The following is a 57671-nucleotide window of genomic DNA, read 5'->3' as shown; positions in this document are numbered from 1 at the left end:
TAGGGCGTTACACTTAAACAAGCAGCTATATCGCTATTATTAAATTTACTAGTTAATGAAATAGCCTCTGCTGTCGAATTTGCACCAGTACCTGCTATAACAGGTAATCTACCATCACTAAACTCTAAAGTTTTCATAACCACATCAACATGTTCTTCCTGTGTAAGTCCAGACATTTCCCCAGTCGTTCCGACAGAAACAATAGCTGTTGTACCACTAGTTACATGATAATCAACAAGTTTTTTTAAACTTATCCAATCTACAGAACCTTGTAAATCCATTGGGGTGATTAAAGCGACGATACTTCCGGTAAACATGAACTATTATCTCCAATAAACTTAATATATAAGATTTTTTATATTTAATAAAGCCCAACTAAACAAGAGACAGACATAAAATATTTATTAACTTCATTTTAATATAACAAATAATATTATAATTCTTATAGTATACTTATGTATGAATACACATATCATTTACCATCGTTTAATATTTTAAATGAATTAAAAATTATTTTCATTATATTTTTGATTATTAAGTAAATTATTATTCGTTAAGGATATATTCAATACTAAATGATTATTTAAAAATAGTTCTCTGTCATTCTTATAACAAATAATTTTTAAATGATCGTCATATACAGATATAAACTTTTTTTAAATAATTTAATTATATTCTATACAAGAGTTAAAAGTAGTATTAAAGTGTAATTAATGTATATTAATTTATTAATTATTCAATGGAATATTACTATGGCATTATTACAACCTGGAGATCAAGCTCCCCACTTTATTTTACCTGATCAAGATGGTATTTCAGTTGATCTTTATTCCTTCATAGGGAAAAAAGTACTTATTTATTTTTATCCTAAAGCTATGACACCAGGATGCACCATACAAGCATGTAAATTAAGAGATAATATAGATATATTTAAAAAATTAAACGTAGAAATAATTGGAATTAGTAACGATAAACCAGAGAAACTTTTAAAATTTCATGAAAAAGAAATGTTACGTTTTACTTTACTCTCTGACGAACACTATAAAGTCACTAAAAAATTTGGAGCATGGGGAGAAAAAAAATTCATGGGAAAAATATACAACGGAATACATCGTGTTAGTTTTATAATAGATTCTACCGGTATCATAGAACAAGTATTTACACATTTTAAACCTGTTGATCACGATCAAATCGTATTACATTATCTTAAATTATAAAATAATAATGATATAAATAATTTTTATATAATCTATTGGCTGAGCTATATAAAATAGCATTGCTCAATACAAAAAATTAATACCATCAATATTTTATAATTATTAATTATAAAAATCAATTATTAATTATTAACGGCATACTGATCTGTATTTATTAACAAATAAGTTTATATATATTTATATATATATAAATTTTAACTATATAAAAATTATATATTATTTAGTTCCAAATGTTTTATCACCAGCATCCCCAAAACCTGGAATAATATAACCATGTTTATTAATTTTTTGATCTATAGAGGCCAAATACAATTCAATATCTGGATGTTTTTTTTCTAAGGCTTCAATTCCCTCTGGCGCTGCTACTATCGATAAAACTTTTATGTTACTGCATCCAAACCTTTTTAATAAATCAATAGTAGCAATTATTGATCCACCAGTAGCTAACATAGGATCTAACACCATAGCCATACGTTCATTTATATTATAAACTAATTTATGAAAATATGGAATCGGCTCAAGAGTAATTTCATTACGATAAATTCCTATTATACTGATACGTGCACTTGGAAGGTGCTCCAATACACCATTCATCATACCCAAGCCAGCCCTTAATATTGGCACTACTGTTATTTTTTTTCCTTTAATACGCGCAATTTTAACTAGTCCACACCATCCCTTGATAGTTACTATTTCTACTTCTAAATCATCAGTAGCTACATAAGTTAATAAACTTCCTAATTCTGCAGATAACTCTCTAAAACGTTTAGTACTAATATCACAAATACGCATCAATCCTAATTTATGTTGAACTAATGGATGCCTAACTTCAACTATTTTCATATCAATTTTGTTCTCCATGAAAGTAAACTTTCAAATCCTAAAAATTATACTTTCTAACGACCATGTATAATAATATTCATAAATCTATTAAAATAAATATAAGATATTATTTAATTGATATTTGTAGAATACATTGATAAAGTAAGAGCTTACCCAAAATTGATTACATCATTTATTTTCCATGTATAACATAAATCAAATTTTAATATTTAAATAACATAATATAATCTATTTATATTATCGATTATCTGAGTAAATAATCGTTTTATAAATATAAAACATCATATATTGTCAACAAATATTTTATATTGTTGACAATATAGAAATAAATTCATAACTCTAGTATAGTCGTAATAGTGAATTTTATATTTAATTTATTAAATATAAAATTCAATTAAACATATTATAAAATATCTAATATTAGCATTAAATACAACTTCAGTAATAATTACTGATTTATATAATTCATAAACATAATATTATTTGAAAAAATAAAACAAAATAAACACTAAATAAAAATTTGTATAATACATTAATTTTAACTTATATAAATTGATAAAAAATTATTTTTTTAATTTTTTATCAATTTTCAACTTAATATTTAAGTATTAAAACAATACAGCTTATAACAAAGAAATTTTATTGAACAAAACATATATACAAATTATGGCAATCATATTTGATTATATTATTTTTCGACTCTTTAAATAAAGTTACTAGTTGTTTGTATGAAAAAAAAGAAAACAAAAGTACGTATCACTAAGTGGGTATTATTCATCAGTTTTATGATATTATTTGTCAGACTAATATACGCTTCTATAAACGCATGGAATTATCATAAACACAACGACAAGAATAACCCCATCATATCAAATAATAAAATATAATTATTTATATCAAAAACACAATACTTGTAATTAATCCCTATTAAAAATAAAAACTAACAAATTTTACATTTTCTACTACCTATAAAAATTATAAATAATGAAAAATTTCTGTAATGCCTTTACCTTAAAACAAAATAGACGCATAAAACACACATTTACATATCAAAATCTTGAAACTTTTGCATTTATTGTCTATTGATAATAAATGCAAGCATATAAATTACCATTATATAAATAACATCCCTATATTTTTAAGCTAATAAAGATAACCGTTTCTCCAAAATGAAATCAAGAACACATTGTACACCATGACCTATTTTCAAATTAGTAAAAGACCATGGTAAACCCTTTCTCATACAATTCGTATCTCTAGTCATAATTTCTAAAGATGCTCCTACGTACGCAGCTAAATCAATTTTATTAATTATTAAAAAATCAGAACGTGTAATACCCGGTCCTCCTTTTCGAGGTATTTTATCACCTGCAGCTACATCAATAACATATAAATTTAAATCTGATAATTCCGGACTAAACGTAGCGCTTAAATTATCTCCACCACTTTCAATAAAAATAATGTCTAAATTCTTAAATTTATAGGTTAATTCTTCTATAGCTAACAAATTCATAGAAGCGTCTTCACGAATAGCAGCATGAGGACATCCCCCGGTTTCCACACCAATAATACGATCAGCCGATAAAGCATTTGCATCTATCAAAATACGTTGATCTTCTTTAGTATAAATATCATTGGTTACTACCGCTAATTGATAATTATTTTTCATTTTTTTACATAATACTTCAAGTAATGCAGTTTTACCTGATCCTACTGGACCACCTACACCTATTCGAAATGGAGGAGTATATTTTTTACACAACAAAATATATATATCCCTTTAATTAAAATTAATCATCATATAGTACTTAATACTATATAGGTATCATAGTAAAATCAAATACTTTTAAGACCGAAATAATCGTGAGTACTGTGTTTCATGACAAGAAGATGCTATAGATTGCAATAAAAAACTACTGCCTAACTCATGATCCATTATCATATCCGCCTTATTCCAAGCATTTGGAAAAAATCCCATCAAATATCTTAACAACTTTTGAGCAGCTCTTTGCCCAAAAGGTATCAATTTTAATCCTGCCATAATAGACGATTCTAACATATTGTAAGCATATCCTAACGCTAAATCTTTTAAGGGAATGCCCCACATGCACCCTAACCATGCTATAGACGCTAAACCACTACGCTCTAAAGCTGATAACCAAATATCATCATGAGTCAACGGATACCACTGCAATATTAACTTCATCATTGCTTGTCCACGTTGGTTTTCTTCTAATCTAAACTCACGAGTATCACGACATGATAAAATTTTTAATACACATTGAAAAAATTTAATTTCATCTCTAATTTGAGTATAATAATAACAACGCTTAAGCATAGGCCACTCTAAATGAATTAATGGCCCATCAATCCATTGTTGTTGCCACGCAGAAAAAGTTTCTACAGAATTTACCCAACCATACTCTACAGCCCACTCTAAACCTCGTGAATATGCAAATCCTCCCAAAGGAAAATTAGAACTGATCAACTGCATTAAAGATAACAATGAATTTTCACTCTGAGTAACACACATAATATAATTGAAATAACGTATTCATAAATTATTTATATAGATACCGTCGTTTAAACTTTAATCTATTATAAACACACAATAACAAACATACATACAATTCATTATTATAAGATTCTGAAGAACCTACTTATCCAATCCAAGCATAAAGATAAAAATAAAAAATATAATAATTAATGCTCATTTTGCCACAATAACAATTCTTTGAACAAACTTTAAAAATATATTTATCATGTCTTGAATCTATAAATTTAATCATACAAAATAACCATAACAATAAAAATAAATAGTACAAACCACATATATAACTTTATTTCCATAAAACTACAACAGAACCTATAGTAATTACTGATATCATAACAATTAAAAATAAAATTTTTAAAAACAATTCATAACAAAACAATGTTCACTATTATAAATACGCATATATACGTTTTCGTATATAATTTCATTTATACTAAAATAAAAAATAACGTTGTGACATAGGCAGTGAAGATGAAGGCTCACACGTTAATAACTCTCCATTTGCACGTACTTGATAAGTCTGAGGATCTACCTCAATCATTGGCTGCCAAGAATTATTAATCATATGCTTTTTTTGAATATCTCTACACTTATAAGCTTTACCAATCAAACTAACTAACTTTAAACTATTTATTAATTCTGAATGATAAGCAACTTTAGATAAAAATGTCATACGTGTCGCATGTCTTGCATTACCATGTGCTCCAAACATTAATCGATAATGTATGGGTTGTGGAGTGGGTATAGAAGCATTAGGATCTCCCATAATAGCAGAGTTAATCATACCACCTTTAATTATTAATTCTGGTTTGACCCCAAAAAAAGCAGGAGACCATAATACTAAATCCGCTAACTTTCCTATTTCAATAGAACCAACCTCATGAGAAATACCATGTGTTATTGCGGGATTAATTGTATATTTAGCGATGTACCGTTTTATACGAATATTATCATTATATTTATCATCACCTGATAATGAACCCCTTTGTGACTTCATCTTATGAGCTGTTTGCCAAGTACGTAAAATAACTTCCCCAACTCGCCCCATAGCTTGAGAATCAGAAGAAATCATAGATAAAGCTCCAAGATCATGTAAAATATCTTCAGCAGCAATAGTCTCTTTACGAATCCTAGATTCTGAAAAGGCCATATCTTCAGGCAGATTAGGATTAAGATTATGACAAACCATCATCATATCTAAGTGCTCATCTATTGTATTAATAGTATAAGGCATAGTAGGATTAGTAGATGATGGTAATATATTATTAAATCCGCACATACGTATGATATCTGGAGAATGCCCACCGCCTGCACCCTCAGTATGATAAGCATGTATCGTCCTCCCTTTAATCGCAGATAAAGTATCTTCAACGAATCCCGATTCATTTAAACTATCAGTATGAATAGAAACTTGAACGTCAAAATGATCGGCCACATTTAAACAACAATCAATAGCTGCAGGTGTTGCTCCCCAATCTTCATGAATCTTCAAACCAATAGCCCCAGCAATTATTTGCTCTTCTAAAGCCTTAGGTAAAGAGGCACTACCTTTACCAGTAAACCCAATATTAATAGGCAAAACATCTGCTACTTGTAGCATGCGAGATAAAAACCAAGGACCTGGAGTACAGGTTGTTGCATTACTTCCCGTTGTTGGCCCAGTACCTCCTCCAATAAATGTAGTAATCCCAGAACATAACCCTTCTTCTACCTGTTGAGGGCAAATAAAATGAACATGAGAATCAATTCCTCCGGCAGTAACGATTTTACCCTCCGCTGCTATTACGTCTGTGCTAGGTCCAATAAATATCGTTACATTTGGTTGAACATCTGGATTTCCTGATTTCCCAATACCCGTAATACGGCCATTACTTATACCAATATCTGCTTTTACTATCCCCCAATAATCAACAATTATTACATTAGTCAATACTAAATCAACACAATCCTTACTACTCATTTGTCCTTGACCCATACCATCTCGTATAACTTTACCTCCTCCAAATTTTACTTCTTCTCCATACACAGTAAAATCCTTTTCTACTTTTATCCACAATTCAGTATCAGCTAATCGAACAGAATCGCCTATAGTTGGTCCGAATAAAGAAGCATACTCATGCCTAGACAATACATTACTCATAATTAATTCAACTTACCCATAATAGCTTTACAAAAACCATAAATTTTACATGCTCCTGTATATTTTACAAGCTCCACAGTTCTAGACTGCCCTGGCTCAAAACGTATTGCTGTTCCTGACGGAATATTCAAACGAAAACCACGAACAAGAACTCGATTAAATTTTAAAGCAGTATTAACTTCATAAAAATGAAAATGGGAGCCAATTTGAACAGGTCTATCTCCATAATTAATAACAGTTACTAAAACTTGCTGTCTTCCAACATTTAATTCTATATTTCCATTGGAAATATAGAATTCACCTGGGATCATATAATAAACATACTCATTTAATTACTATCAAATTATCGGATCATGTACCGTTACTAATTTAGTTCCATCAGTAAAAGTAGCCTCTACTTGTACATCAGTAATCATTTCAGGTACTCCCACCATAACATCATCTCTAGTTAATATATTCTTTCCTATGTCCATTAGCTCAGCCACATTTTTTCCTTCACGTGCTCCCTCTAAAATTACAGAACTAATCAATGCTATTGCTTCTGGATAATTTAGTTTCAAACCTCTATTACGGCGCCTTTCTGCCAATAATGCTGCCGTAAACAATAATAATTTATCTTTTTCACGGGGTAATAGTTTCATATATAAATTCTCTACTCATGTCGACCAAATACGAGGTATTGTAACTTCTCTCCCAATTACAAACGGACGTATAACATACCAAATATGACAAAGCAATTTTTTTAAATATTGATTATCATTGCCCAATAGTCGCACTACAAGAATATTATCTAATAATGTAGCACCTCCGACTTGAAAATATTTAACTGATGTAATAAGTTTGCGTACCATATCCAATATTTTTTCATCTGATGGAATAGCAAAAAGTAAAGCGCTTATTTTAAATCCTCCTAATTTCATAATACAATTAGACTCATTAATCTGAAGTCTCTCCTGTAAACCAACAGAATTAGATAAACAAATATTTAAAAAAATCTCTACTTCTTCTGGATAAACATAAATACCTAATGATGAATTTACAAAACATAACATTTCAAATGATATAATTTTAGATCCCTGTTCTATAATAAAGGTAGTATCTATTTTTGCTTTTGTTTTAGGAAAAAAAATACTGCTTTGAGGGACCCATTCCAAAGCAGTATTACGCTCTAATGTAAATGTATGCTTCTGTACTGCGCAAATGCCATTACTACGATAAAATTTAGAAGAACCAGGTGTCGTCAATAATGCTCTGCTACCTGATTCCAATTTAACATCTAATGTCAACTTATCTCCTCCAACTAATCCACCAGGAGGATGCAACAAATATACATGTGGAGTATTATCACCTTTTGAATAAAAACTCTTTTTCACATAAAATGGACCAATATGCTTACATTTTGTAAGCACGCTACGCCCCTTGCGTAAAGCAAAATTTAACTCCAAAGCACCTAACCAACCATCAATCAAATTCTGAGATAATTTATTATTATTATTATTATTATTCATTAAAAATTCAAAACAAAATACTTTTAAAAATTAAAACAAAACCCGTACGTAAAATTACTCTCTTATAATAAAGCCATATCCATTTTAACATATAGAACAATATCTACTTTCCTATTTGGATATACATATTTTTATTTCTAAAATAGAAACTTTATCAAATAATACTAATATACTATAAATTTATATAAATAAACAATCTTTAGACATACACATTACACACATTTTATAAAAATAAACTATAAAAACTTGTACTTATACCAATATTTGTATAAATACAACAATAAACAGACATAAACTATACAATACTTTCAATCATTATAAAACATGCGTACTTCAAACTATCAAATCAACAATAACACAACCGAATAAAATTATTAAAAAGTTTCAACTTATACAAAAATATACACACTTACTCCCATTCAATAGTAGCCGGAGGTTTAGAAGAAATATCGTACACTACACGAGATATTCCCTCAACCTCATTAACAATACGATTAGATACTTTATTTAAAAAATCATAAGATAAATAAGCCCATCGTGCTGTCATAAAGTCAATGGTCTCTACTGCACGCAAAGAAACCACCCATTCATACTTCCGCTGATCTCCTTGTATACCCACTGAATGTATCGGTAAAAACACTGCAAAAGCCTGACTAATCTTATAATACAAATTATCACGCTTAAGTTCCTCAATGAAAATACAATCTACCTTACGCAAAATATCACAATATTCCCTTTTTACTTCACCTAAAATTCTAATAGCTAAACCAGGCCCTGGAAACGGATAACGATATACTATACTATAAGGCAATCCTAATTCTAATCCAATACTACGAACTTCATCTTTAAATAAATTTCTTATAGGCTCTAATAACTGAACATTCATAATACCTGAAAAACAACTTACATTATGATGCGATTTAATTACATTTTTAGAAGAAAATAAAGATACACCAGATTCAATAATATCTGAGTATATAGTACCCTGAACCAACCACTTTATAGGTACTAGATTACTAATTTGCTCTTCAAAAACTTCTGTAAAAATCCTACCAATTACTTTTCTTTTTTCTTCTGGATCAATAACTCCAATTAAAGCATCTAAAAATAGCTGTTCTTTTGGCACATAAATAATATCCAAATCATAATTTTTATCACAAAAATTCTTAATTCGATCAAATTCACGATGTAATAATAACCCATTATCAATAAACACACAAATAAATCGACAACCAATAGCACGTCTCAATAATAAAGCTGTGACAAGAGAATCAATTCCACCTGAAAATCCAAGCACTACTTTATCATTACCCACTTTCACACGAATATCCATAACAATATTATCAATAATATTAGCTACCTTCCATGAAGATTTACAAGAGCAAATACACATAATAAAACGTTCTAAAATATTTTTTCCTTGTTTAGTATGAGTAACTTCCGGATGAAATTGCACACCATACAAGCGCCGATCCTCATTAGCCATAATCGCAACTTGACGATATTTATTAATACCAATAACAGTAAAATCTTGAGGAACAGTAGTAACTACATCTCCATGACTCATCCATACATCTAATACCGAATAACCTGTAATATTATCAACATAATCACACATATCATTTGTAAGAATACTTTCAGTAACGAGTGTTATTCGAGTACAACCAAACTCACGCTGAGTAGTTAAATGCTGTACCTCTCCACCCAGCTGCTGTGACATAATCTGCATACCATAACAAATTCCAAATATAGGTATGCCCAATTGAAATACAAACTCAGGAACACATGGAAAATGAAGATCAACAGCACTATGAGGACCTCCCGAAAGAATAATTCCATTAGGATTAAACGCACTTACTTGAGACTCACTAACGTTCCAAGAAAAAAGTTCAGAATACACGCCCAACTCACGGATTCTTCTTAATAATAACTGAGTATATTGAGATCCAAAATCTATTACCAAAATACGATAATCACTACATTTTGTATCACAATCCATTCTATTATCTAAAGTAACCATTTATTATCTAACCAAAATATTTAATGATCAATAATACACTCTGAACTAAATAAATATCGTAACTATTATCTATCATATGCTTTAATACATAAATAAATAATCATCTTAAACGATAGTTAGGGGATTCTTTTGTTATCATCACATCATGAACATGACTTTCCTTCATACCAGAAGGACTCACACGAATAAACTTAGTCTGTGTTCTTAAATCACGAATAGTCATACAACCCGTTAAACCCATACAAGAACGTAAGCCTCCCATTAATTGATGCACAATAGTTTCCAGTTTCCCTTTATAAGGAACACGTCCCTCTATACCTTCTGGAACTAATTTACAAGCAGCAATAGCATCGTCCTCCTGTTGCTGAAAATAACGATCAGCAGAGCCCTGATTCATAGCTCCTAAAGAACCCATCCCACGATAAGTTTTAAAAGACCTACCCTGATAAAATTCTATATCTCCTGGCGATTCTTCTGTTCCCGCTAGCAACGAACCAACCATTACACAGTGCGCACCAGCGACTATTGCTTTAGCAATATCTCCAGAAAATCTAATACCCCCGTCTGCAATAATCGGAATGTCTGTATTTTTTAATGCTTCTGCTACATTAGAAATAGCTGTAATTTGAGGAATTCCCACACCAGTAACAATACGAGTTGTACAAATAGAACCAGGTCCAATACCAACTTTCACAGCACTAACACCAGACCTTACTAATGCTAAAGCACCGTCTTTTGTAACAACATTACCTCCCACAACAGGCAAATCAGGAAATATTTTTCGAATAGCTACAATACACTTTAAAACTCTATCTGAATGCCCATGTGAAGAATCAACTAACAATACATCTAAACCAGCATCAACTAACCCTACAACACGTGCTATACAATCATCCCCTACTCCAACAGCAGCACCAACTCGCAGTCGTCCATAATCATCTTTACATGCATGCGGCTTACGTTCTGCTTTTTCGAAATCTTTTGCAGTGATCATACCTTTAAGATGAAACAGAGAATCAATTAACAAAACTTTTTCTACTCTTTTATCATGCATTTTTCTTAATACTATCTTTCGATTTTCTTTTTCTAATACTGTAACCAAACGCTCCTTAGGAGTCATAACAGAAGAAACACAATTTGATAAATCACTTACAAATCTAACATCACGACTTGTAACTATTCCTACTAATTCATTTGTACCACCCATCACAACGGGATAACCAGCAAACCCATTACGAAAAGTTAATTCTTTCACTCGTAATAAAGTTGTATCAGGAGCAACACACTGTGGATTTGCTACTATTCCACTTTCATAACGTTTAACACGACGTACCTCATTGATTTGCTGCTCCAAAGACATATTTTTATGAATAAAACCTACACCACCTTCCTGTGCCAAAGCAATAGCCAAATCTGATTCTGTTACTGTATCCATAGCCGAAGACACAATAGGAATATTCAAAGAAACTGAATTAGTTATCAAACTATCTAAAGTCGTCTCTGCAGGAAGTACTTTTGAATAAGATGGTACAATTAACACATCATCAAAAGTCAAAGCTTCTTTATCAAAAAATAACATCACATCACACTATACAACTTTCAAATGGAACACCGCATAAAACCCAATTATTTTACTAACCTAAAACTAATCCAACTCACACCACAATAACAACATAGAAATTACTCAACATCACAATTTTAAAAATCAACAATAAATAACCTATTCGTATGACGAGGTCATACGAATAGGTTATTTATTGTTGATTAAGTATAGGGATTAACCATCGCACCCTAACGGGTTAGTTCTATCATGAATTGTGTAATTAATCAAGTTTTAGTGTGTAAGTTGTTTAAAAATTAATAACTATAAATTTTGTTAAAATTGTATATATGTTGTTATGTAGGTATTGTTGTAATGAATACTTTTGTATAAAATATCCACGTATATGGATATTTTAGCTGGTAGTAAAAATTTTAACTTAATAGTTTATGTATGTTTTATTTAGTAGTTTTAATTTTGATTGGATGTTGATTTGTGTTGTATTTGAAGTTTTCATATATAATTGAATATTGGGATATGATATATTTAAAGAGTATTATTTTTAAGTGTGTATGTTGTTATTAGTTTTTAGTTGTTTGTATTACAAATATGTAGATGACTATATTGATTATGGTGTTGTTAAGGTGAAATAGTATTATTGAGTGATACAAAATGAGTAATATTATAGTTGTGGATAATAAACAACATCACTTGGTTAAAATTGAATCTTCTGTAGATGTAGTGTTGGTTGGTGCTGGCATCATGAGTGTTACTTTTGCTATGTTTTTAACAATTCTTGAGCCAACTTGGAAAATTCACATATATGAACGTCTTGACGAACCGGCACGAGAAAGTTCTAATGTATGGAATAATGCTGGAACTGGACATGCAGCATTTTGTGAACTTAATTATACTCAATATAATTCTAAAGACTGTTCTGTCGACATTTCAAAAGCTATTGCTGTTAATGAAGCTTTTGAAATGTCACGTCAGTTTTGGGCATATTTAGTACAAACAGAGGTTCTTAATAAACCAAGTTCTTTTATTAATAATGTGCCACATATGAGTTTTGTTTGGGGAGAGGAGAATGTTTCTTTTTTAAAAAAACGTTTTCAAGCATTGCAAAATAGTATTTTGTTTAGTGGTATGATGTATTCTGAAGATTCGCAGCAAATTCATAAGTGGATTCCTCTTGTTATTAATGGGCGTAATATATCTCAAAAAATAGCGGCTACTCGTATGGAGATAGGTACGGATATTAATTTTGGGGCACTTACTCAGCAGTTATTGAGTGAGTTGAAGAAAAGTTTGAATTTTAAATTATATTTACAGCACGATGTTGACCGTATAAGACATAATTTTGATACAACTTGGGATGTGCATATAATTGATCGACGATCTAATCAAAAAAAGTGTGTTCGTGCAAGTTATGTGTTTATAGGAGCTGGAGGAAAATCAATTAGTCTTTTGCAGAATTCTGGTGTGCCAGAAGTTAGGGGGTATGCTGGATTTCCGGTGGGTGGTCAGTTTTTGGTTACAAAAAATAAGGAAGTAGTTTCACAACATTTAGCGAAAGTATATGGAAGAGCCCCTGTTAATACTCCTCCAATGTCGGTTCCTCATATAGATACTAGAATATTAGATGGTAATAAGGTTTTATTATTTGGTCCGTTTGCTACTTTTAGCAGTAAATTTTTAAAATATGGATCATGGTTGGATTTGTTTCATTCTTTAAATAAACATAATTTAATTCCAATATTTCAGGCTGGGATAGATAATTTTGATTTATTGAAATATTTAATTGGTCAATTAATTATGTCGGATATGCAACGTATTGATGCGCTTAAAGAATATTATCCGACAGTTAATCCATCAGATTGGACTTTAGTTAAAGCAGGACAGCGCGTTCAAATTATTAAAAGGAATAATGAAAAAAGAGGTGTATTACAATTTGGAACAGAGGTGGTGAGTTCTAATGATGGAACTTTATCAGCACTTCTTGGTGCATCTCCGGGAGCGTCTACTGTAGTTTCGATAGTATTAGAACTTTTAAGTACTATGTTTAATAGTAAAATTAATAGTGATTCTTGGAAAAATAAAATTATAGATATAATACCATCATATACTAATAAATTAGATGGTAATATTATTTTGTTAAATAAAATTAGACGGTATACTTGTAACGTTTTGGAATTGAATTATATGGAAGCTACAAATCATAAAAATATGGGGTGTTAATAGTTAGAGTGTTTTTAGTAGAAGATTAGCAGGAATTTTTGATTATTTGTATTTTATATATTTAAAAAATATTGTTTTTATTTATTAATAAATGGATTAATGGTGTCTTTAAATTGTATGGTTAATAAAACACCTGTAATATTTAATATACGATAGAAATATTTTTTTAAATACTGTTTATAACTGTTAGGTAATTTACTAACATGATTTCCATGAATTATTAAAGTTAATGGATTATGTTTGCCAACGTGAACATATTTAGGTTTGATTCTTCTACCGTGTAGAAGTGGAGGAGGAGATTTAGAGATAGCTTCATGTAGAATGTTGATTAAACGCATTGTACTAATAGTTTTTGTAGACTGTGAATGTAAATGTGTTTCTTTGATTGATTGAAATAATGTTTTAATACCGTCACCGTACAATGCTGAAATGAAGTGTATTTTGGTAAAATTAACAAAATTTATTTTTTCGTATAGGTTTTTTTTGGTTTTTTGATGTAGATCTGGAGATATTTTATCCCATTTATTAAAAATAATTATTAATGCTTTTCCATTATTTACAATAAATCGTAATAAGTATAAATCTTGATCAGATATTCCTAAATCTACATCGCCCATAAATAACAGGATGTGTGCAGTCTTGATGATTTGAAGTGTTTTAGAAATAGAAATTTTTTCTGCTATGTCGTTTATTTTTTTTCTTTTTCGTACCCCTGCTGTATCAATTAGTGTGTATTTTTGTTTATTGTATATAATGGGTATGTGAATAGAATTTCGAGTAGTGCCTGGTATATTACAGGTGATCATACGGTCCTTTCCTAAAATATAATTAATAAAAGTAGATTTTCCAGAATTAGGTCTTCCTACGACAGCTAATGTAATAGTATCAGGGTTATTTTTTTTATTGTATGATAGTGAATTTATGTAGTTTTTATGAATAGTTGTATTTAAATTAGTTTTAGGTATATTATTTTTGTGATTTAATATATTTTTTGAAATTAGTAGAGATATATTTTTTAATAAATTATTAATTCCGTTTCCATGAATTGCAGAAATAAAGATAGTATTTTTTGTACTAAAAGAATAACAATCCCATCTAATATTATGGATATGATATGGAATATCATCAATTTTATTAATAACAATAAATATAGGTTTTTTTAATTTTTTTAAGAAATTAAAAATGTCATAATTTATAGATGTTCCTATAGATTGTTTATCCATAAGGAATAGTATAATATCAGCTTCTTGTATTGATAAAATTGTTTGGTGAGTTATATAATTTTGAATATTTTCTTTTTTTATATTATAATGTAGCCTATCAATACCTCCAGTGTCTATTAGAATAGATTTGAATTGTTTGCATTGAAAGTAACCATATTGTCGGTCTCGAGTTAATCCTGGATCATTAGAAATTAAAGCATCATGTGTATGTGTTAATTTATTAAATAAGGTAGATTTTCCTACATTTTTTTGTCCAATTAATGTGATAATAGGGAACATTTTTTTAATCCATAAAAAGAATATATGTATCTATGAGTAATAATATCAGTATTAGGAAATATAATGAAATTATCTTTTTTTTGAGTAATTATACACATAATATTACAGTAGAATTAGTAGAGTGATTTACAATAGCTTAATTCATGATTATGATGTGGCTTAATATATTAAGTTTGGTATTTTTAAAAGGATTATTTATGTATAACATAGAATAATAATAATTTAATATTTTGTGTTCTATCGTGGGCTGTGAGATTTAATTTTGTATTGAAATATATTCATATTTTAAATAGATTTAATAAATTAAATAAATAATACAGAAAGAAGACATGTTAAAGATCAATAGGGGTATTATTTATTTTTGATAAGTCTAATTTATATATAATATATGTCTTAATCTTTCAGTAATTTCATCGTGCTGTAATGTTTCTTGGGTGCCCAATTGTAAGTTTTTTAATATAACCGTTTTTGTAAGATAATTTTTTTCATTTATGATTAATATAGTGCGTGTCTTATGTTTATTAGCGGAATGAAGTTGTTTTTTTATATTATTTTTCCCATGGTGTACCATTAATCGTATAGATGGTAATATTGAATGAATATGTTCAGATAGTAGTATTGAATATTTTTTAGCATTATCTCCTAAGCTAATTAAATATACATCAATGTCAATGCGTGTATTTTTTTTATCTAAAAAAGCCTTATTGTCGATTTCTTGCATTAACAAAATTACACGTTCTAACCCTATAGAAAATCCTACAGCAGGGACTGCATCTCCTCCTAATTCTTGTACTAACTCATCATAACGGCCACCAGCACAGATAGTTTTTTTTACCCCTAAGCTATCGGTAACCCATTCAAAAACTGTTTTGTTATAATAATCTAAGCCGCGTACCAAATATGGATTAACTGTATATGGTATTTTTAATAGATCTAATAATTGACATAATTCAGAAAAATGAGTATGTGAATCATTATCTAAATAATCACTTAACATGGGAGCATGAAGTAATAATTCTTTAGTTTTACTATTTTTTGTATCTAATATTCGCATGGGATTAGAGTATAAACGACGTAAATCATTATGATCTAAATTGTTTGAGTGTTTTTCTAAAAAGGTTATTAATTTTTTTCGATAATTTGATCTAGATGATAATGAGCCGATTGAATTCAATTCTAATGATAAATGATGGCTAATTCCTAATTGTTTCCAATAACGAGCAGTAATTAAAATTAATTCAACATCTATATCGGGCCCTATTTGCCCAAAAGCTTCGGCGCTAAACTGATGAAATTGTCTATAACGTCCTTTTTGAGGACGTTCATAGCGAAACATTGGCCCGAGGTACCATAGACGTTGTTCTTTCTTATAAAACAGTCCGTGTTCAATACCCGCTCGTACGCATCCAGATGTTCCTTCTGGGCGTAATGTTAAGTTTTTATTATTGCGATCATTAAAGCTATACATTTCTTTTTCTATTACATCTGTCATTTCTCCAATTGAACGTTTGAATAAATTTGTGTCTTCAACAATAGGAAATCTAATTTCCCTGTATCCATAACTATTTAGTATAGTTATAAGTGTATTTTCTACGTATTGCCATATAGTTGTGTCTTGTGGCAAGTAATCATGCATGCCACGAATAGATTGTATTTTTGTGTTATATTTAATCATGTATTACTTTTGAATTGTTTATTATGTTTGATATGGTAAGTATCAGGATTATTTTTATTTATTGATTCAGATTTAGCTCTAATACGTCGTTCTAATTCTTCAACAATTGATATATTATCACATCTTTTTTGTTGTCGTATACCATCTTCATATATACCACTTTTATTATGTGCTCCGGCGACTCCAATTGTTGACTTCACTGCTTCTCCTGGTCCATTGACTACACATCCAATAATAGATATATCCATGGGTGTTGTGATATCGCTTACTTTTTCTTCTAAAGCATTAACTACATTGATTACGTTAAATTCTTGTCGGGCGCAACCTGGGCAAGCTATAAAATTAATACCATGAGCACGAATCTTTAAAACTCTCAAAATGTCAAACGCTACTTTAACTTCTTCTATAGGATCTGCGGCTAATGATATACGTATTGTATCTCCGATCCCTTCATGTAATAAGAAACCTAAAGCTATTGCAGATTTTACTGTGCCATTACGTAATGCACCCGATTCAGTAAGACCTATGTGCAATGGTTGATTTATTTTAGATGCTAATATACGATATGCCTCTACCGTTATTAGTACGTCGGAAGATTTGACGCTGACTTTAAATTGATGAAAGTTTAATTTGTCTAAAATATCTACGTGCCTCATTGCTGATTCTAACAGAATATGTTCTGTTGGATTTCCGTCGTATTTTTTTTGTAAATCGCGTTCAAGAGAACCAGAGTTTATACCAATACGAATAGGTATGTTCTTATCTTGGGCACAATGTACTACAGACCGAATACGTTTATTATTTCCGATATTGCCAGGATTAATACGTAAACAATCTGCTCCATACTCAGCTGCTTTTAATGCAATGCGATAATCAAAATGAATGTCTGCTATTAATGGAATATCGACTGTTTGTTGTTTAATTATTTTGAAGGCTTCAGCTGCATCCATGGTGGGTATTGATACTCGAACAATATCTACTCCTGCTTTTTTTAAAGCATTGATTTGTTTAACTGTTTCTAATATGTTTATAGTACGAGTGTTGACCATGGATTGTACTGCAATAGGTGCTCCATCTCCAATAGGAATATTACCAATATAAATACGTGTAGACTTTCGGCGAATAATGTTTGAGATATTATTCATAATTTCTCCAATATTTTCATATTATAAAACTAATAAATAATGATTATATGTATAAATATTATTTGTTGATGTGTTTATTGATCATTATTTATACATTAAATAATTCTATTTGTTTAAGTATATTGATTTTCCTAAATTAAAAGACCTGATTATAAACAGAAATCATATTACCAATTGTGTGTTGGCATAGAAAAATAAATTATTGTTACTGTTAAATTTGTGATATATATTAAATTGCATTTATAGCCAGAATAAATATTATATAAATTAGAGGTATTTTAAACTAATATCATCTTGTTTAAAATTGATTAAACAAGATGATATTAGTTTAATGATGAATCATATTATAATTTATCCGGTTAATTACTTCTCCTGTTAACTGCCCACAAGCAGCATTAATATCTGCGCCTCTTATTTTTCTTATAATAGTCACTATGTTATATTTTAATAAGATTTTAAGAAACGCGTGAGTACGAATATGGGAGCTGCATGTGTATTGTACGTTCGGGATTGGATTCCATGGAATTAAATTAATTTTACATGGAATACCTTTAAGTTTTTTTGCTAGTTGATGGGCGTGTAAAATCTCATCATTAATATGATCCAATAGTATATATTCTATTGTCACCACCCGACTGTGTTTAGTTTTAGTTTGTTTTAAATATTCACGTATTGCTTCTAGTACACTATTAATGTTATATTTTTTATTAATCGGCATAATTTTGCTTCTGATGAGATCATTTGGAGCATGTAGAGATATAGCTAGCGGTATATCAATCATATTTTTTAGTTTTGTTATACCTGGGACAACTCCAGCAGTTGAGATAGTGATATGTCGTTTTGAAAACCCAAAACCAAGATTATCTAACATAATTTTTATTGCTGACACCACATTAATAATGTTTAGTAATGGTTCTCCCATTCCCATAAATACTATATTAGTAATGGGAGAGTTATTTTTTATTTTAGTGTGTTTATTTAGAGCAATGAGTTTTGATATTCTCCAAATTTGACCAATAATTTCTGATACATGTAAATTTCTGTTAAATCCTTGCTGTGCTGTTCCACAAAAACTACATCCTAAAGGACATCCAATTTGTGATGAAATACATAATGTGGTTCTCATATCTTCAGGAATATAAACTGTTTCTATTTGTTGTTGATCAACTTTCATCGCCCATTTAATCGTTCCATCTGAAGATAGTTGTTTTTTTGTAATTATTGGGGCGCGAATCTCTGCTATTTGATTTAATTTTATTCTTAAAGATTTACTCAAATTTGTCATTTGATTAAAATCATCACAATAGTCATGGTACATCCATCTCATTATTTGATGAGAACGGAAAGGTTTTTCACCTAATTTAGAGAAAAAAATTATTAATTCTTCTTTGTTCATATTAAGTAAATTAATTTTTTTTATATACATTAAATATATCTCTAACGATTAATTTTTATAAAAATTTATATTGATCATGAATTTAATGTTTAATTAGGATGGCTCTACATAAGACTAATTAAATTATAATTTATTGGTTTTTATTTTTTAAAAATTATTTGTGTTTTTATGTTGTTCGATACTCTTATTATCAGTTAATTTTAGCGTTTAAAATTGTTCTGTATATAATTTTATATAATTGTTTAATTGTGATTATAAGTAGTATAGCGTCTATAAGTATGGATTTTTATGTATTAAAGAAATAATGGATTTCACGCATAGCTGATTTTTTAGAATCTGATCCATGAATAGCATTTTTAGTACAATCATAACCATAATCGGATCTAATAGTCCCTGCTAACGCATGCTTTGGATTAGTGGCTCCCATTATTTCTCTATTCCGTTGTATTGAATTATTACCTGCTAGTATTTGTACAAATATTGGTCCAGAAATCATAAAATTTATTAAACTTTCAAAAAAATGTTTTTTTTGATGTTCGCAATAAAACTCAGAAGCTTGTATATATGTTAGTTTTAGTATCTTAACTTCCATAACAGAAAGACCAGAAGTTTCAAATCTATTAATTATAGATCCAATTATATTTTTTGCAACCGCATCAGGTTTTATAATTGATAGTGTATGTTCTTTAAAAATCATAAAACTCCCCTGTCAGTTTTTATTTTGACCTGATATAACGTTAAGTATACAAAATAAAAATTTTAAGTATCAATGCATATTGATAGAAAATCTATGTGGTTAATAATAGCATTAAAGATTAAATTTTTAAAGTAGACACATATTCAATTTAATATATTAAATAATGTGTAATGTTTTTGTAAAATTTTTTATTAATCTAATTATATAACCAAGATATCTATATTAGTAATGTTTATTATTTATAACTAATATATATGAAATATCTTTAATTTACATTAAGTAATGATATGTAGTAATATTTAAACCATAATTAGTTATTTTAAATCTTTAATAAGAAAAATATGTAAAAATAAGAATTTTACAGTACAATAATTAAGTGTTTGAAAATAAATTGATTGTTTTGGGGTATTACGAAATTATAATAAGTTTATCATTGCGTTTAATTTTACAACAGTAGCGACAATATGATGGATAGCGTATTCTATTTCTTCTTCAGTTGTAAATCGTCCTAAAGAAAATCTAATTGAATTATATGCTAGTTCATTATTTCTTCCTAAAGCTTGTAACACGTGTGATGGGTTTAAAGTACCAGAGGTGCAAGCAGATCCAGAGGATAATGCAAAATCTTTTAATGCTATCATTAGAGTTTCACCGTCGATATGACTAAAACTAACATTTAATAATGTACCTATACTATGATTTAGATCACCATTAATTAATACCCCTTCAATTTGTTGCAATCCTTGCCATAAACGATTTCTCATTTTTTTTAAATAAATCATTTCTGTTGTCATAGTTTCTTCAGCTAAACGGTATGCTTCGGCCATTCCGACAATTTGATGAACTGGCAATGTTCCAGAACGTATACCATACTCATGTCCTCCGCCATGCATTTGAGCGGTAATATCAATTTTTGGATGCCTATCTCGTCGCACGTACAATCCTCCGATACCTTTTGGTCCATATAGTTTATGTCCATTGAAGGACATCAAATCTACTGGTAATACAGATAGATCAATATGCAATTTACCAACGCTTTGCGTTGCATCTACATGAAATATTATGTCGTTTAAACGACATAATTTGCCAATTTTCGTGATATCTTGGATGATGCCGATCTCATTATTTACATGCATAATAGATAATAATATTGTCTCTTCACGAAGAGCATTACTGATTTGATTAAAATTAATTAATCCGTTGGATTGTGGGATTATGCGAGTAATTTTAAATCCCTTATTTTCAAGATATTGACAGGTATCTAAGACTGATTTATGTTCTGTCATACTTGTAATGATATGTTTCCCTTTTTTATGATAAGCTTGAGCTATTCCTTTAATAGCTAAATTTACTGATTCAGTAGCTCCTGAAGTGAAAATTATTTCATTTGATTCAGCTCCTATTAATCGAGCAATTTGTTTACGAGCTATATCTACGGCTTCTTCTGCTTTCCATCCATAATAATGAGAACGAGAAGACGGGTTACCAAATATTCCGTCTAGGGTAAAATATTGTATCATTTTTTCTACTACTCTGGGGTCTACCGGAGTAGTAGCGGCATAATCAAAATATATTGGTAACTTCATCTAATAATGCTCCAAAAATAAAAATTTGTTCTGATATGAAATAGAATTATAGTAATCATTTCTATCTATATAGTAGATTAATTATATGTTATAAATATGTATTCATTTTTAGTTGAAATACATATTCTAACTAAAACATCATTCTATATGAAATTATTATTCATTGCTATATAAAGCAATGAAACCTGATTCTTTATTTTTTATTTTGTAAATGACTTAATTTAAGTATACATAAATATGTATTCGATTGTTTAATTGAAATAGATATATGTATTATGTTGTTATAATACTATTAGTCATTTGAATGAATCGATTTAAGAGATGCTATTTTTTAATAAAATATAATAAAATATTGTGCTTAATATTTAGCGGAAGTATTTATATAACAATAAATGATTAAAGCACCTGTTGTTTAACATAATAGTAAAAATTAATTATTTAAAGATAATACTGCTAATGAAAATAACAAGTCTTATTTTTAATGGTAAAAAATGTAAATGATTATATATCAATATATATATATTATAGAATTATGCTGTTATCGGTATATTTCCGTGAAAGATTTAATTTTAGTTTCTTTAAAAAGATTACATTATTTATTTTTATATCATTTTGGAATTTATATAAAAATAAATAATGTAATAATTAAATACATATAAAAACTATATATTTAAAATGAAATAAATGTTCTTGTTTATAAATTTTAAAGATTTTTAGTAATTATATATTTTAAGATGTATTGTATAACAATCAGATAATATAATATTTGTGTTGTTTGAAAAACATAGTTCAATACATACATAGTGTAGTATGATGTGTATTATATTTATTTTAATTTTATGATGAATTACTGGATGAATAATTTATGCATCCGATGTTGAATATCGCTATTCAAGCTATAAGAAAAGCGGGAGACTTTGTTGTTAAACAATATGAATTTTTGGATAGAAACAGTATACGTTCAAATTATATAAATGATTTGATCTATAAAATAAATGAAAAATCATACAATATTATTGCGACAATTATTCGAAAATTTTATCCATTACATACTATTGTAACCACATGGCATGATCATAATGTCAATGATAATAATATATATTGTAAGGAGGGTATTCGTTGGATAATTGGATCTATAGATAGTGATATTAATTTTGTTAAACAGTTTCCTTTTTTTGCTTTGTCTATTTCAGTCTTTTTTAAAGAGCATATTGAGATAGGAGTGATATATGACCCCATCCATAATGAGTTGTTTAGCGCTTGTCGTGGAAAAGGAGCTCAGCTTAATGGTTATCGGATTCGTGTAGGGACTGCTAAGAATTTAAACGGGGCAATTATTGTTATGTCTTGTGTTTATGAAAAACAACATGTGGTTGTTAATTTTTTAAATAAATTTAGTAATAAATATATATATTTTCGGTATACTGGAGCGACAGTATTAGATTTGGCTTATGTTGCAGTTGGACGTGTAGATGGATGTATTGCTATTTTTTTAAAAAATATTAATAACAACAAATTGGCTAGTGGTGTTTTAATTATTCGTGAATCAGGGGGATTAATTGTTGATTTTACTGGGGCTGACAATTATTTATTATTTGGAAATATAATTGCGGGTAATACAAAGATAATTCGGACTATTTTGCCAATAGTTCAATCATCTGATATAGATGATTGAACTAAGTATTAATGAACAATATTTATTTGTGTCAAAAACAAAACTTTTATAGAAGATAAGAGTCTTATTTATGGTGATTTTATTTAATTGATTTTTTATAATGTTAACTATATATAGGATGCTGAGAGCAAATGAGTGAGACTTTATTTTTTGTAGATAAAATAATTTCATTGTCATTGATATGGTTTAGTATATCACAAATCCACTGAGACAATTTTTTGACGTCGTTTTCATTAAAACCACGTCTGGTTATTGCCGGCGTACCGATGCGTATGCCAGATGTAATGAAAGGATTTCTATAATCATTAGGTATGCTGTTTTTGTTAACAATAATGTTAGCACGTTCTAAGGCTATGCTAGCATCCTTTCCGGTTATGTTTTTGTTTCTTAAATCTAATAAAAACAGATGATTATGAGTTATACCAGAAATTACTTTAAATTTGCGTAGTAAAAATTCTTTAACCATTATTTTAGCGTGGTTGACGACTTTTTGTTGATATAATTTAAAGGATGGATCCATTGCTTCTTTTAAGGCAACTGCTTTAGCTGCGATAACGTGCATTAATGGGCCTCCTTGAGAACCAGGAAAAACTGAAGCATCTAGTTTTTTATAAAATTTTGGATCACCTCCACTAGCTAAAATTAAACCGCCTCTTGGCCCTGCTAATGTTTTATGAGTAGTAGCAGTTACTACATGCGCATGGGGTAGTGGATTTGGATATATACCTGCTGCAACTAATCCTGCAATATGAGCCATATCAATAAATAGATATGCTTGAACAGCATCAGCAATTTGACGCATTTTAGACCAATTTATAATACCGGAATATGCAGAGAACCCCCCTACAATCATTTTTGGCTTGTGTATTGTAGCTAAATTTTCTAGTTCTTCGTAATTAATACATCCAGTTTCATCAACACCGTAAAATATAGCTTTATATAATTTTCCTGAAAAGTTTACTGGTGAACCATGTGTTAAATGTCCTCCATGGTTTAAGTGCATACCTAAAATAGTATCTCCAGGATGTAATAAGGCGTTGTAAACAGAAAAATTAGCTTGGGATCCAGAGTGTGGTTGTATATTTGCATAGTCGGCAGAAAATAATTTTTTTGCGCGATCAATGCCCAATTGTTCAATCATATCAACATATTCACATCCGCCATAGTAACGTTTACCTGGATATCCTTCAGCATATTTATTAGTAAGCTGTGAACCTTGTATTTTCATGACTTGAGGGCTGACGTAATTTTCGGATGCAATCAATTCAATATGTTCTTCTTGTCGAGAGATTTCTTGTTTCATTATTTCCCATAATTCAATATCATAATTTGTATATATCGACATAATAATCGCCTATGTTTTTGTATGAAAATAGTAAAAATATATTATAAAGTAATATTTTTAAAAAATTTTTAATTAAATAAATATATTATAAATTATTAATTATTTTATAAAATTAAATTATTCTTAAATTTAATTTTATAAAGTATTATTAAACATTAAATAATGTTTTTATATTTAATAAATAGACATTTTTATTAATATTTATATTAAGTGTTGTATATATATTACTCTATTAAATGTTTATTGTTTATGATATTAAAACTATTTTTTAATTTTATTTAAACAATATAAGCATATTATGCTTATATTGTTTATTTGAGTTTTTAGATATATGATTATGTTATAATTTATTATTATATTAAAGTAATTTTCTGTTATAGAAATATTTATGATTTATTATTAATAAATAATTATATTTATCTATATGGATTGATTGGTTTTCAATTCTTTGGGCTATTTTAGTGATGAGATTGAAGTGTGGCGGCGACGTTTAAAAAATTTATTTAATTGCGAAGCACATTCTTTTTCTAGTATTCCGGTGGTTAAAGATATATGGTGATTAACCATCGGATGATGGAGTAAGGTTTTTAACCAGGGTGTGTGTCCAGATTTTTTGTTTTTTGCGCCACAAACTAGTCGATGAATACGCGCGTGAATCATGGCGCCAATACACATTATGCATGGTTCTAAAGTAACGTAAAGAGTAGTGCCTAATAAACGATAATTACCTAAAATTTTTCCTCCTATGCGTAATGCTATAATTTCTGCATGGGCGCTGGGATCATGATATATAATAGAAGAATTCCAGCCACAACTTATAAGTTGACCATTTTGAATTAAAACTGCTCCTACCGATATTTCTCCAATAATTTCAGCGTAAGTAGCTAATGTAATAGCATGACGCATCCATATAGTATCCATATCTTCTATTTCATACATATATTTCTTCACGTATAACAAGAGCGTTGCAATGTGCAATTGTGGAGTAATTTGTTATATATATTTAAATATTAATATTTTATTAAATAAAATAAAAAAATAATTTTTTAATTATAGAGATTGTTGATGTCCGTATTATTTATATTTAATTAAAATTTTTAACTAAAATTATTAGGTTTTATTAGTATATAAATAATACGGTAGTAATAATTATGTGTATAGTTATGTATTAGAATTTAGTTATCGTTCAAATACTACGAGTGCACATGCATATAAATTGGTATCAGATAAGGTAATATGCATTTTTTTTAATGATAATTTATTAGCTAATAGTGCCGCATGTGAAAACAGATGCAACATTGGTTTTCCTAATTTATCGTTAAATATTTCAATTTGATTAAATGTAACTCCTTGATTGATTCCAGTTCCAAATGCCTTAGCTACTGCTTCTTTTGCAGCAAAACGTTTTGCTAAGAAACGTACAGGATGTTTTTTATTTTGATATATTTTCCATTCTGATTTACTAAGTATGCGTTTAGCTAATCTATCTCCGCTATGTGTTATTATTTTTTTTATTTTGATAGTATCGACGATATCTATACCGATTCCGTGAATCACTATTAACCTCTTCTTGATTTTTGTAATAATGCTTTCATATCTTTAATAGCTTTAGATAATCCACAGAACATTGATCGGCTAATGATAGAATGTCCTATATTTAATTCTTGTATTCCTGGTAACCTTGCAATAGGCTGTACATTGTGATAATCAAGACCATGTCCAGCATTGACTTTTAAACCGTTATCTACAGCGTACTGTACGCTTTTTTTAATACGTTTATACTCTATATTTTTAGTTGTTTGATCTATAGCATCAGAATATATACCGGTATGTATTTCTATGTAAGGTACTCCTATATTATATGCAGCATGAATTTGTTGTTCATCAGGATCTATAAATAGCGAAACTCTAATTCCAGAGTCAATAAGCTTAAATATTATATCCTGTAATTTATTTGATTTGTTGATTATATCTAAACCACCTTCAGTTGTCAGTTCTTGACGTCTTTCAGGCACTAAGCAACAATAATGTGGTTTTAACATACATGCGATATTAATCATTTCATTTGTTGCTGCTATTTCTAAGTTCATAGCTGTTTGTATAGTCTTACGTAATATTTCGATATCTCGATCTGTAATATGGCGACGATCTTCTCTTAAATGCACAGTAATACTATCTGCTCCTGATTGTTCTGCAATAAATGCAGCATGTACAGGATCGGGATATGCGGTATTTCTTGCATTGCGTAGTGTTGCAATATGATCAATATTTACTCCTAATAATAAATTAGACATTATGTATACACTCTTAAGTTTAATATTTATATTCTTATTCTTATTCTTATCCAGTGTTAACATCAATTCTTATACTGGATAAGAATATAATGTATTTATAAATTGATTTATTTGAGTACAAATATAGTATACAATAATCATTATTTTTCAAGATTTGTAAATTTTTATTTTGAGTGATTAATTTTTAAACGATCTTTTAGGATTTATTGTTACTTTGTAATAATAATTTTATTACTTTTAAAGTTTATTAGCACAGAATATTCATATAATACCATAAATATTATAGTATTGCCTAATTTAGAAAGGTATTCTTCTTTGTTAAAAATAAAACAATGTAGTGTTATTAAAGATAATAATCGAGTAGTTTGTGGTGCATATGATTAATGTTATTGTTAGCAATTTGTTTTTTTGCTATGGTAATACAATTTTTAAATTTTAATAGATTTAGAAATCAAGTAGTATTTGATGTTATTATATATATGTGCGTAATGATTCGTACAGATATTTTTGTAACCTATAATATATTTTTTGGGTAGCTATAGATTTGTTAGTTGGCTAAATTTAGGTATAAATATATTTTGGTATTTAAATGTATTAGAGCAGTTTTATTTAGTTTATTTATTTTCATTATGTTCCAATATCTCTAGAGTTTTTTCTGCTGCATCTTGTTCAGCTCTACGTCGGCTAGAGCCGGATCCGATGACCGGTTGTGTTAATTCGTTAATTTGACAATTTATGGTAAAAATTTGATTATGTGCTTCTCCAACTATTTGATTCACCCAATATACAGGTAATGGTAAACGACGATGCTGCATATGTTCTTGTAGACGAGTTTTTGGATCTTTTTGTTTATCATAAGGATTCATTTGATCTAAACGAACTTGATACCAATTAGTAATTAATATTTCAATAGTTTGAATATTACTGTCTAAAAATATACTACCTATTATTGCTTCTATTGTATTAGCTAGAATAGAGTCACGATGATAACCGCCGTTTTTTAGTTCACCCTGCCCTAATTGTAAATAATCTCCTAGGTTGAATTCTCGCGCTAGTGTTGCTAGGGTATTTTCACGTACTAAATTCGCACGCATCCTACTCATATCTCCTTCATTAATATGAGGAAATTTATGATATAATGCATTGGTGATTACATAATTTAATATAGCATCCCCTAAAAACTCTAATCTTTCGTTATGTTGATTACTAGAGCTTCTGTGGGTTAGTGCTTTTGATAATAAATTATATTGAGTAAAAACATAACCGAGTTTTTTTTGAAGCGCATCAATTGACATAATGTTTACAGATTACATATTACATGTTATTTATAAAAATAAAAATTTTTATAAATAACTTTTATTTATTTTTAACTTCTAATAAGGGCGATATTTAATTTATCCATTATTAGAAGACGTATTAATCTTATTGTATCTTTCCTATTCTATTTATTTGTATACTAATTGGCCATGTTCCTTCTTCTTGTTTTTTTATATTCATCCAAATTATTGTTGCTTGTCCTACTATATTACGCTCAGGTACAAATCCCCAGTAACGACTATCTGCGCTGTTATCTCTATTATCTCCCATTACAAAATACTCATCTGAGGGCACTAACCATTCAGATATTAAGTGTTTTGTGTGTTGGTTATACATTTTTATTAGGTTTTGATCACCAGGAGGTATCATGGTTAAAATATTATGTTTTATTCCATTAAATGATTCTGTAGCCTGGATTAACCGAATACCATTTAAATTTTTTTTCTGTGATTTTATTTTGATAAAAGAAGAATTGACCTTTCCATTTGAGTCGCTGTTAAATATTTGAATAAAATTACTAGGAGCAATGTTATTATAAATAATTGGTAATGGTTGTATATTCTTAATATTATTAATATGATTAGGATATATTGTTAATTGTTTAGTAATGATATTATAGATTACTTTGTCTCCTGGTTCTCCAATTACTCGTTTAATATAGTTTATCGTAGTATTTTTAGGATACTTAAATACTATTACATCCCCGCGTTTTGGATGTCCAGTATTAATTAATGTTTTTTGAGTAATAGGATTTTTAATACCATATATAAATTTTTTTACTAAAATAAAATCTCCTATTAATAAAGTTGGCATCATGGATCCAGAAGGGATTCGGAATGGCTCAAAAATAAATGATCGTATTATAAATACTAATAACAATATTGGAAAAAGTGAGGATACAAATTCAGAGATCTTTGAACAGTATGAAATAATTAATGAATAATTATTTTTTGATTGTTGATAAATATTATTTGATTTTTGAATAAATATTTTTTTATGCTGGTAATGATTATGTATTATTGTATATAGTTGTTTTATTCCCCAGAAAATACCTGATATTCCTGTAATAATTATCAAGGCTAAAGAAAATGTGCTAATCATATAAATAAAATCCTTCAGTTATTTTTTTTATTGTTATTGACATCAAAAATTTCTAGAAACACAGTATGTGGTATGGTAATGTTACCTATTTTTTTCATGCGTTTTTTTCCTTCTTTTTGATTATACAATAATTTTTTCTTTCGAGTTACATCGCCTCCATGACATTTTTTTAAAACATTTTTTCGTAATTGCTTAACAGTGTTGCGAGATATTATTCGTTTGCCAATAGCTGCTTGAATGACAATTTCAAATTGTTGTCTTGGTATTAATTTTTGTAATTTTTTAACTAAAGTATGTCCATGATATATAGATTTTTTTTGATGAGTGATTACTGACAACTCGTCAATACGTTGTTTATTAACCAATATTTCTACACATACTATATTTGATATTTGAAAATGACTGAATTTATATTCAAATGAGGCATATCCACGGGATGCAGATTTTATCTGATCAAAAAAATCTAATATTGTTTCAGACATAGGTAATTCGTAAGTTATCATGATCTGATTATCATGATATTTCATGGAAATTTGAGTGCCTCTTTTTTTAATACATAGGGAAATAATTTCTCCAATATATTTTTTTGGAAGTAATATATTACATAAAACAATAGGTTCACGTATTTCTTTAATTTTTGTTAAAGCGAGTAGTTTTGATGGGCTATCTATGTATATTATTTGGTTATCAATAGTTAATATTTCGTAAACTACCATTGGAGCTGTAACAATTAGATTAAGAGAATATTCACGTTTTAATCTTTCTTGTATAATTTCCATGTGTAATAATCCAAGGAATCCACAACGAAAACCCAAACCTAAAATTTCTGATCTTTCTGGTTCATAAAATAAAGAAGCATCATTTAAACTAAGTTTAAATAAAGCATCATGAAAAATTTTTTGATTTTTAGAGCCTACAGGAAATAATCCTGCATAAACGTAAGGTTGCAGTTTTTTGAAATTATGGCACGTATTGTTTGCGGGTCGAGTTGACAGAGTTAATGTATCTCCTACAGGAGTGCGTATAATATTTTTGTTGGTACAAACTAACCAACCTACTTCTCCACAATTTAACATTTCACGTTTTACTTGTTTTGGAGTGAAAATTCCCATTTGATCAACAGTGTATTTTTGCCCCGTATTTATGGATTGTAATATATCGCCTTTATTTAATTTTCCGTTTTTAATGCATACTAATGATACAATTCCTAAATATTTATTAAACCAAGAATCAATAATTAGTGCTTGTAGAGGAGCATGTGAGTCTCCTTGAGGATATGGAATATCACAAATTAAACGTTCTAGTAATTTTGGAATGCCATAGCCAGTCTTAGCTGAACATTTTATTGCATTATCTGCATCAATTCCGATAATATTTTTAATTTCTTGAGATACTCGGATAGGATCAGCTGTTGATAAATCGATTTTATTTAATACTATAATAACTTTTAAATTCATTTCTGTAGCAATTTGATAATTAGCTACAGTTTGCGCTTCAACTCCTTGTGTAACATCTACTACTAATAAAGCGCCTTCGCATGCTGCTAGAGATCGAGATACTTCATAAGAGAAATCAACATGTCCTGGAGTGTCGATAAGATTTAATTGATAAGATTGGCCATGTTTAGAGGTATAATTTAGTGTTACGTTTTGTGATTTTATTGTAATTCCACGTTCTCGTTCTAATTCCATAGAATCTAATACTTGAGGTGTCATTTCACGTGCGCTTAGTCCTCCACAAGTTTGAATAAATCGATCAGATAATGTTGATTTTCCATGATCAATGTGTGCAATAATAGAAAAATTACGTATGTATTTTATCATGATTAATATCAGTTTCGTGTAAAACTAAATTTAATTGGTATTTAATTAGAATTAGTTAGTGTACAATAAGATGTTTTGAATAGATATGAAATAATTATAGAACAGATCGATGATTTTTGAGAAGTATACTATCAGAGTAGATGATTTATAATCTGAATATATGGTATTAATTGAATTATATATTTAGACATCAATAATTTGGTTACGTTAAAGCTACGTATGACCTGCAATATTAGCGTTGTTTATTAAAGTTGTATAGAGTGTTGGGAATATATTTATTACATGTAAAATTTATATTTATTTAATATTGTAAATTTTATTAACAAATAATATTGAGATTTCAAATAAAAATTATTAGGATAGTAACATAATGCGATGAAGGAATTGACTTGGCGATATTTTTTATCAGAAGAAAAAAAATTATCTTATTTTAAGAATATATTATTTGCTTTAGAGGAACAGAAAAAAAAAGGAATTGTTTTTTATCCAAAACAAAAAGATATTTTTAATGCATTTCGTTTTACTAGTTTTGAATCTGTTAAAGTTGTTATTATAGGACAAGATCCTTACCATGGGCCAAATCAAGCGCATGGGCTTGCTTTTTCTGTATTACCTGGTGTTTTAATACCTCCTTCGTTAAGAAATATTTATAAAGAACTCATGTCTGATATACCAAATTTTGTTATACCAAGTCATGGTTGTTTAAAAAGCTGGGCAAAGGAAGGGGTATTGTTACTGAATAGTATTTTGACTGTTGAATCAGGAAAAAGTTATTCTCATGCTAATATTGGATGGGAATTATTTACAGATAAAGTAATACGTATACTTAATATTTATAAAGAAAAAATTATATTTATGTTATGGGGGCGGTATGCTCAAAAGAAAGGGAATATTATTAATCAAAAAAAACATCATATTTTAATTGCATCTCATCCTTCGCCTATATCAGCTCAACATGGATTTTTAGGATGTCGGCATTTTTCTAGAGCTAATATGTTTTTAATGCAACATGATATACAGGTGATTGATTGGCAACCTAAAATAATTGATTATGAAGTTTAATTAATAATAAAAATTAAAAATGTTTTAAAGGGTATTTAGATAATACAATTTCATGATGCTATTATATAATTTTAATTATTTTTTATTTTATGTTTTTAAATATCTTCTTGTTTGTTGTAACTAATAAATAATTTTTTAAAATAATAAACCACTATACACCGTAAAAGATTACGTAACATAAATAATCTAAAATCGATATTTTTTCGTTAATTGAATACAATATTTGTTATAACTATATTAATTTTTATAAAAATTATTATATTAAATAGATAATTTTCAATTAGAGTATCAATTATTGTATAATTGTTATTTAATAATAGCATGCAGAAAACATATAATTGTTGCTGATTTATTAGAATGTTTCTACACGTATAATATTTAACATTTAGCTTTTGAGACTGTAACCATAGCAGGTCGAATTAGTCTGCCATTAAGAATATATCCTTTTTGAATAATTGTTAATACTTGATTTGGTTTTTGATCTTCGGATTCTATCACAGATATTGCTTGATGTATTTCAGGATTAAATGAGACATAAATTTCGTGTATAGATTCTAATCCAAATTTGGATACGGTATCTAAAAATGATTTTAATGTTAGTTCAATTCCTTCTATTATGGCAGATAATGAAGTATTGGAATGGTCTGAAATATTCAGTGTGCGTTCTAAATTATCGATGACTGGTAGTAATTCGAATATGAACCGTTCTAATCCGAATTTATGGATTTTTTCTACTTCTTGGGCATTACGTCGACGAATGTTTTCTATTTCAGCTGTTAGACGTAGTGTAGTATCACGTTCATGTTCTTGAAGTTGAGCTAATTTTATTTTTAGTTTAACAATTTGATCATTTTTTGGATCAATAATATTATCTTCTGTAGAATTAGATTCTAGTAGCTCTTCTTTTTCTACTTTTTTATCCTGTGATATATGTTCATTAATGTTGTTTTTTATATTGTTGTCTATCATGGATTTTATCCTCTGTTTATTAATTACATATTTTATAATTCAGTTATTATAAGGATGAATAACAGGTATTCAAGATATCATTTGTGATGAATAAAAAATTACAACAAAAACAGAAAGGATTCATAATAACATGACTTCTTCTATTTTTAGAACCATTGGAATTATAGGATACTCTCGTTATCCGCAAGCTATACATACATATGATATTTTATATCGTTGGTTATATAATAAAGGGATTGCAGTAATCATTGAACATCATGCAGCTAGTTTATTAAATATACACAAATCAATTGTGGGTGATTTAAATGATATAGGTAATTATGCAGATTTAGCTATAGTTATAGGCGGAGATGGAAATATGCTAAGAGCTGCTAATATTTTAGCACAGTATGATATTAAAGTTATTGGTATTAACCGTGGAACTCTTGGGTTTCTTACTGATTTAGATCCTAATTCGGCATTAATGGAATTGTCCAATGTTTTATCTGGACATTTTATTAATGAAAAGCGTTTTTTGTTAGATGTAACAGTACAACGCTGCAGTAATATTACTAGATTAGGTAGTGCTATTAATGAAGTTATTTTACATACAAATACAATCAGACGTATGATTGAGTTTGAATTATATATTGATAATAATTTTGTTTTTTCCCAAAGATCTGATGGGCTAATTGTTTCTACTCCAACTGGATCGACCGCATATTCTTTATCTGCTGGAGGACCTATTCTTAGTCCAATGGTAGATGCTATTGTGTTAGTACCAATATGTCCTCATACTTTATCGTCTCGCCCAGTTGTGATTAATAGTAAAAGTATTATTTGTTTAAAATTTTCTAAAGTTACGTCTGAATTGAAAATTGGTTGTGATAATCAAATTCCTACTTTTATATGTAAAGAAGAAGAAATTTTTATTCAACGTAGTAATTATTGTCTTGATTTAATTCATCCTAGTAACTATAACTATTTTAATACATTGAATATTAAGCTTGGTTGGTCAAAAAATATTTCTGAAACAGAAAAGTAGCAGCAATTGATAAAAAAATTATCAATTGCTGCTATGAATAGTTTCAATATTATTGATAATAATTACATGGAATATTTATTGTTTTTGTGTTTAATAATTTCAACTACAGAATGAATTGAATAGAAAATTATGTGTTTGAAGATATTTTATATTATATTAAACACCATCGTTGCTATAGCAACGATGGTGTTTAATATAAGTTGTACACTGCTACAGTGTACGCCTAAGTATTTTGATGTAAAGCAAGGTAATTATTTGTCTGAATATGATAAAAACAAAATTTGTCTTGGTATGACAAAATTAGATGTATCTTCTAGTATTGGAGTTCCAACGTTGCAAGGTTTGTCGGAACCAAATATATGGTATTATATTTTTTATCATCGTGTCGGCAATAAATTAATAAAGTATCAAATTTTGACGTTAAAATTTGATACTAATGATGTTTTGATAACTATTAATGAGAAGTAATAGTTTAAAAATTAATAATTTTATTATTAATTTTTTTAGTGGAATTTTACGATTTCTTGTGTCACAAATAAGTATTGAAATTATTAATAAATTTAAATATGAATATTTTTTGTATTTGATGTTATAAAATACATCACATACCGTACATTTGCTCAGCTCTGGAAATGAATGATTTAATTATACTTTTATACTTTTTTTTAAAAATATGATTGAAAAATTTTTCAATAAATATTGATTTAAATTCATAATAAGAAACATATTCAATTTTACTGATAGTAGAAGTAATAGGAACGAATTTCCAGTAACCATAAAATGATTTAAATGGTCCTCTTACTAAAATGATTATGATACTCTTATTTTTTATAAAAAAATTGTGGGTCACTAATGATTTAATCATTCCATTTATAACTAGACTCATTTCAGCAATTAATTCGTTATCTTTTTGTTCTAAAATTTTACTTGCATTACATCCAGGGATAAATTGAGTATAAGAATTAATATCATTTACTAAATGAAACATTTGTTCTACGCTATAAGGAACTGAGGTGAAATATTTTACATGGTACATATTTATTTTGTTTGTTTATTTTTAAAAATTTTATTTTTTGTATATATATACATATTAATTTATGTAAAGATAAAATAATTATATTGTCATATATATATGATACATTATATTAGTAATGTGTTTATTTTTAAATAATAAAAAAAATTAAGAGCAATATTTTTTATGAAAATTATGTTATGAAGCAATTAATTTTAAAAAAAATTACTCAAAACAAACGTGCGTATTATGAATATTTTATTGAAAAAAAAATTGAAGCTGGAATTGTATTGTTAGGGTGGGAAGTAAAATCTGCACGTTCTAATATGGTAACTATTGATAATAGTTATATATCTTTTGATAATAAGGAAGCATACATTTATAATTCTATATTCCAGACAAATATAACTCAATTTTATAATGAAGTTTATAATTCAGCTCGTATACGTAAGTTATTATTAAAAAAAAATGAATTATTATTTTTGATGGAAACGGTTAAACAAAGAGGTTATACTATAGTTGTTTTAGATTTGTATTGGCGGAATTCTTGGATTAAAATAAATATCGGGATTGCCAAAGGTAAAAAAAAGTATGATAAAAGAAATGTAATAGATACACATAAATGGAAGAAAGAAAAAGTACATATTTTAAAGTATGTAAAATAAATAACGTTTTGTATATGCGTCGTTTTATGTTATAATTATCCTCGTCTAAAATAGATAAGGGGCTGATTTTGGATTCGACGGGATATCTTATATTTAAAGTGCATGCCGAGGTGAGGCAGGCCTCGTAAAACAGCCTAAAAAAAATAACTGCAAATAGTACACGTAGTGAGCCTGTTGCTTTGGCAGCTTAAAATCAGATTAACACCCTGAAGGTTCCCTCTCACATTTAATATTTACTCTTAAATGTTAAAAATAAAACTAGAATGGAATGAGAGGTCATATAAAATAAGAGTGCGCGTTAATGCTTGCTTTTGGCTTGACGTTAAGTATTATAAAGAAAGCTAGTGGATTTAGTGATTGGTCTTAATATATCTAAATCGATTAAATACAATTTGAGACCTAAGCATGTAGGTGACTGAGAATAATTAGAATTTCTGGACGCGGGTTCAAATCCCGCCAGCTCCACCAAAGATTTTAAGATTAAAAATGGTGAATAAATCCAATTAAATAATTAAGTAGGTAAAAGAGAATTTTTAAAGGGTAATATATGTATATTACCGGTTTTGATTATTTCAGATAATTAATCGGGGTGTTGGATTTATGTACTGTTATGCTACACTAAGATTAGTTTGAGGTGAAAGTAAAGTGGCGGCGTATAGAAAATAAAGTGTAATTGATGTTTGAGTTTTTAGAGTTTTGTTTCTTACATTCATTTATTTATTGAAATGATAGGATCATTTTCTTATTGTACCATTCAAAATTTTATCTAACAAGATAATGTTTGTTTTCTTGTTGAGAATTTCATTATTTGAAACAAGAATATCTATTGTTTAAAAATTAAATTTAAGAAATTTTTAAGAAAAATTATATGGATTATTTATATTTGTTTGTTGCTATTCTTTCAGAAGTTGTTGCTACTGCTTCTTTGAAAGCGTCTGAAGGATTTAGTAAATTGTATCCTTCTATTGTGGTAGTGATTGGTTATTTACTTTCTTTTATATTGTTATCTTTAGTATTACAAACAATACCGATGGGTATTGCATATTCTTGCTGGGCTGGTCTTGGGATTATATTTATTACTGTGGTAGGATATTTGTTTTATGATCAAAAGTTGGATAGTTTAGCTATTATTGGTATTACTTTTATTATTATTGGTGTTGTATTGATTAATGTATTTTCTAGAACAATAAAACATTAATTATGTGCAAGAGATATTTTATAGAAGTAATTTACAATTTATTGCTAAAGTTATGTTTTTTATATAGTTAGTATAACTAAATTAGTTTATGTGTATTTAAGATAATATTTTTTGATTAGTGATTAGTATTATAAGGTAAGGTGTGTTTCGTTAAATTTTAAATTAAATAGACAACAGTTTTATTAATATTTATTTGTTTGTAATTTGCTTAAGTTTTGTTTATGAATGGAAGTGTTGTTTATTGTTTAATTTTTTAATAAACATTGTTATGTTGGTTTTATGATGGATTGTATATGTATTTCAATGGTATAGAATTGTAATAATTAAATATAATGTAAAAAAACTTTTATTACGATTTTAATTGTTTTACAATTTTCATTTAAAATAATGAGAATGTTACGGAAATTTATGTGTATATGTAGTATGAATTTATTTATTGGATTGGACTGTTTATTGTATATATATGATGATTATATTATTAATTATTTTTGAGTATTAGTTTTTTAATTGATATAAAGTAAAGTGTTTGTGTTTTTATTATAAAAAGATGAAATTTAATATTTTAAATAAGTTTGATGATCATAAAAAATTTCTTGTAGAGTTACCTAAAATTGTTCAGAGAATGGATTATTTTAAGATTTTGTATAGCCCTAAAGAGTTTAGTAGTGAATTATTGTATGCTATTTCTCGAGCATGTCATCATATTTGTTTAGTAACACTTTATTTAGAAGACGATCAAGGTGGTAAAAAAATTATTGATGCTTTATTTCGAGTTAAACAAATTCGTCCTAAAATTAGAATTATAATTTTGGTGGATTGGCATCGTGCTAAGAGAAGTCGTATTGGTTCGGGTTCGGCTAAAAAATGTACGAATATTGATTGGTATATAGATCTTATAAATAAGTATCCTAATACGGAAATTGCAATATATGGAATACCAATTAATGTAAGTGAGGTATTAGGGGTTCTTCATTTGAAGGGATTTATTATTGATGATCAAATATTGTATAGCGGCGCTAGTTTGAGTGATGAATATTTGCATGTAAACGCTAAGTATCGATATGATCGATATCATATAATACGGAATCGTCAGTTATCTAATATTATGTTAGATTATATTGATAAAGAGTTATTGTCTTCAAGGGTAATTAATAAATTAGGATGTGAAAGTTCTTTGGGTAAATTGAATAAGCATAGTAAAAATGATATTCGTTTGCTGCGTCGTAATTTAAGAAGAGTTTGTTATTGTTATCAGGGTAATGCGACATTTAATGAATTGGCGATAGCTCCGTTGGTTGGTTTAGGTAAAAATAGTGAACTTAATCAAACGATTTACCATTTAATTTGTTCATCAAAGAGTAAAATTATATTATGTACGCCTTATTTTAATATGCCAAATGTTCTAATAAATACTTTAATTTATTTGTTACATAAGGGGAGGAATATAGAAATTATTGTAGGAGATAAGATCGCTAATGATTTTTATATTCCTTCTAATAAACCATTTACGTTAATTAGTGTTTTACCATATTTGTATGAATTAAATTTGCGTTATTTTTTAAAAAAATTGCAAAACTATATTGATAATAAACAATTAACAGTTCGGATGTGGAGAGAAGGTAATAATGGATATCATGTCAAAGGAATTTGGGTGGATGACGAGTGGCAGTTGCTTACTGGAAATAATTTAAATCCTAGATCTTTAAGGTTTGATTTGGAAAACGCTTTGCTTGTACATGATCCATGTAAGATGTTATTAAGTCAAAATAATAAAGAATTAAATACTATTCGTTTACACACTAGTTCCATCATGCATTATACGTCGCTGCAACACATATCAAATTATCCTATAAAGGTAGGACAGTTTCTTCACAGAATTCGCAAACTTAGGTTTGATCGATTAATTAATCGTATTTTATAAGAATATTACTTTTTTGTTTACTTTTTTTGTCTTGGTTTCAATCTAAATCTAGTATAATAATATTCTATATGTAGAAATAGAAGTCTCAGGTATTGCGAAGTTAAGTTCTCACGGGTCATTAGTATCGGTTAGCTCAACACCTTACAGTGCTTATACATCCGACCTATCAACGTCATCGTCTTTAACGTCCCTTTAGGAGGACTTTTTTATCCTCAGGGAAGACTCATCTTGAGGCAAGTTTCCCGCTTATATGCTTTCAGCGGTTATCTTTTCCGCACGTAGCTACCGGGCAATGCCATTGGCATGACAACCCGAACACCAGCGGTGCGTCCACTCCGGTCCTCTCGTACTAGGAGCAGCCCCTCTCAATCTTCCAACGCCCACGGCAGATAGGGACCGAACTGTCTCACGACGTTCTAAACCCAGCTCGCGTACCACTTTAAATGGCGAACAGCCATACCCTTGGGACCTACTGCAGCCCCAGGATGTGATGAGCCGACATCGAGGTGCCAAACACCGCCGTCGATATGAACTCTTGGGCGGTATTAGCCTGTTATCCCCGGAGTACCTTTTATCCGTTGAGCGATGGCCTTTCCATTCAGAACCACCGGATCACTAAGACCTGCTTTCGCATCTGCTCGAATCGTCACTCTCGCAGTTAAGCTAGCTTATGCCTTTGCACTAACCTCACGATGTCCAACCGTGATTAGCTAACCTTTGTGCTCCTCCGTTACTCTTTGGGAGGAGACCGCCCCAGTCAAACTACCCACCAGACACTGTCCTTGGACCGGATAACGGACCTAAGTTAGAATATCAAATGTTAAAGGGTGGTATTTCAAGGATGGCTCCATAAAAGCTAGCGCTGTTACTTCATAGCCTCCCACCTATCCTACACATCAATATTTAACATTCAGTATCAAGCTATAGTAAAGGTTCACGGGGTCTTTCCGTCTTGCCGCGGGTACGCCGCATCTTCACGGCGAATTCAATTTCACTGAGTCTCGGGTGGAGACAGTCTGGCCATCATTACGCCATTCGTGCAGGTCGGAACTTACCCGACAAGGAATTTCGCTACCTTAGGACCGTTATAGTTACGGCCGCCGTTTACCGAGGCTTCGATCAAGAGCTTTTCTTTTATTATAAAAACAAAATAAAAAGATAACCCTCTCAATTAACCTTCCGGCACCGGGCAGGCGTCACACCGTATACGTCCACTTTCGTGTTTGCACAGTGCTGTGTTTTTAATAAACAGTTGCAGCCAGCTGGTATCTTCGACTGGGTTCAGCTTCAGAAGCAATATATTTATTATTGTTCTGTCACTTACATTCCAGCGTGCCTTCTCCCGAAGTTACGGCACTATTTTGCCTAGTTCCTTCACCCGAGTTCTCTCAAGCGCCTGAGTATTCTCTACCTAACCACCTGTGTCGGTTTATAGTACGATTAGATGTAACCTGAAGCTTAGAGGATTTTCTTGGAAGTATAGCATTAATTCCTTCGCCATCTTGATGGCTCGTCATAGCGCCTCAGCGTTAGAAAGAACGGATTTTCCTGAATCTTTCCGCTTACACGTTTAAACCGAGACTACCGATCCTCGGAGAACCTAGCTTTCTTCGTCCCCCCATCGCAGTTATATCTAGTACAGGAATATTAACCTGTTTTCCATCAGCTACGCCTGTTGGCCTCGCCTTAGGGGTCGACTTACCCTGCCCCGATTAACGTTGGACAGGAACCCTTAGTTTTTCGGCGAGCGGGTTTTTCACCCGCTTTATCGTTACTTATGTCAGCATTCGCACTTCTGATACCTCCAGCATGTTTTACAACACACCTTCTCAGGCTTACAGAACGCTCCCCTACCCAATAAATTTTATATTTGATATTAATCATCAATACAAAAATATTAAATTATAAAATATTATTGCCGCAGCTTCGGTGCATGATTTAGCCCCGTTACATCTTCCGCGCAAGCCGACTCGACCAGTGAGCTATTACGCTTTCTTTAAATGATGGCTGCTTCTAAGCCAACATCCTGGCTGTCTAAGCCTTCTCACATCGTTTCCCACTTAATCATGACTTAGGGACCTTAGCTGGCGATCTGGGTTGTTTCCCTCTCCACGACGAATGTTAGCACCCGCCGTGTGTCTCCCGTAATAGCATTCTTTGGTATTCGTAGTTTGCATCGAGTTGGTAGTCTGGGAAGACCCCTAGTCGAAACAGTGCTCTACCCCCAAAGATGAGTTTACGAGGCGCTACCTAAATAGCTTTCGGGGAGAACCAGCTATCTCCCGGTTTGATTGGCCTTTCACCCCTAACCACAAATCATCCGCTAATTTTTCAACATTAGTCGGTTCGGTCCTCCAATCAGTGTTACCTAATTTTCAACCTGTTCATGGTTAGATCACCGGGTTTCGGGTCTATATCCTGCAACTTAACGCCCAGTTAAGACTCGGTTTCCCTATGGCTCCCTTATTTAGTTAACCTTGCTACAGAATATAAGTCGCTGACCCATTATACAAAAGGTACGCAGTCACACAAATAAACAATAATTCGTGCTCCTACTGCTTGTACGTACACGGTTTCAGGTTCTATTTCACTCCCCTCGCCGGGGTTCTTTTCGCCTTTCCCTCACGGTACTGGTTCACTATCGGTCAGTCAAGAGTATTTAGCCTTGGAGGATGGTCCCCCCATCTTCAGACAAAATATCACGTGTTTCGTCCTACTCGTTGAGTTACGATAACTAATATATTTTCAGATACGAGGCTATCACTCTATATTGCTAATTTTTCCAAATTATTCTCTTAATATATAAGTGGTACCATATAACTCTGGGCTGTTCCCTGTTCGCTCGCCGCTACTAAGGGAATCTCAAATTGATTTCTGTTCCTCAGAGTACTAAGATGTTTCAGTTCCTCTGGTTTGCTTCATTTAGCTATGAATTTACTAAATGATAATGCACAATTTAGTTTGCATTAGGTTTCCCCATTCGGAAATCACCGGTTAAAACGCTTCACATCAGCTTACCGATGCTTTTCGCAGATCAGCACGTCCTTCATCGCCTTTGACTGCCAAGGCATTCACCGTGTACGCTTAAATTACTTAACTTCGCAATCCTCAGACTTCTAATTTAATTAGATGAATTATATTCTATTTACTTTTACTATATGAACACATTCATCTTAATATGTATTATATTCTAATAATCTTAAATATAATATTATCCACTTCTAATATCTTAGAAGTTTAAGATTTAAGTTTTATCCTAATTGTTAAAGAACTATAAAATACCAAACTTTTATTTATAAAAGTTAAATTGTCCCCTAGGGGCTTTGAACCCCTGTTGCCGCCGTGAAAGGGCAGTGTCCTAGACCTCTAGACGAAGGGGACCTGAGAGCTCTAGTTGTAACGAAATAAAAATTTGGTATTTACCATCATATATTCTTAGTCATATCTCTAAAACATTAAATAATCTATGTGGGCGCTTCGCTTATATTACTTTTGATAAGTAAGGAGGTGATCCAACCGCAGGTTCCCCTACGGTTACCTTGTTACGACTTCACCCCAGTCATGAATCACAAAGTGGTAAGTGCCCTCCCTAAGGTTAAACTACTTACTTCTTTTGCAACCCACTTCCATGGTGTGACGGGCGGTGTGTACAAGGCCCGGGAACGTATTCACCGTGACATTCTGATCCACGATTACTAGCGATTCCGACTTCATGGAGTCGAGTTGCAGACTCCAATCCGGACTAAGACGTACTTTATGAGGTTTGCTTGCTCTTACGAGATTGCTTCTCTTTGTATACGCCATTGTAGCACGTTTGTAGCCCTACTCATAAGGGCCATGATGACTTGACGTCATCCTCACCTTCCTCCGGTTTATCACCGGCAGTCTCCTTTGAGTTCCCGACTTTACTCGTTGGCAACAAAGGATAAGGGTTGCGCTCGTTGCGGGACTTAACCCAACATTTCACAACACGAGCTGACGACAGCCATGCAGCACCTGTCTCAAAGTTCCCGAAGGCACTCTCATATTTCTATGTGATTCTTTGGATGTCAAGAGTAGGTAAGGTTCTTCGTGTTGCATCGAATTAAACCACATGCTCCACCGCTTGTGCGGGCCCCCGTCAATTCATTTGAGTTTTAACCTTGCGGTCGTACTCCCCAGGCGGTCGATTTAACGCGTTAGCTTCGAAAGCCACAGATCAAGTCTGCAACCTTCAAATCGACATCGTTTACGGCATGGACTACCAGGGTATCTAATCCTGTTTGCTCCCCATGCTTTCGTACTTGAGTGTCAGTTTTCGTCTAGGGGGCCGCCTTCGCCACTGGTATTCCTCCAGATCTCTACGCATTTCACCGCTACACCTGGAATTCTACCCCCCTCTACGAGACTCTAGCTTATCAGTTTCAAATGCAGTTCCTAAGTTGAGCTCAGGGATTTCACACCTGACTTAATAAACCACCTACGTACGCTTTACGCCCAGTAATTCCGATTAACGCTTGCACCCTCCGTATTACCGCGGCTGCTGGCACGGAGTTAGCCGGTGCTTCTTGTATGGGTAACGTCAATTAAAATTGGTATTATCAAATTTAAATTCTTCCCCATTGAAAGTGCTTTACAACCCGAAGGCCTTCTTCACACACACGGTATAGCTGCATCAGGGTTTCCCCCATTGTGCAATATTCCCCACTGCTGCCTCCCGTAAGAGTCTGGACCGTGTCTCAGTTCCAGTGTGGCTGATCGTCCTCTCAGACCAGCTAAGGATCGTGGCCTAGGTGGGCTATTACCCCGCCTACTAGCTAATCCTATCTGGGTTCATCCGATAGCATAAGGCTTTATTTCTTGTGAACAAAATATAAAGTCCCCTACTTTGGTCTTTATGACTTCATGCGGTATTAGCTATCGTTTCCAATAGTTATCCCCCTCTATCGGGTAGATCCCCAGACTTTACTCACCCGTTCGCCGCTTGCCAATCAGAGCAACAAAATTGTCGCTCCTTGCTGCCGCTCGACTTGCATGTGTTAAGCTTACCGTCAGCGTTCAATCTGAGCCATGATCAAACTCTTCAATTTAAAATCAGTTCCCATTTATAACAAATAAGTATATTAATTTTTTTATACATAACTACTAATTAATTAACTTTTATATTTTATAAATGGTAAAGTACTATCTTTCATATTCGCGTAAGTGCCCACATAAATTATCTAAAATTTAATTGTTAAAGAACTATGTTTCCAATTATATGTATTTCATATTATTTTCGAAATAAAACAAACATATCATTAGCATTGATTGTAGTTAATGTCAATAGTATTTAAGATTATTTCTACAATTTAATGGTTATTATTTAAAGTGTTAAATTAATTTTTTATGATTATCTTAAAATTATTTAAATAATTTAACATTTTAGGAAATGATATATAATAATATTGTAATTATGTTATTACGTATAATTTTTGTAAGATTGCAATTAATATTGTAGTTTAATTTGCTGTTATGAGGATACTATATGACGCGATCATCATTGTTCATTCGTCGTGTGTTAATTAGTGTGTTTGATAAATCTAATATTTTAGAATTTGCTCAATCATTAATTGAACGGGGCATTCAATTATTATCGACTGGAGGTACGGCTCAAGTATTAATTGATGCTGGGTTACCAGTATTGAAAATTTCTGATTATATTAAGTTACCTGAAATGATGAATGGACGTATAAAAACGTTACATTACAAGATATATGCTGGAATTCTTGGTAGACGAGGATTAGATGATGCTGTTATGCGCCAATATAATATTCAACCAATTGATATGGTAGTGATTAATTTCTATTCGTTTAATTCTTTGTTAATGAAAAACAAAATATCTTCTGAAGAAGAAATGTTAGAATATATTGATATTAGTGGCCCAAGTATGGTAAGAGCAGCAGCAAAAAATTATAAAAATGTTGCTACTGTGGTTAATAGCAATAGTTATGAAAAAATTTTAGATGAAATTAATCATTGTAATGGATTACTTAGCTTAGAGACTCGTTTTCATTTAGCTGTAAAAGCATTTAAATATGTTGCTGAATATGATAATGCAATTTCTCATTATTTTAATGATCAGCTGAGAAACAATCGTTGTACTACCATGACCGATGAGAACAATTATAATGAATCTTATCATTGTTTTCCTAAAAATTTAACTTTTATGAATCTTAAATTTATAAAAAAACAAGATATGTGTTATGGGGAAAATCCGCACCAACGAGCAGCATTCTATATAGATACATGTGAGAAACAAGTGGGATCTATTGCTACTGCTCATCAATTGCAAGGAAAGCCATTGTCTTATAATAATGTTTTAGATATGGATACGGCTTTGGAATGTGTAAAAATATTTGATGAACCAACTTGTGTAATTGTTAAACACACTAATCCATGTGGTGTTGCTACTTCTAATACAATTAGCTCAGCATATGTTAAAGCTTATCAATCGGATCCTGTTTCTGCATTTGGAGGAATTATTGCTTTTAATAGGTCTTTAGATAAAAACACGGCTAAAACTATCGTTAAGCGACAATTTGTAGAAGCAATAGTGGCACCAAGTATTGATAGAGATTGTCTTAGTATTTTATCTAGTAAAAAACATATACGAGTGTTGGAATGTGGTGTGTGGACTGTGAGAAAACCAGATATAGATTTTAAACGTATTAATGGAGGATTATTGGTACAGGATTATGATGTAATAACAGATTTGCAATGTTTAACAACAGTTACTATTCGTCAACCAACAAACGAAGAGATGAAAGATGCATTATTTTGTTGGAAAATAGTTAAGTTTGTTAAATCTAATGCAATTGTTTGTGGCAAAAATTATCAAACAACTGGAATTGGTAGTGGCCAAATGAATCGAGTACATGCGGTAAAAATAGCTGTTTCTTTCAAAGAACAAGGTATGTTGAGTATTCAAGGATCAGTGATGGCTTCTGATGCTTTTTTCCCTTTTCCTGATGTAATACGTATTGCATCTGAAGTAGGTATTAGTTGCATCATACAACCAGGAGGATCTATTCGAGATCAGGAAATTATTAAAACTGCCGATAAATATGGTATATCGATGATTTTTACACGTATCCGTCATTTTAGGCATTAATTCTTCAAAATATGATTTTGATAAAATTTATCTTGTTTTATAAATACTAGTTGTAAAGTTTGCGTTAATATAGAGACGATATATATATATATAATTTGGTAGTGATATTTATTTTTTATTAATATTTTATAGGGATTCATAGATATAAGGTTTGTTATGCATCGATTTTGATATAAAGTTAGAGGATTTGTTTTAACAACACAGAATAATTGTATTATTTATATTCAATATATAAATAATACAATTGAGTTATATTTTTATATATTGGGTGTATATCGCTAATTATTTATTACACTTAGTATGTTACAGTTTGTAATACTATTATGTATTAGTATAATTATTTTCATAATTAAAAATATAAAAGGTTATGTAGCGTTTAACAATTCAGTTAAGTTTGCTGATGCTTCATCTGCTGTAATTTGAGAAGAAATATTTGTTGTTGTTTTAGATTTTTCTATTTCATCCTTATTACTGAGGTGACGACGGTGACGCATACGTTCCTGATGGTAAGAATAGCCAGTTCCGGCTGGAATTAATCTACCAACAATAACGTTTTCTTTAAGACCGCGCAGTTCATCTCTTTTCCCAGCTACAGATGATTCAGTTAATACACGTGTTGTTTCTTGAAAAGATGCTGCAGAAATAAATGATTCTGTAGCTAATGATGCTTTGGTGATTCCTAATAAATTGCGCATGAAACTTATTTTTATTTTTCCTTCATTTTCTAGTTTTCGGTTAGTAATTTTAATACGTGAATATTCTACTTGTTCACCTACTAATAAATCAGAATTTCCTGATCGAATGACAGTAGCTTTACGTAGCATTTGTCTCACAATAACCTCTATATGTTTATCGTTAATTTTTACCCCTTGCAAACGATAAACATCTTGTACTTCATTAACAATATAGCGAGTTACTGCATGCACCCCACGTAATCTTAAAATGTCGTGTGGAGATTCTGGTCCATCAGAAATAATATCTCCGCGATCTACATATTCACCTTCAAAAACATTAAGATGACGCCATTTTGGAATCATTTCTTCATAAACATCTTTATCATCATTTATGGGGGAGATCATCAAACGCCGTTTTCCTTTTGTTTCTTTTCCAAAAGAAATTGTTCCGCTAATTTCTGCTAAAATTGCTGATTCTTTTGGCCGACGTGCTTCGAATAGGTCTGCAACACGTGGTAACCCACCGGTAATATCTTTAGTACCACCGCTTTCATGCGGTAATCTCGCTAATGTATCTCCACAAATAATTCTTGACCCATTCACTAATTGGATCACACTTCTACCAGGCAAAAAATATTGTACCGGAACATCTGTACCTGGAATAAAAATATCGTAACCATTAACATCTACTATTTTTAATGTGGGCCTTAAATCTTTAGCTCCACTTACACGTTCAGAGGTATCTAATACTACAATAGAGGTTAATCCTGTTAACTCATCAGTTTGTTTAACGATGCTTTGTCCATCTACCATATCAACAAATTGAATAAATCCGCTTACTTCTGCAATCACTGGCATAGTATGTGGATCCCAATAAGCTACTATTTCTCCATGTGTTACTTCTTCTCCATTTTTTTTTGTTATTATGGCGCCATAAGGTACTTTATAACTTTCTTTAGTACGAGAAAATTGATCGATAATTTTAAGTTCAGTGTTACGAGATGTAATTACTAATTTTCCTTCTCCATTTATTACAGATTTAATATTTTTTAAGTGAACAGTGCCTTTATTTTTGATTTGAATGCTTGACTCTGAAGCAGATCTAGAGGCAGCTCCACCGATATGAAAGGTACGCATTGTTAATTGAGTACCTGGTTCACCTATAGATTGAGCCGCAATGACGCCAATTGCTTCTCCTTTATTTACAAGTTGGCCTCTAGCTAAATCTCGGCCATAACATTTTGCACATACACCAAAGTCAGTATCACAGGTTACAACAGATCGCACTTTAACGGTATCAATTGAATATTCATCTAAAACATCACACCAATATTCGTCTAATAAAGTATTACGTTTAATTAATACTTTAGTATCTTCATTATTATTAGATTCTAAAATATCTTCTGCTGAAACTCGGCCCAATACACGTTCTCGTAAAGGTTCTTTTACATCTCCGCCTTCAATGACAGGACTCATTATGATACCGGAAAATGTATTACAGTCATCTTGTGTAATTACCAAATCTTGAGCTACGTCAACTAGACGCCGTGTTAAATAACCAGAGTTAGCCGTTTTTAAAGCAGTATCAGCTAATCCTTTACGGGCCCCATGTGTAGAAATAAAATACTGTAATACATTTAGTCCTTCCCGGAAGTTTGCAGTAATAGGTGTTTCAATAATTGAGCCATCTGGTTTTGCCATTAAACCACGCATACCGGCAAGTTGGCGTATTTGTGCCGCTGATCCACGCGCTCCAGAGTCTGCCATCATAAAAATATTATTGAATGATGGCTGTATTTCTATTTGCCCATTTCGATTTATTACAGTTTCAGTAGCTAAATTATCCATCATGGCTTGAGCCACTCGTTCATTGGCTGCAGCCCATATATCAATAACTTTATTGTAGCGCTCACCTGCTGTAACTAGTCCAGTCTGAAATTGTTCTTGTATTTCGGCTACTTCAGATTCTGCTTCATCAATTATATCAGCTTTTTTTGAAGGAATAATCATATCATCAATACCGACTGAAGCTCCAGAACGAGCAGCGTATGCGAATCCAGTATACATAATTTGATCAGCTAATATAACAGTAGCTTTTAATCCAAGTAAACGATAGCAACTATTTAGCATTGTAGATATAGCTTTTTTCCCTAATACTTGATTGACTAATATGAATGGTAGTCCTTTGGGTATAATCATCCAAAAAATAGCGCGTCCTATTGTACTGTTAACAATATTTGTTTTTTTCAACAATTCTCCATTTTTTTCATATTCATATTCAGTAATACGTATTTTAATGCGAGCATGTAGTTCAGCTAAACCTAGACGATAGAGGTATTCTGCTTCTTTTGGCCCAGTTAATGCCATTCCTTCTCCTTTGGAATTTGCACGCTCGCGCGTCATATAGTACAAACCTAATACTACGTCTTGAGATGGGACAATAATGGGCTCTCCATTAGCAGGAGATAATATATTGTTGGTTGACATCATTAAAGCTCTAGCTTCTAATTGAGCTTCTAGTGTCAGCGGCACATGTACTGCCATTTGATCTCCATCAAAATCAGCGTTATATGCAGCACAGACTAATGGATGCAATTGAATGGCTTTTCCTTCCACTAAAACTGGCTCAAAAGCTTGAATACCTAATCTATGTAATGTAGGAGCACGATTTAACATTACTGGATGTTCGCGAATTACATTGTCAAGAATATCCCATACTACAGCTTCTTCTCTATCTACCATTTTCTTAGCAGCTTTGATAGTGCTAGCAAAACCCTGTAACTCTAATTTTCCATAAATAAATGGTTTAAATAATTCTAAAGCCATTTTTTTTGGTAGTCCACATTGATGTAATTTTAAATAAGGACCAACAGTAATTACTGAACGACCAGAATAATCAACACGTTTTCCTAAAAGATTCTGTCGAAATCTACCTTGTTTACCTTTAATCATATCAGCTAAAGATTTTAAAGGACGTTTATTGGAACCAGTAATTGCGCGACCTCTACGTCCATTATCTAGTAATGCATCCACTGCTTCTTGAAGCATTCTTTTTTCATTACGTACTATAATTTCTGGAGCGGCTAAATCTAATAATCGTTTTAATCTGTTGTTTCTATTAATAACACGACGATATAAATCATTTAAATCAGAAGTAGCAAAACGGCCTCCATCTAATGGAACTAATGGTCTTAAATCTGGAGGGAGCACCGGCAATACATTTAGAATCATCCATTCAGGTTTATTTTCAGAATATATAAATGATTCAATTAATTTTATACGTTTTGTTATTTTTTTACGTTTAGTTTCAGAATTACTATCTTCTAACATTTCTCTTAGAAATTCGCATTCGTTTTTTAAATTTTTATTTTTTAATAAAATTTGAATGGCTTCAGCGCCCATTTTTGCTTCGAATTCATCTCCAAATTCTTCTAATGCGTCTAAATATTCCTCTTCAGTTAAGATTTGGCGACATTCGAGACTAGTCATACCATTTTCGATTACTACATAGGATTCAAAATATAGAACACGTTCGATATCGCGTAACGGCATATCTAATAATAAACCAATACGTGATGGTAATGATTTTAGGAACCAGATATGGGCAGTAGGAGAAGCTAATTCAATATGTCCCATACGTTCTCGTCGTACTTTACTTTGTGTCACTTCTACCCCGCATTTTTCGCAGACTACTCCACGATGTTTTAGACGTTTATATTTACCACATAGACATTCGTAATCTTTAATAGGGCCAAAAATACGTGCACAAAATAAACCATCTCGCTCGGGTTTGAAAGTGCGGTAATTAATAGTTTCTGGTTTTTTTACTTCACCAAAAGACCAAGATCTAATCATATCTGGAGAAGCAAGCGCAATTTTAATTGCATTGAATTCTTCTACTTGAGTATGTTGCATCTTAAAAAATTTGAGTAAATCTTTCACAGGGAGCCTTTATTAGAGTTATATTTGTGGAATGTATAAGTATTATGTGAATATATAATATAACATTAAATTTATTACACAGATTTTAAATTTAAATATTAATCTTCTAGTTCAATGTTAATTGCTAAAGAACGAATTTCTTTTAATAAAACGTTGAAAGATTCAGGCATGCCGGGGTCCATTATATGATTTCCATCAACAATATTTTTATACATTCTAGTACGTCCATTTACATCGTCTGATTTTACTGTTAGCATTTCTTGCAGAGTGTATGATGCGCCATAAGCTTCTAATGCCCATACTTCCATTTCACCGAAACGTTGACCCCCAAACTGAGCCTTTCCTCCTAATGGTTGTTGCGTGACTAAACTATAGGAACCGGTAGAACGTGCGTGCATTTTATCGTCTACTAAGTGATTTAATTTTAACATGTACATATAACCTACAGTAACTTTTCTTTCAAATACTTCCCCTGTACATCCATCAAATAATGTAATTTGACCGGAAGTTGGCAATCCGGATAATTGTAAAAGGTCTTTAATTTCCTTTTCTGTTGCTCCGTCAAATACTGGAGTAGCAATAGGTATTCCTTCTTTTAAATTCTTAGCTAATTGCAATATTTCTTCATCTGAAAATTTATTAAGATCAACGTGTTGCCGCGATCCTTCTCCTAAATCATACGCTTCTTGAATAAATTTTCTTAATTGACTTATTTCTTTGTATTTTTGTAACATGAAGTTTATTTTGTCTCCAATACCTTTCGCGGCCATACCAAGATGGGTTTCTAAAATTTGTCCAATATTCATGCGAGATGGTACTCCAAGAGGATTGAGCACGATATCTATTGGTATTCCATTCTGGTCATATGGCATATCTTCAATAGGGTTAATTTTTGAAATTACACCTTTATTTCCATGTCGTCCTGCCATTTTATCCCCAGGTTGTATTTGACGTTTTACAGCTAAATATACCTTAACTATTTTTAATATACCAGGAGCTAACTCGTCTCCTTGAGTAATTTTACGATGCTGAATTTCTGTTTTTTTTTCAAACATACGTTTCAAATTAAAATATTGCTTAGTTAATTGAGATAATTGATATTGTTTTTTTGTATCTGATAGTACCAAATTTAACCAAGAATTACGGTTAATTTTAATCAATTTTTCTTTTTCGATCCCGCTCGTAATTAATATATCATAAACTCGACTGAATAAAGCTGACTCAAAAATTTGGAATTCTTCATTTAAATCTTTTTTTACTTGTTTCAATTTAGCAGATTCAATCGTTAGTGAGCGGTTGTCCTTGTTAACACCATCTCTAGTAAATATTTGTACATCAATTACAGTACCGCATACTCCATTAGGAACTCGTAGGGATGAATCTTTTACATCGGAGGCTTTTTCACCAAAAATAGCACGAAGTAGTTTTTCTTCTGGTGTTAATTGAGTTTCTCCTTTAGGTGTAACTTTTCCAACAAGAATATCTCCTCCTATTACTTCCGCTCCGATGTAAATAATTCCAGATTCATCTAGTTTGGATAATGCCGTTTCTCCTACGTTTGGAATGTCAGCTGTTATTTCTTCAGGTCCTAATTTGGTATCACGAGATACACAAGTTAATTCTTGGATATGTATACTTGTAAATCTATCTTCTTGCACTACGCGTTCTGAAACTAACATTGAGTCTTCAAAATTGTATCCATTCCAAGGCATAAAGGCAATTCGCATATTTTGCCCTAAAGCTAATTCTCCTAAATCAGTAGATGGACCGTCTGCTATCACATCTCCACGTTCTACTGATTCTTCCAAAGATACACAAGGTCGTTGATTGATACAGGTATTTTGATTTGATCGAATATATTTTATTAAATGATAAATATCGATTCCTGATTCTTCATCATGTGTTTCATTTTCATTAACATGTATTACAATACGCGATGCATCTACATATTTAACGATACCACCACGTTTAGCTATTGCTGTGACACCGGAATCTATGGCTACTACACGTTCCATTCCAGTTCCCACTAACGGTTTTTCACTACACAGAACAGGAACAGCTTGACGTTGCATATTTGCTCCCATTAGAGCACGATTGGCATCATCGTGCTCTAAAAAAGGAATTAATGAGGCGGCGACTGATACTATTTGTTGCGTAGAGACATCCATGTAATCAACTTGATCTTTTTTAAAAAGACCAGATTCACCTTTATTTCTACAGGTTACTAAGTCGTTAACAAATTCTCCTATTGAGTTTAGGTTTGTATTTGCTTGAGCAATAACAAAATTACTTTCTTCAATTGCAGATAAATAGTAAATATCATCACTAACTATACCATTTTGAACTTTACGATATGGAGTTTCTAAAAATCCGTATTCATTAGCTCGAGCGTATACAGATAATGAGTTAATTAAACCTATATTTGGTCCTTCTGGAGTTTCTATTGGACAGACTCGACCATAATGTGTGGGATGGACATCTCGTACTTCAAATCCTGCACGTTCTCTAGTTAAACCTCCTGGTCCTAAGGCAGATATACGACGTTTATGAGTAATTTCTGATAATGGATTATTTTGATCCATAAATTGAGATAATTGACTGGAAGTAAAAAATTCTCTTACTGCAGCTGAAATTGGTTTAGCATTAATCAAATCTTGAGGGGTTAACGTATCTAAATCACCTAAAGATAATCGTTCTTTTACTGCACGTTCTACTCTAACTAATCCGATTCTAAATTGATTTTCTGCCATTTCGCCCACAGAGCGAATACGTCGATTCCCTAGATGATCAATATCATCTACATCTCCTTTACCATTTCTAATATCGATTAATTTTTTAATTACATCAACAATATCGTCCTTTTTTAATATTCCTAAATCTTCTATTTGTACTCGTTGCAATGAACGATTAAATTTCATTCTACCTACAGCAGACAAGTCATAACGTTCTTCTGAGAAAAATAAGTTTTCAAATAAATATTCAGCAGCCTCTTTAGTTGGTGGTTCTCCCGGACGCATTACACGATAAATTTCTATTAATGCATCAAATTTATTGGTGGTTGTATCAATACGCAAGGTTTCAGAAATATAATTACCGTAATCTAGATCATTGCTAAATAATGTTTCTATGGACTTATATCCTGATTGAATTAAGTTATGTAATATATCGGTAGATATTTCTGTATTAGCTGCAACAATCAGTGTATTTGTGTTTTTATCAATGTAATCTTTTATAACAACTTTACCAATTATATAATCTATGGGTATTTCAATTTTTGAAATATTGTCTTTTTTTAATTGATGAATATGTCTAGCTGCAATACGACGTCCTTTTTTTACGTATGTAATGTCATTAACAACAATGTCAAAAGATGCTGTTTCACCGCGTAATCTTTCAGGTATTAGATGCATATATAATGTATTATTTTGAATTTCATATATTACTTTATTAAAGAACATATTTAAAATTTGATCAGTGGTATAATTTAAAGCACGCAGTATCACTGTTACTGGTAACTTTCGTCGTCTATCAATTCGTACAAATAAATTATCTTTCAGATCAAACTCAAAATCTAACCAAGATCCTCGGTATGGGATAATACGTGCATTATATAATACTTTTCCGGATGAATGTGTTTTACCTTTGTCACTATCGAAAAATACGCCAGGGCTTCTATGTAACTGAGACACAATAACTCGTTCAATTCCATTAATAATAAAAGTACCGTTATTAGTCATAAGTGGAATTTCACCCATATATACTTCTTGTTCTTTGGTATTTTTTATTATGTTATTTAATCCATCACGTTCATAAATAATTAAACATAGACGTACACGTAATGGCGCAGAAAAAGTGATACCACGTGTTTGACATTCTTTTACGTCAAATGTAGGTTCTCCTAATCGATATTTAATGTATTTTAGCTCAGCATTACCATTATAGCTTTTAATAGGAAAAACAGATCTAAAAGCCGCTTCCAATCCACATTGTCTTTCTGGATCATGCCTAATAAATTTTTGAAAGGAATCAAGCTGAATAGAAAGAAGATATGGAATATCTAAAACTTGAGGACGTTTTCCAAAATCTTTACGAATACGTTTCTTTTCAGTATAGGAATACACCATAAAGTTCCTCGATTAGTTAATATGGATGATTTTTTCAAGAAATAAGTTGGCCACTATATAAATAATATATAGCAGGAAAAATTACCGTATATATTATTTTAGATGTAGATTCATATATATATAGTACTTGTGTGTTTTTATAGTTGAAATACATAAAATATTGAAATATCATAATTTTATGTTGTTTAAAATTAAATGTCGTTTTAATGTTAGTAACATAAGGTCCTATATAGTCATACTCAATAATAGATTATTATTGGTTTATTTTGTCTTTTATTTAATTTCAACAGTTGCACCTGCTGTTTCTAAAGTTTTTTTTAAGGTTTCAGCGTCATCTTTGTTTATTGATTCTTTCAAAATTATAGGTGCAGATTCCACTAATTCTTTTGCTTCTTTTAGCCCTAATCCAGTAATACTGCGTACAGTTTTAATTACGGGAATTTTGTTATTGCCAATAGCAGTTAAAAACACGTTAAATTCAGTTTGTTCCTTTATGACTGGTTCTGATACATTAGGTTGTTCAACAGTGGCTAACGAAGCAGCAGATACTCCAAACTTTTCTTCCATCATAGATGTTAATTTAACTATTTCCATAACAGACATATTGGAAATAGCATCTAAAATTTGTTCTTTTGTAAGAGACATAAAAATCTCCAAAAATATAAAATATTAAAGAGGATTACATAATCAAATGACTATTTGTTAAAATATTTATAATATTTTTATTAAATCACAATTTAGTTTTTTGATTAGATAATACGTATAAGACTCGTATTAGATTTTCTATACTACTTGTTTTCATAATTGTCATTAATCTGGAAATAGCTTCTTCATGATTGGGTAAATCAGATAATAAATTAATTTTTAATGCAGGAATAAATTTACCCTCAAAAGCAGCGCCTTTTATTTTAAAATGTTTATGATTTTTATTAAATTTTACGAAAATACGTGCAGAATCGCGAGGTTGACACATAGAAAATGCGATAATGTTTTGTCCTATTAAAATATCCTGCAAACATGACAAGGGCGTATGTTCTACTATTTTCCGCATTAACGTATTGCGAACAACATGTATGTATACTCCAAGATCACGCGCTTCTTTTCGCAACTTGGTTACTTCATTTACAGTAATACCATCTAAGGAAGCCACTACTGCTGATAAAGATTTTTTAGCTGTTTCGTGTATTTTACAAACAATTTCTTCTTTTTTTTGTAGGTTTAATACCATAAAACAACACCTTGATTAAATTTGATATGCATTTATTATTATGAACTAGAACGTTAACTCAAAATATATATATAAAGATATATATATGTTAAAGATTGTAGTACCAAAATCTTAAATGAAATATTTTTATAAGAAATTACCTTCTTTATAAGATGCAGTAAGAAAGCGTATTACTATAAATTCATCGTAATAATAACTACATTACATATACTATGTCGCAAGTTTAATATCCATCAATCAAACTATTTTAAATAAAATTATATAATTCGAATTAAACTAATATAATTAAAGCTGCAATTACAAACATACCAACCTAACAGAGTGTAGACTAATTTGAAAATTATGTAAAGAAGCTATTAATAAAAACACATTAATATCACAGCTAATGTGTAATAAATAGAGTATTTTGATCAATAGATATAGATCTACCCATAGTAGTAGAAAGGGTTATCTTTTTAATGTATGTTCCTTTAAATATCATTGGCTTAGCTTGCTTTAAAGATGCTATTAATGCTTCTAAATTTTCCTTGAGTTTTATGATATCAAAATTAATTTTACCAATGGTGGCATGAATAATGCCGTTTTTGTCATTTTTATAGCGTATCTGCCCTAATTTGATATTTTTAACTAATTCTTCTACATTATTGGATATAGTGCCCATTTTAAGATTTGGCATTAAACCTTTTGGCCCTAAAATGGGACCTAATTTACTTACTACATGCATTACATCAGGAGATGCAATAACTACATCTAGCCGGTGTTTTCCTGTTTTTATTTCATCAGATAAATCATGTAATCCAACTAAATCAGCCCCAGCATTTTTAGCTAATAAGATATTATCTCCTTGTGTAAAAACAGCAAGGCGAACATTACGACCGGTACCATGTGGCAAAATTACATTGCCGCGTACGTTTTGATCAGATTTACGTGCATCAATTCCTAAATTAATGGCAACATCAACACTTTCAACAAATTTAACTTTTGTAATTTTTTTTAATAATTGTAATCCATCTATTGTAGAATATTGTATAGATTTATCTGCATAATGTTGCATTATATGCATTCTTTTGCTTAATTTACCCATATTTATTAATCTTCCACCTT

At 30.5% G+C, this 57671-nt stretch carries 41 protein-coding genes, 1 tRNA gene, 2 rRNA genes and 1 other RNA gene (2 of these 45 running past the window's edge); 11 read left to right on the top strand and 34 right to left on the bottom strand.

Features of this window, described 5'->3' with window-relative positions:
- Positions 1–317 carry the 5' end (the start) of a 4-hydroxy-tetrahydrodipicolinate synthase gene (gene dapA, locus VOI34_RS01200; protein ID WP_331828631.1) on the bottom strand. It extends 568 nt beyond the left edge of the window, so the window shows 317 of its 885 coding nt (coding positions 1–317); it begins with the start codon at positions 315–317; its stop codon lies off the left edge, out of view.
- 435 nt (positions 318–752) lie between these two features.
- Here dapA and bcp point away from each other — a divergent pair, with 435 nt between their 5' ends.
- Positions 753–1217: a thioredoxin-dependent thiol peroxidase gene (gene bcp / locus VOI34_RS01195; RefSeq protein ID WP_331828715.1), complete on the top strand. Its 465-nt coding sequence runs from the start codon at positions 753–755 to the stop codon at positions 1215–1217.
- 216 nt (positions 1218–1433) lie between these two features.
- Here the strand turns inward: bcp and upp are convergent, their stop codons facing one another.
- The 9 genes from upp to guaB all read right to left on the bottom strand — a co-directional run bounded on the left by upp (position 1434) and on the right by guaB (position 11861).
- A complete protein-coding gene (gene upp, locus VOI34_RS01190; protein WP_331828630.1) occupies positions 1434–2060 on the bottom strand; it encodes a uracil phosphoribosyltransferase in 627 nt (208 codons plus the stop codon).
- 1138 nt (positions 2061–3198) lie between these two features.
- Entirely contained in the window at positions 3199–3822 is a 624-nt protein-coding gene (gene ureG, locus VOI34_RS01185) for an urease accessory protein UreG (protein ID WP_443092747.1), read from the bottom strand.
- An 84-nt stretch (positions 3823–3906) separates the two neighbouring features.
- Positions 3907–4593 (bottom strand): urease accessory protein UreF, encoded by a 687-nt coding sequence (locus VOI34_RS01180; RefSeq protein WP_331828628.1) that lies wholly within the window; start codon positions 4591–4593, stop codon positions 3907–3909.
- Positions 4594–5047: 454 nt separating this feature from the next.
- The gene (gene ureC, locus VOI34_RS01175) at positions 5048–6754 is read right to left on the bottom strand and encodes an urease subunit alpha (protein ID WP_331828627.1); all 1707 of its coding nucleotides are present in this window, start codon (positions 6752–6754) and stop codon (positions 5048–5050) included.
- A gap of 2 nt (positions 6755–6756) precedes the next feature.
- Positions 6757–7065, bottom strand: coding sequence for an urease subunit beta (locus VOI34_RS01170; protein ID WP_331828626.1), 309 nt, complete (start codon positions 7063–7065; stop codon positions 6757–6759).
- A 27-nt stretch (positions 7066–7092) separates the two neighbouring features.
- A complete protein-coding gene (locus VOI34_RS01165) occupies positions 7093–7395 on the bottom strand; it encodes an urease subunit gamma (protein WP_331828625.1) in 303 nt (100 codons plus the stop codon).
- Between the two features lie 15 nt (positions 7396–7410).
- Positions 7411–8262 (bottom strand): urease accessory protein UreD, encoded by an 852-nt coding sequence (locus VOI34_RS01160; protein WP_331828624.1) that lies wholly within the window; start codon positions 8260–8262, stop codon positions 7411–7413.
- A 409-nt stretch (positions 8263–8671) separates the two neighbouring features.
- Positions 8672–10282 carry a glutamine-hydrolyzing GMP synthase gene (guaA, locus tag VOI34_RS01155; RefSeq protein ID WP_331828623.1) on the bottom strand — a complete coding sequence of 537 codons (1611 nt, stop codon included), beginning with the start codon at positions 10280–10282 and terminating at the stop codon, positions 8672–8674.
- A 100-nt stretch (positions 10283–10382) separates the two neighbouring features.
- The gene (guaB, locus tag VOI34_RS01150) at positions 10383–11861 is read right to left on the bottom strand and encodes an IMP dehydrogenase (RefSeq protein WP_331828622.1); all 1479 of its coding nucleotides are present in this window, start codon (positions 11859–11861) and stop codon (positions 10383–10385) included.
- Positions 11862–12494: 633 nt separating this feature from the next.
- Here guaB and mqo point away from each other — a divergent pair.
- Positions 12495–14060: a malate dehydrogenase (quinone) gene (mqo, locus tag VOI34_RS01145; protein ID WP_331828621.1), complete on the top strand. Its 1566-nt coding sequence runs from the start codon at positions 12495–12497 to the stop codon at positions 14058–14060.
- A gap of 77 nt (positions 14061–14137) precedes the next feature.
- Here the strand turns inward: mqo and der are convergent, their stop codons facing one another.
- The 6 genes from der to VOI34_RS01115 form a co-directional block, all read right to left on the bottom strand.
- Positions 14138–15562 carry a ribosome biogenesis GTPase Der gene (der, locus tag VOI34_RS01140; protein WP_331828620.1) on the bottom strand — a complete coding sequence of 475 codons (1425 nt, stop codon included), beginning with the start codon at positions 15560–15562 and terminating at the stop codon, positions 14138–14140.
- A 370-nt stretch (positions 15563–15932) separates the two neighbouring features.
- Entirely contained in the window at positions 15933–17237 is a 1305-nt protein-coding gene (gene hisS, locus VOI34_RS01135) for a histidine--tRNA ligase (RefSeq protein WP_331828619.1), read from the bottom strand.
- Complete coding sequence (gene ispG, locus VOI34_RS01130) at positions 17234–18382, bottom strand: flavodoxin-dependent (E)-4-hydroxy-3-methylbut-2-enyl-diphosphate synthase (protein WP_331828618.1); 1149 nt, start codon at positions 18380–18382, stop codon at positions 17234–17236. The genes hisS and ispG overlap by 4 nt, the downstream gene beginning before the upstream one ends.
- A gap of 328 nt (positions 18383–18710) precedes the next feature.
- On the bottom strand, positions 18711–19808 hold the full coding sequence (gene rlmN, locus VOI34_RS01125; RefSeq protein WP_331828617.1) for a 23S rRNA (adenine(2503)-C(2))-methyltransferase RlmN: 1098 nt from the start codon (positions 19806–19808) through the stop codon (positions 18711–18713).
- 256 nt (positions 19809–20064) lie between these two features.
- A complete protein-coding gene (ndk, locus tag VOI34_RS01120) occupies positions 20065–20475 on the bottom strand; it encodes a nucleoside-diphosphate kinase (protein ID WP_443092746.1) in 411 nt (136 codons plus the stop codon).
- Positions 20476–20891: 416 nt separating this feature from the next.
- On the bottom strand, positions 20892–22061 hold the full coding sequence (locus tag VOI34_RS01115; RefSeq protein WP_331828616.1) for an IscS subfamily cysteine desulfurase: 1170 nt from the start codon (positions 22059–22061) through the stop codon (positions 20892–20894).
- An 865-nt stretch (positions 22062–22926) separates the two neighbouring features.
- On the opposite strand from VOI34_RS01115, the gene VOI34_RS01110 reads away from it, so the two are divergent.
- The gene (locus VOI34_RS01110; RefSeq protein WP_331828615.1) at positions 22927–23736 is read left to right on the top strand and encodes an inositol monophosphatase family protein; all 810 of its coding nucleotides are present in this window, start codon (positions 22927–22929) and stop codon (positions 23734–23736) included.
- Positions 23737–23839: 103 nt separating this feature from the next.
- On the opposite strand, the gene glyA is transcribed toward VOI34_RS01110, so the two are convergent.
- The 7 genes from glyA to lepA all read right to left on the bottom strand — a co-directional run bounded on the left by glyA (position 23840) and on the right by lepA (position 31613).
- Positions 23840–25081: a serine hydroxymethyltransferase gene (glyA, locus tag VOI34_RS01105; protein WP_331828614.1), complete on the bottom strand. Its 1242-nt coding sequence runs from the start codon at positions 25079–25081 to the stop codon at positions 23840–23842.
- 453 nt (positions 25082–25534) lie between these two features.
- On the bottom strand, positions 25535–26020 hold the full coding sequence (gene tadA / locus VOI34_RS01100) for a tRNA adenosine(34) deaminase TadA (protein ID WP_331828713.1): 486 nt from the start codon (positions 26018–26020) through the stop codon (positions 25535–25537).
- A 240-nt stretch (positions 26021–26260) separates the two neighbouring features.
- Positions 26261–26641, bottom strand: coding sequence for a holo-ACP synthase (gene acpS, locus VOI34_RS01095; RefSeq protein ID WP_331828712.1), 381 nt, complete (start codon positions 26639–26641; stop codon positions 26261–26263).
- Positions 26641–27375, bottom strand: coding sequence for a pyridoxine 5'-phosphate synthase (pdxJ, locus tag VOI34_RS01090; protein WP_331828613.1), 735 nt, complete (start codon positions 27373–27375; stop codon positions 26641–26643). The genes acpS and pdxJ overlap by 1 nt, the downstream gene beginning before the upstream one ends.
- A 614-nt stretch (positions 27376–27989) precedes the next feature.
- The gene (gene rnc, locus VOI34_RS01085) at positions 27990–28670 is read right to left on the bottom strand and encodes a ribonuclease III (protein WP_331828612.1); all 681 of its coding nucleotides are present in this window, start codon (positions 28668–28670) and stop codon (positions 27990–27992) included.
- Between the two features lie 127 nt (positions 28671–28797).
- Positions 28798–29793, bottom strand: a complete 996-nt coding sequence (gene lepB / locus VOI34_RS01080) for a signal peptidase I (protein ID WP_331828611.1) — start codon at positions 29791–29793, stop codon at positions 28798–28800.
- Positions 29794–29807: 14 nt separating this feature from the next.
- A complete protein-coding gene (lepA, locus tag VOI34_RS01075) occupies positions 29808–31613 on the bottom strand; it encodes a translation elongation factor 4 (RefSeq protein WP_331828711.1) in 1806 nt (601 codons plus the stop codon).
- A gap of 378 nt (positions 31614–31991) precedes the next feature.
- Between lepA and ung the strand changes: the two genes are divergently transcribed.
- Positions 31992–32678: a uracil-DNA glycosylase gene (gene ung / locus VOI34_RS01070; protein ID WP_331828610.1), complete on the top strand. Its 687-nt coding sequence runs from the start codon at positions 31992–31994 to the stop codon at positions 32676–32678.
- Positions 32679–33056: 378 nt separating this feature from the next.
- Here ung and grpE read toward each other — a convergent pair whose 3' ends face one another.
- Positions 33057–33647: a nucleotide exchange factor GrpE gene (gene grpE, locus VOI34_RS01065; RefSeq protein WP_331828609.1), complete on the bottom strand. Its 591-nt coding sequence runs from the start codon at positions 33645–33647 to the stop codon at positions 33057–33059.
- A 130-nt stretch (positions 33648–33777) separates the two neighbouring features.
- Here grpE and nadK point away from each other — a divergent pair, with 130 nt between their 5' ends.
- Positions 33778–34671: an NAD(+) kinase gene (gene nadK / locus VOI34_RS01060; protein WP_331828608.1), complete on the top strand. Its 894-nt coding sequence runs from the start codon at positions 33778–33780 to the stop codon at positions 34669–34671.
- Between the two features lie 183 nt (positions 34672–34854).
- Entirely contained in the window at positions 34855–35139 is a 285-nt protein-coding gene (gene bamE, locus VOI34_RS01055; protein ID WP_331828607.1) for an outer membrane protein assembly factor BamE domain-containing protein, read from the top strand.
- Positions 35140–35272: 133 nt separating this feature from the next.
- On the opposite strand, the gene VOI34_RS01050 is transcribed toward bamE, so the two are convergent.
- Entirely contained in the window at positions 35273–35707 is a 435-nt protein-coding gene (locus VOI34_RS01050) for a type II toxin-antitoxin system RatA family toxin (RefSeq protein WP_331828606.1), read from the bottom strand.
- 176 nt (positions 35708–35883) lie between these two features.
- Here VOI34_RS01050 and smpB point away from each other — a divergent pair, with 176 nt between their 5' ends.
- The 4 genes from smpB to pssA all read left to right on the top strand — a co-directional run bounded on the left by smpB (position 35884) and on the right by pssA (position 39467).
- Positions 35884–36348 (top strand): SsrA-binding protein SmpB, encoded by a 465-nt coding sequence (gene smpB / locus VOI34_RS01045; RefSeq protein ID WP_331828605.1) that lies wholly within the window; start codon positions 35884–35886, stop codon positions 36346–36348.
- A 58-nt stretch (positions 36349–36406) separates the two neighbouring features.
- Positions 36407–36816: a transfer-messenger RNA gene (ssrA, locus tag VOI34_RS01040) on the top strand.
- A gap of 400 nt (positions 36817–37216) precedes the next feature.
- On the top strand, positions 37217–37546 hold the full coding sequence (locus VOI34_RS01035) for a DMT family transporter (RefSeq protein WP_331828604.1): 330 nt from the start codon (positions 37217–37219) through the stop codon (positions 37544–37546).
- A 547-nt stretch (positions 37547–38093) separates the two neighbouring features.
- Positions 38094–39467 carry a CDP-diacylglycerol--serine O-phosphatidyltransferase gene (gene pssA, locus VOI34_RS01030; protein ID WP_331828603.1) on the top strand — a complete coding sequence of 458 codons (1374 nt, stop codon included), beginning with the start codon at positions 38094–38096 and terminating at the stop codon, positions 39465–39467.
- A gap of 97 nt (positions 39468–39564) precedes the next feature.
- Here pssA and VOI34_RS01025 read toward each other — a convergent pair.
- The 3 genes from VOI34_RS01025 to VOI34_RS01015 all read right to left on the bottom strand — a co-directional run bounded on the left by VOI34_RS01025 (position 39565) and on the right by VOI34_RS01015 (position 44536).
- Positions 39565–42565: ribosomal RNA gene (locus tag VOI34_RS01025) — 23S ribosomal RNA — on the bottom strand.
- A gap of 210 nt (positions 42566–42775) precedes the next feature.
- A tRNA-Glu gene (locus VOI34_RS01020) sits at positions 42776–42848 on the bottom strand.
- 119 nt (positions 42849–42967) lie between these two features.
- Positions 42968–44536, bottom strand: a 16S ribosomal RNA gene (locus tag VOI34_RS01015).
- The 16S and 23S rRNA genes sit together here with 1 tRNA gene alongside, the layout of an rRNA operon.
- A gap of 437 nt (positions 44537–44973) precedes the next feature.
- On the opposite strand from VOI34_RS01015, the gene purH reads away from it, so the two are divergent.
- The gene (purH, locus tag VOI34_RS01010) at positions 44974–46599 is read left to right on the top strand and encodes a bifunctional phosphoribosylaminoimidazolecarboxamide formyltransferase/IMP cyclohydrolase (RefSeq protein ID WP_331828602.1); all 1626 of its coding nucleotides are present in this window, start codon (positions 44974–44976) and stop codon (positions 46597–46599) included.
- Positions 46600–46964: 365 nt separating this feature from the next.
- Here purH and rpoC read toward each other — a convergent pair whose 3' ends face one another.
- The 6 genes from rpoC to rplK form a co-directional block, all read right to left on the bottom strand.
- A complete protein-coding gene (gene rpoC / locus VOI34_RS01005; protein ID WP_331828601.1) occupies positions 46965–51215 on the bottom strand; it encodes a DNA-directed RNA polymerase subunit beta' in 4251 nt (1416 codons plus the stop codon).
- 98 nt (positions 51216–51313) lie between these two features.
- A complete protein-coding gene (rpoB, locus tag VOI34_RS01000) occupies positions 51314–55339 on the bottom strand; it encodes a DNA-directed RNA polymerase subunit beta (protein ID WP_331828600.1) in 4026 nt (1341 codons plus the stop codon).
- A gap of 273 nt (positions 55340–55612) precedes the next feature.
- Entirely contained in the window at positions 55613–55984 is a 372-nt protein-coding gene (rplL, locus tag VOI34_RS00995; protein WP_331828599.1) for a 50S ribosomal protein L7/L12, read from the bottom strand.
- Positions 55985–56069: 85 nt separating this feature from the next.
- Complete coding sequence (gene rplJ, locus VOI34_RS00990) at positions 56070–56567, bottom strand: 50S ribosomal protein L10 (RefSeq protein ID WP_331828598.1); 498 nt, start codon at positions 56565–56567, stop codon at positions 56070–56072.
- A 382-nt stretch (positions 56568–56949) separates the two neighbouring features.
- Complete coding sequence (gene rplA, locus VOI34_RS00985; RefSeq protein ID WP_331828597.1) at positions 56950–57651, bottom strand: 50S ribosomal protein L1; 702 nt, start codon at positions 57649–57651, stop codon at positions 56950–56952.
- Between the two features lie 5 nt (positions 57652–57656).
- Positions 57657–57671, bottom strand: partial view of a 50S ribosomal protein L11 gene (rplK, locus tag VOI34_RS00980; RefSeq protein WP_331828596.1) — the 3' portion only. It continues 414 nt past the right edge of the window; 15 of the gene's 429 nt are visible here — the last part of the coding sequence; its start codon lies beyond the right edge, outside the window; its stop codon occupies positions 57657–57659.

This window comes from Candidatus Blochmannia sp. SNP, assembly GCF_036549215.1.
In the GTDB taxonomy this organism is placed as follows: domain Bacteria; phylum Pseudomonadota; class Gammaproteobacteria; order Enterobacterales; family Enterobacteriaceae; genus Blochmanniella.
The sequence above is the reverse complement of the archived record's forward strand: the minus strand, read 5'-3'. Positions and strand labels throughout refer to the sequence as shown.

Bases quoted from the DNA above. Each gene is read 5' to 3' on its own strand.
- guaB (WP_331828622.1), bottom strand. From the start codon at position 11,861: ATGTTATTTTTTGATAAAGAAGCTTTGACTTTTGATGATGTGTTAATT.
- ung (WP_331828610.1), top strand. From the start codon at position 31,992: ATGAAGGAATTGACTTGGCGATATTTTTTATCAGAAGAAAAAAAATTA.
- VOI34_RS01170 (WP_331828626.1), bottom strand. From the start codon at position 7,065: ATGATCCCAGGTGAATTCTATATTTCCAATGGAAATATAGAATTAAAT.
- purH (WP_331828602.1), top strand. From the start codon at position 44,974: ATGACGCGATCATCATTGTTCATTCGTCGTGTGTTAATTAGTGTGTTT.
- VOI34_RS01035 (WP_331828604.1), top strand. From the start codon at position 37,217: ATGGATTATTTATATTTGTTTGTTGCTATTCTTTCAGAAGTTGTTGCT.
- der (WP_331828620.1), bottom strand. From the start codon at position 15,562: ATGTTCCCTATTATCACATTAATTGGACAAAAAAATGTAGGAAAATCT.
- ureC (WP_331828627.1), bottom strand. From the start codon at position 6,754: ATGAGTAATGTATTGTCTAGGCATGAGTATGCTTCTTTATTCGGACCA.
- mqo (WP_331828621.1), top strand. From the start codon at position 12,495: ATGAGTAATATTATAGTTGTGGATAATAAACAACATCACTTGGTTAAA.
- rplA (WP_331828597.1), bottom strand. From the start codon at position 57,651: ATGGGTAAATTAAGCAAAAGAATGCATATAATGCAACATTATGCAGAT.
- bamE (WP_331828607.1), top strand. From the start codon at position 34,855: ATGGTGTTTAATATAAGTTGTACACTGCTACAGTGTACGCCTAAGTAT.
- smpB (WP_331828605.1), top strand. From the start codon at position 35,884: ATGAAGCAATTAATTTTAAAAAAAATTACTCAAAACAAACGTGCGTAT.
- pssA (WP_331828603.1), top strand. From the start codon at position 38,094: ATGAAATTTAATATTTTAAATAAGTTTGATGATCATAAAAAATTTCTT.
- pdxJ (WP_331828613.1), bottom strand. From the start codon at position 27,375: ATGTCTAATTTATTATTAGGAGTAAATATTGATCATATTGCAACACTA.
- VOI34_RS01050 (WP_331828606.1), bottom strand. From the start codon at position 35,707: ATGTACCATGTAAAATATTTCACCTCAGTTCCTTATAGCGTAGAACAA.
- glyA (WP_331828614.1), bottom strand. From the start codon at position 25,081: ATGTCGATATATACAAATTATGATATTGAATTATGGGAAATAATGAAA.
- VOI34_RS01165 (WP_331828625.1), bottom strand. From the start codon at position 7,395: ATGAAACTATTACCCCGTGAAAAAGATAAATTATTATTGTTTACGGCA.
- ndk (WP_443092746.1), bottom strand. From the start codon at position 20,475: ATGATTTTTAAAGAACATACACTATCAATTATAAAACCTGATGCGGTT.
- rplL (WP_331828599.1), bottom strand. From the start codon at position 55,984: ATGTCTCTTACAAAAGAACAAATTTTAGATGCTATTTCCAATATGTCT.
- upp (WP_331828630.1), bottom strand. From the start codon at position 2,060: ATGAAAATAGTTGAAGTTAGGCATCCATTAGTTCAACATAAATTAGGA.
- rplJ (WP_331828598.1), bottom strand. From the start codon at position 56,567: ATGGTATTAAACCTACAAAAAAAAGAAGAAATTGTTTGTAAAATACAC.
- bcp (WP_331828715.1), top strand. From the start codon at position 753: ATGGCATTATTACAACCTGGAGATCAAGCTCCCCACTTTATTTTACCT.
- VOI34_RS01160 (WP_331828624.1), bottom strand. From the start codon at position 8,262: ATGAATAATAATAATAATAATAATAAATTATCTCAGAATTTGATTGAT.
- VOI34_RS01115 (WP_331828616.1), bottom strand. From the start codon at position 22,061: ATGAAGTTACCAATATATTTTGATTATGCCGCTACTACTCCGGTAGAC.
- guaA (WP_331828623.1), bottom strand. From the start codon at position 10,282: ATGGTTACTTTAGATAATAGAATGGATTGTGATACAAAATGTAGTGAT.
- hisS (WP_331828619.1), bottom strand. From the start codon at position 17,237: ATGATTAAATATAACACAAAAATACAATCTATTCGTGGCATGCATGAT.
- grpE (WP_331828609.1), bottom strand. From the start codon at position 33,647: ATGATAGACAACAATATAAAAAACAACATTAATGAACATATATCACAG.
- rlmN (WP_331828617.1), bottom strand. From the start codon at position 19,808: ATGTATATAAAAAAAATTAATTTACTTAATATGAACAAAGAAGAATTA.
- tadA (WP_331828713.1), bottom strand. From the start codon at position 26,020: ATGTATGAAATAGAAGATATGGATACTATATGGATGCGTCATGCTATT.
- VOI34_RS01180 (WP_331828628.1), bottom strand. From the start codon at position 4,593: ATGTGTGTTACTCAGAGTGAAAATTCATTGTTATCTTTAATGCAGTTG.
- rpoB (WP_331828600.1), bottom strand. From the start codon at position 55,339: ATGGTGTATTCCTATACTGAAAAGAAACGTATTCGTAAAGATTTTGGA.
- lepB (WP_331828611.1), bottom strand. From the start codon at position 29,793: ATGATTAGCACATTTTCTTTAGCCTTGATAATTATTACAGGAATATCA.
- nadK (WP_331828608.1), top strand. From the start codon at position 33,778: ATGACTTCTTCTATTTTTAGAACCATTGGAATTATAGGATACTCTCGT.
- rnc (WP_331828612.1), bottom strand. From the start codon at position 28,670: ATGTCAATTGATGCGCTTCAAAAAAAACTCGGTTATGTTTTTACTCAA.
- VOI34_RS01110 (WP_331828615.1), top strand. From the start codon at position 22,927: ATGCATCCGATGTTGAATATCGCTATTCAAGCTATAAGAAAAGCGGGA.
- ispG (WP_331828618.1), bottom strand. From the start codon at position 18,382: ATGAATAATATCTCAAACATTATTCGCCGAAAGTCTACACGTATTTAT.